The sequence below is a fragment of the Desulfobaculum bizertense DSM 18034 genome (assembly GCF_900167065.1).
Lineage (GTDB): Bacteria > Desulfobacterota > Desulfovibrionia > Desulfovibrionales > Desulfovibrionaceae > Desulfobaculum > Desulfobaculum bizertense.
Map to the genome: position 1 here is coordinate 288358 of NZ_FUYA01000003.1, position 57671 is coordinate 346028.

Below are 57671 nucleotides of genomic sequence, written 5' to 3' on the forward strand. Positions count from 1 at the left end.
GCAAGTCACTCAAGCAATTCTCCAGGATGAACCCAAAATCAAACGAGGAGTCCCCCTTGTCCAAAGAACTCTATGTCCACGTCGACCTCAATGGTAAAGCCCATTTCGTCGGGCGCCTATGGATTCACGCAGGACAACACAACGAAAGCGCCTCTTTTGAATATTCAAAAGAATGGCTAAGCTCTCCAGCCCGTTTTTCTCTCGAGCCTTCGCTCAAACTTAGGGAAGGGACATTTCACACCTCTTTAGGGAAACCGCTTTTTGGGGCTTTTGGCGACACGACTCCAGATCGTTGGGGACGAAGTCTCTTCAAGCATTTTGAGAAACAAAATGCCCAAAAAGAGGAACGCACTCCCAGACAGCTTCACGATTCAGACTTTCTGCTCATGGTCAATGACAGCACAAGACAAGGAGCACTCCGCTTCTCAGACAGTAAAAACGGACCTTTTTTAGCAAAAAATCAGAACGTATGCATACCGCCAGTGACAGAGCTCAAACGCCTTTTTACGGCTTCGACCCACCTACTTGAAAAAAGAGATAATTCTCAGAATATTCAGGACTTCGTAACCGCAGGGGGAGCCCTTGGCGGGGCTCGCCCCAAGGTCTCCGTTATTGACACAGATGGGTCCCTAGCGATTGCCAAGTTCCCAAGCCCTAAAGACAAATGGGACGTAGAATTGTGGGAGTATCTGGCATTTCAAATGGCAGCCAAAGCGGGAATTTCCACGCCGACTGTGCGACGAAAAAAAATCGGAAACAAAAACATTTTGTTGCTGAAACGGTTTGATCGTAACGGCAAAAAACGAATCCCTTTTCTTTCAGCTATGAGCATGCTGGACTATTCAGACGGGGAGCAAGGAAGTTACTTGGAAATTGCTGAAGCTCTCAAAGAATATGGAGCTGACAGATTAGAGGATCTCAAAGAGTTATGGAGACGAATCGTCTTCAACATCATGATCTCAAACGTTGATGACCACTTGCGGAACCATGGTTTTCTCTACACTGGCTCTGCAGGATGGAGGCTCTCTCCTCTCTATGACCTCGAACCAACACCAGAGCATGAAAAACCTCGCGTTTTGCACACCTTCATCGACCTTGATGACGGCACTGCGTCGCTAGACCGAGCATACTCCGTTTGCGATGAATTCGGGCTAAAGCTCAACGAGGCAAAGCGCATCGCTAAAAAAGTAGCAAGCGTGACTCAAGACTGGGCAAAGGAAGCTGCCCGCCTTGGTGTCAAAAAGAAGGAAATCGAAATGATGCAGTCTGCATTTGAACACACAGACCTCAAAGAGGGTTTAAAGGGATAATGCTGAGTCTTAGGACCAAATTTCAGAATATCTTAGGGAACTATTGGTTTATTACCCAATCTACCCATTTACTTTTTTTCATAATACCAGCCACGGCCTAAGCATCTAGTGCAACTAGGGTTACACCCTCTACAATCACAATCCTTCATCACCAAGCACTCGGCTTCGCCTTCAAGTATATTTTGATCTGGATAAGTATTCTCTGCTAAATCAACTATAGGAAATGACAACCCATAAGCCACATAGAGTCGCTTCATCCACCCTTCACTCTGTCCATCCATTTCTAAATCAGTTGGAATTTGCATTGATGTAATAAAAGGGCGCCACCCCTCTTTTAAAAAATCATTAAACCCTTCAGTAACTCCTGTTTCATATGGAAGATGCAAATGCCCTCCTCCTCCAAAAATAAATTTAGCATTACTTTGCAACGTTAACCGCTGGCTAACCCCACAACTATTTGACAAACATTTACAAGTGTCTCCCAATGTTGCTGAGAATGTTTTTTGTCTCAACGAATCTTCAATAATCCTTTTTGCCTTAATCAAAGGGCGAGCCTCATGTCCTGCCTCCTTTTCTTTCCTCCAATATTCCATATCATCCCAAGAGTTCGGGACACTACAAGCTTCGAATTCAATTCGACTTGATCCAAGGGGAAAGACTTCAGCTGCAAAATAATTAAGCTTTTCTGTATAAGTAAACACACTATGATCTACAGTCCCTGCTCCTACATCTGAAAAAAAGTATATCGTTCTAGGATCAGGACTTGAAGCTGGAGAACGAAGAAAGGCTTGCACATTAGCACTTACCTCCGGATAAACGTCACAAAGTTCATCTTGAACTCGATCAAAACTTGATGTCTCAATAATCCTTATCAACTCATCTCGCGACAAAACTTCTTTACCAGCTAACTTAGGAGCAACAGCCCAAGCAGTTTTTAATATTTTTTTATAACAAGAACTAATTTGCTCTTGGCAAGCATCAGCCACTGGAATGGCCATAGTAACTGCAACTTGATCTTCAGTTTTCTGATAAAAGTCTTTGAACCTATATTTGATATCTTTTAAAATTTGACAAAATGAAGACGCGAGATAAAACACTGCGCAATGTCTTACAAATTCAGTGACACTTTCCAAATCACTCGCTCCAGCAGCCTTTTTATAGCGATCTAAGACTAGATTATCGATATCGCCACAGGCTACTTTTTCTATGGCAAACTTCAAATGACAGAGTCCATGTTGCGGATATTGAATCTCTGTATCAGTATGAATTTTAAAAAAGTTATTATGAAAAATCACTGGACTTGGAATCAAAAAAGGAAGCTCACTCTTTGCAAAGCGAGGAATATAAACCCACGCCTTATCTTTAGATATTTCTCGATAAATACACTTTGAAAAAGATGTTCCAAAATCAAATCCAACTTGAATAAAATACGGAGCTCGTTCTTCTGAAGATAAAAAAGATTCCCTCCTGTCTTTTTTTTGAGACGATACATTACGAGATTTATTTCTGACCTTTTTTTCCTGGCCAAACAGCTTGGTGCTAATATCTGAAAAGAACCCCATCTCATCCCCTCCTATCTTTCGACTCGAACAATTCCAACAGCAACAGGTTCTGTCTCTGGCAAAATTTTAGCACTCTCCTTTAGAGCCTTAAGCCTCTGAGCCTTATTTTCTTTTGCCTTCGCTAGCCGCCCTCTAGCCATTCGACAAACCCTTTCCTCCCGTTCAGCAATCATCAACGTTTCCAGTCTCCGCTTATCTTGCTCAATTCTTCTGTCAAATATCGTTGCTACCCGCTTCGACTTTGTTTGCAGAATGTTTTTATTTTCGATCTCAAATTGAGTAACTTCTACATCAAATTCTTCCTGCATATTCTCTTCAAGAACATCAAAGGAGCATAACAGAACATCTTCATCGTAGTCTCTGTAATCCCAATCTCTTCCATCATTAATTATTTCTTGAAAAAAAATTTCCGAATCACTCGATGAATAACACATTCCAGTATCTAAATTTATCAATCCATATGCCAATTTCTCAATACTATTAATTCCTTTCATCACCCATCTTTCAACTCTGTACAAATAGACTCCTGAAGGAACACTTTCACTTGCAGCTCTAATGGCTGCAAGCTTATAAAAATTATGTTCTTTATCTTTATTTATTTGTGTAACCCAACGAATCAATGGTGATAAATGATTTACAAAAAAAATCCTTCGTCTTTGATCTGAATTAAGCTTTTGCATAACCTCTCGGCTAAATGTGATACATATTTCTTTCCTTCGAAGAGGCTTAGCGCTTAATGATTGGTCTCCATGTATAAAATCTCCCAAAGATATTTTGGCATCTTCTGAAAGTCGTATCCGCAAGCAGCCATTTATTGGTGTATTATAATTGATCTCCGTCCCCTTAAAATGCCTTGCAAAAAAATCAGAAATATAACTCTCTAATTCAGCAGGTTGAATATAACGCCCTCTCCCTCGATCCTCTTCAACTTTTTTCTGAACGTAATCTGAGAATGCAATAAAAGCGTCTCCAGACGCTTCAAGCTCACGCATCATGTTTAATTTATTTTCTATTGCCTGTTGAGTTTGGGCAATTTTTCTTCTTTCTTCATCTGCTGTTAGCTCATTACCTAACAAGCTGATTGTTAACTTTTTAACCTCTTCTCCGATGACCTCATCAAGGTCACCCAAACTATTTTTAAATATTTCGAGCTTCTCATGTAATCGCTCATGAATACGCTCTTCTATTGTCCCTGCAATTTTAAAATTGATTATTAGGAGACGACGAGCTTTTTGCCCCACACGATCGATGCGCCCAATTCGCTGCTCTACTCGCATAGGGTTCCAAGGCAGATCATAATTCACTATTACATGACAAAATTGAAGATCTATTCCCTCACTACCGACTTCTGAGGCTAATAAGATTCGAGGTCCTGTAGAATTTCTGAATCGTTCAATCTCCGCCCATCTGTTAGCCATTGGGATTCCGCCATGTATTATCGCAACGTCTTCGCCACTTTCTAAAAGCCTTCTACGTAAGTAGGAAAGAGTTGGTCTATAGTAAGCAAACACAATAATTTTTTCATTTTTTTTAGCCTTCACTACAGTAAGCAATTCTTTGAATTTACTATCATTCTTTTCAAAATCATATTCGAGGAGCTCGTTAAGTTGATCTCTTTCTTGGAAAGCACCAAAAGACGATACACTTTCAAACCCTGAGTCACCCAACGCTTCACCAATCAAATTCTCATCATCGAATAACTGCTCAGACAAAATCCTTTCTGAAAATGCAGGAAGACAACTTGCAGCCATCAACTGAAGTGTCATCACTTGAAAAACATGAAATGCCTTTTTATTCACTTTGCAACGCTGTCTAACAATATTTAATATTGCTTGATACAGGGACATTTCTTGAGATGTATACTCGACAGAAACAACTTGAGGGACTCTTTGTGGCCTATTCTCTTTCACTTGAACTCGACGGGTTCTATTCACATAGGAGCCTAAAAGATTGAGCTTTTCTACAATATCTTGGCATTGAGATAACTCTCCAGCATCACAAAAATCAGCCTGATCTAAAGCGTCAAGTTTTTTTAGAAACTGCTCAAAAAGTGGTGATTCATTTATATATTCACTTTTTTCCATACCTTTTACAGCCCACTTGAGCGCTTCTACATCAACAGGACTTTGAGAAAGTGCATTTGCGGCATGAACTGACGGTCTATTAAGATCAATCAAATCATCAAAACTAGATTGTGTTGAAAAGAAATCTTCATCAACTAACCGCAGAAGGCTATGCAAATCAATATTACTATTATTAACAGGTGTTGCAGAAACACAAAGAACAGCTCTCGCATTAGCAGACAGACACTCACCCAAATGGAATGTTGTTGTCGCTTGATTTCTCATATTATGCGCTTCATCAAAAATGACCATATCCAAAGGCGGATACTCTTCATCCCAGAACCTTAATTCTCGGAGTAAATCTGTCTTTGGAGAGCTACTTGCTCCTTCTTCAGGAGGAATTTTAAGTACCGCTCTTTCAGCTTTGGGAGGACGAAGTCCCGTATAGGTACCAATCAAGACAAAAGAATGCTCAGGACCGTTTACTTTCAACTCATCAAAAGCATGTCGTAAGCCATTAAAATCTACAATCTGAGCATCAAGCTGAAACTTCCCCCTCAACTCCTCTCGCCATTTCTCAGCTAAAATCCGAGGGCAAACAACAAGCAACCGGTTAGAACGATACCTTGCCTGCATTTCCGTCCAAACCAGTCCCGACTCGATCGTTTTGCCTAAACCAACCTCATCAGCAAGAATCAGTCTTTCCGTTGGAGAATTAATAAATTTTAAAACGGGCTTAAACTGATAAGGATAGAAATCAATCTGTGCAGCCTCCATGGAATAAATGACCTCATGAAGAGTTCCTTTAAGCTTTTCATAAGTAACAAGGCGTTGCAGATCGATTAGTCGGCCAAACCGTTTAGATTTTACCTGCTCTTTCAAATCCTTTGTGGCCTCAGAATTCACAATTTCCAAAATAGACAAAGGTCGAAATTTCGTAGTCCCATTGGGAAATCTTAATTCCACCATTATGGCAGAGCCTGCCTTTCTATGGCGCCCTGTATAAATTCCAGGCAAACTTGGATTATTTATATCAATAACTTGTTGACCAGCCTCAAAATCAACAAGTGGCTGTGCGTCAGGCATAATTGTCGTCCACCATTTATTAATGCATATAGTTTATTCTAAAGTCTTCTCAAAACTGAAATACCCTCTTTTTTGATAATATTCTAGGCTCTTATTCCATTTTTCCCCAAGCAGTTTAAAGGTTCCAAATAACAAATAACTTCGAAAGAAACAGTTCAAGTTTTTCTTTTTTACAATTTATCCTTTCCGTAAAAAAAGTATTCATTTTCAAAAAAATCAAATCACTCTCATAGCCAAAAAAAAGCGCATTCTTCCAACACAAGAAGCATGCGCTTTAATATCTTTAATTAAAACAAGCACTTAACCGCCTTACCCCCGCAAAGACACAACATTTCCCATAGGCCGACTCTCCCCAAGGCTCTCGAAAGCATTTCGCTGGACCTCCATGTCTCCCTTCACGTAGCGCATAGCCATTTCTACCGTACGCCAGCCCATCAGATCCATCAGGTCTCGAGGATTCAATTGCTGGGCAAGTCGAGTCGCAACCGTATGCCGGATACTATGGAATGTAATCCGTTCAAGATCCGGACGGCCTTCATTCAGCCTAAGAATATCATTCACGACCAGTCGGTATGACGATGGAGATTCCTTATAGGGCAGCCCTCTCTTCGCCAAAAATACTGGTTCATCTAGCCTCCCCTGAGGAATACTCTTCAAAAGGTCCCCCAGTGCCCTACTCATGGGGATCCTCCGTGAATCTCCATTTTTTGTATCAACGAAAACCAAAGTCCCAGACACAAAATCCACGTCACGCCAGCACAGCTTAAAAGCCTCTCCAGCTCTGCAGCCTGTCAAAAAAGCAAACCTTACAAGACGCCATGCTGAAATATCCAAGCTTCTCAACTTTTCAAGAAGAGCCTGCTCCTCATGCGGCTGGATAATGCGACGGCGCCGGTTACTCTGCCCGGGGCCAGTCACTCCTACTCGCCGCCCTGTCGGTGGAGTCTCATCAATAACCTGGCGCTCATAAGCAAATTTCAAAATACGCCGCAAGGTCCCTGTCACATATTCCTTTGTCCGCTCTGCCCGACCAGCATCCGTTAGCGCCTTCACCAGAATATCCCACTGTGGAAGCTTGATGTCGGCGAGACGAAAATGCCCCAAATACGGGCTAATCCAGACTTTGAAATTACTCTCTTCCTTTTCCCATGAACTTTTTTTGATATGGAGCTTGCAGTGCTCAAAAAAAACAGGCCAGTACTCATCCAAGGTCACATTCTTTGATGCAGCCTGCTGCGCATCCCGCCAATTCTCTTCTCGAAGCTCACGAAGCGTGAAAGGTGGAGTTCTATTCTTCTGATTCTCCTTCAAATCCATAAGGAGTTCATAAGCACGCTGCGCACTAACGCCTTCAGTAGCCCAACCCACAGCCTCTGAGTGGCTTTTCCCATTCCACCAGTATGAGAGTGTATAATACCGATCCAGATTGACAGCATCTTTCTTTCGACTTGGATGCTCCCGGTACCGAATACCTTTGTATTCCCCTCCACCCAATTTCTTAGGACGTTTTGCCTGGTGCCATTTCATAGCCATAAGCGTCTCTCCTCCCCTCAATTCTGTACAAGTCCTGTACAAGGAATGAGCATTTCACAAGGTGTTTTCCTGTGCGGTTGAGTGTCGATATGGATGCAGCATAACATGCCGAAATAATTCATATCAATGGCGATATATGCGCTTCTGTTGGCTTGTGTGAAAACACCGTTTTTGCGACTTAAAATCCCTCGGCCTTTTGGCTGTGCGGGTTCAAGTCCCGCCCCGGGTACCAAGGATATTTTGCCCTTCAGAGCTTTTGCCCTGGAGGGCTTTTTTGTTGCCATCCATCGCTTTTCGCTCCAAGCCCATCCCCCTCTCGTACAGCTCACAAAAATTACTTCGCACCAATCCCAAAACGTCCCAAGTCTGGCCTCAACATCGCCAGCGGCCTTGCCCTGACGTTCATTCAATTTCTTCTTTTAGCACCACGCGAGGCAAAAACGTTTTGCCGCTAACAACAAAAATCACAACCCGCTCTTAAAGAAAGTAAGTCGGCCGACAGTTCCCTTCGCAAAAACAGTCCATTCCTCGCCTCAAAACTCCAAACCGTGAATTCTATTCACGGCAAAAAGCCACAGCCTGCATGGCTTTTCCCTCTCCCTTCTCATATTGATAAATTCTTCCCAAGGGTTTTATCCGAAATTCAAGTCCTCTTGAATTTTACAAGGCCAGATATTCGCCATTTTTTCTCAAAAAACACAGGAAAAACAGCATTAAACAGGCTTTCTCTCGACCCCTGTCAGACATAGGAATTTCCATTATTTTGTGAAATTTTAGCCAATCTCGTTGACAAGGTTTTTGCTGACAGGTAAGTCAAAAAAAACGAAGCGCAAATGTCGACATTATACATCCGGCATTTGGACAGTCGTTTTTTGAGGCCTTGCTAGACAAGAAGAATGCAATTGCTACGTCCCTCAAGACATTCATTGCCTTGCACATGACAATTTTGCAGGCGGTCCTTTCGATTCTTAGCAACGACCCCAATTTTTGGGATCATCGCAACTCCACGCGACCCCCTAATTTGGACCAATTCTCGAATGAAATTTTTAATTTGCTTAAGGATTTTACAATGAATCTCGCACAGTTTCCTCGCCGCGGTTATGTTAAAGAAGCTACGCCCATTGAAGCTATCCCCTCTTTCTCCAAAGCTCTCGGTGGCAAAGTCAATCTCTTCATCAAGCGCGACGACCTTCTTCCTGGATGTGCCGGTGGCAACAAAACCAGAAAGCTGGACTTTAGCATTGCGGATGCTCTGAGCAAGGGCGCAGACACAATCATTACTTGCGGTGCTGTTCAGTCTAACCACTGCCGCCTGACTTTGGCTTGGGCTGTAAAAGAAGGCTTGGACTGCCATCTCATTCTTGAAGAGCGCGTCAAGGGCACATACAACCCTGACGCTTCGGGGAATAACTTCCTCTTCCACCTCATGGGCGTAAAAAGCATCAACGTCGTTGCTGGTGGATCTGATATGATGGCAGAAATGGAAAAACTGGCAGCGACTTTAAAAGGACAGGGTAAAAATCCCTACATCGTTCCAGGTGGCGCATCCAACCCCATTGGAGCAACGGGCTACGTTGCATGCGCTCAGGAGACTCTGGAACAGCTTTTTGCAATGGGTCTGAACATTGATCACATGGTTGTCCCTAGTGGTAGCGCAGGAACCCATGCTGGTATCGTCACAGGCATGATCGGCTGCAACGCAGGCATTCCCGTTAGCGGAATCAATGTCAGCCGCCCCAAAGACGTACAGGAAGGCATCGTCCACAAGCTCGCAGAAGCAACAGCAGAGCGTGTTGGCGTAAAAGGCGGCATCCCCAGAGAGGCCATCGAATGCTTCGATTCCTACGTCGGACCGGGCTATTCCATCCCTACTGAGAGTATGGTTGAGGCTGTAAAACTCCTCGCTTCCACCGAGGGCATCCTCCTCGACCCCGTCTACTCCGGTAAGGCTATGGCTGGCTTGATCGACCTCGTTCGCAAAGGACATTTTGCTGAGGGCTCCAACGTCCTGTTCCTCCACACAGGTGGCTCTCCAGCTCTGTACGCATACCTCGATACATTCCGCGGATAGTTCAGACTATGGCCCGTACTGCCCCTTACGGTGCGGGCCGTCCACAGGTCTCCCAAAAAAAGGTTTCCACTGAAGGCATCCCGGTGGCGGGATCATTCAGACACAGATAAAAGGAGAATTCTATGCCTCGTATGAAAACCCTGCTTATTGCATTCGTGACTTTTTTTGTCATGACCACCGCGGCTATTGCTGGCCCAACAGTTATTAAACTGGCTCACCCCAACGTTCCCCAGCACCCAATGGGACAAGCCTTTGAAAAATTCAAAGAGCTTGTTGAAGAACGAACTCATGGAGAATTCCGCGTCGATATTTACGACAGCTCCAAGTTCGGCAACTTCGACTCCGTCGTTCAGGGACTCCAGTTCAACATGCTGCAGATGGGCTCCGCTGCAACCCCTAACCTTGCACCTTTTTCAGATGAATTTCTGATCTTCGACCTGCCCTTCCTCTTCCCGAATTACGAAGCGGCTGATAAAATTACCGACGGCCCCATTGGCATGCACGCCACAAAAGCTCTCGAAAAGAGTGGCATCGTTGGCCTTGGCTACATTGAGATTGGATTCCGAAACATTTGGAACAACAAGCGCTCAGTCAGATCTCTCGAAGACGCCAAAGGTCTGAAAATCAGATCCACCCCTTCCAAAGCTCACATTGCGACTCTGAAATCTTTGGGCATGAATCCAACCCCTATTTCCTGGGGTGAAGTGTATACTGCTCTCCAGCAGAAAACTGTTGACGGCATCGACATTGACCTCAATCTCGCATGGCACAACAATTTCCCAGAGGTAAACAACCACCTGACCATCGTGAACAGCCTCTACAGCCCTCACCTGGTCATGATGTCCAAACGCTTCATGGATTCGCTGACGGAAAAAAATAAAAAAATTATCCTTGATGCTTTTGAAGAATGTAAGCTTTACGAGCGACAGCTCATTCGTGATGGCGAAAAGGAAATTACCAAACAGCTGGAAGCCAGGGGTGTCGAAGTTTACACTCTGACTCCTGAAGAACGTGCACGCTGGGCTGAAGCATCTCAGAGCATTTATGACCAGTTTGGCGACCGCATTGGCAAAGATCTCATTGAACGCGCCAAGGCTACCATAGCTGGCAAATAAAACCTTCAGCCGGCCGTCTTAACCTTCCCTCAAGCGGCCGGCTGATTGAACTGAAGAGAGCACGCCTTCATGCTGAAAATTATCGATAAATTAGAAGAATTCATTTCTGCCTCTTGCCTTGCTGTGATGGCCGTCATCATCGCAGTCCAGGTATTCCAGCGCTACGTTTTGCAAAGCTCCCTTGACTGGTCAGAGGAACTCGCACGTTACCTCTTTATTTGGTCAGTCTACGTAGGATGCAGTTACGCAACCAAAAAAGATCGGCACCTCGAAGTCACCATCCTGAGAAGTTCTTTTGGGCCTACTGTTGCGAAATTTGTCACGATTATAGCGTATATTTGCACAATTGCGTTCTGCATCTGCACAACTGTCTGGGGATTCCAGATGGTCGATTTCCTTGCCGGAACAGGTCAGAAAACACCTGCTCTCGAAATCCAGATGTATTGGGTTTTTCTTAGCGTCCCCGTTGGGATGTGCCTTATGGCAATAAGAACTGCACTTCGCATTGTTTCCATCATCCGCGGAGAGGTCGACTTTAGCTCTCCCGCCTGCAAATAAAAGAGATTGAAATGGATACATCAATTATCCTTACATTTGTGGCCCTTGCCATATTTCTTTTCCTTAGTGTACCCATTGGTATCTCCATTGGCTTGAGTGTCATTGTCGGCATTTCCGCCGGTGGGATGCTGCCATATGAGTTTCTGATTCAGAAAATGGTTACATCCCTTGATGTTTTCCCACTTATGGCTGTTCCTTTCTTCATCATGGCTGGTGAAATCATGCAGAAAGGAAGCATGGCTCAACGACTTTTGACAGTGTCAAAGAGCCTCGTGGGGCACATCACTGGTGGCATGGCTCACATTTCCATTTTGACCAGCATGTTCTACGGCGCACTTTCTGGCTCTGCACCAGCCACTGTCGCAGCTGTTGGCGGCATCATGGTGCCTTCCATGAAAAAAGAAGGATACAGCACGTCCTTCTCTACCGCAGTGAACACGGCTGCCGGTTGCCTTGGCGTCATGATTCCCCCGAGTGTTCCGCTCATCATCTACGGAACAACCGCTGGTGTATCTGTTGGTGACCTCTTCATCGCAGGCGTCATCCCCGGTATTTTTGTCGGCTTGTGCCTCATGATCTGCAGCTATATTCTTTCAAAGAAATATGGCTACACTGGAACAGGCAAACGGGCATCGCTTAAAGAAGTTTTAGTTGCCTTCAAGGGTTCCCTTGTTGCTCTCATGGTTCCGCTCATCGTTCTCGGTGGCATTTATGGTGGCCTGACCACCCCGACAGAAGCTGGTGTTATTGCCGTTATCTACGCATTTATTGCAGAAGGTCTTGTCCTTCGTACACTCTCATGGGCAAAAGTTGTCGAGATTTTTAAAGGCACAGCCCTGACCACAGCTTCCATCTTTCTTGTTGTCGCAACAGCAACAGCACTGGGACAGATCCTTCTTTTCTACAATGTTCCCAACATGCTGGTCGACATCCTTGTTGGCATCTCTGACAACAAATATGTCTTGATCCCGATCATCCTTGTCTTCCTGCTGATCATGGGAACATTCATGGATGCTCTGGCAAATATTCTTATTCTGACTCCACTGCTGCTTCCAATCGTGAAGCACCTTGGAATGGACCCCATTCATTTCGGCATCATCATGATTGTCTGTTCATCAATGGGCTTCCTGACTCCGCCTGTTGGGGTTAATCTTTTCGTCGGATGTAGCATCGGCAACATCAGCATTGAAAAACTCAGTGCAGCAGTACTGCCATTCCTTTTCACGATGGTTCTGGCTCTGCTTGCAATTGTTTTCTTCCCGCCGCTTGCACTCTGGCTCCCCGGAATATAAGCACTTTCATAAAAAACCACTCGCGGCACACGTCGCGAGTGGTTTGGAGTTTTTATGCAGGTATCACCTTCCACGAAGAAACCTCTCCTCGGAATATCCGGACACGCAGGAGTCGGACACACCCACAGCCACTGCGGCTTTGTTCAGGATGATTCCGCAGGCTTTGCCGTCGCAATCGAAATTCTCAAACTCGCGTTCCCACTCCAGACTAAAATTGCCAGCGTCTCAGTAGCAAAAGACACGGAAACCATTACCGTCACGACCCAAAGCGGTGGCAAAGGTTCCGCCCACGCTCGGCGAGGATTCACTCCTTACGAAATTTCGAAGCTTCAGGACGCCATTGGCAAAGACGCTGCATACAGCCAGGCAACAGCTTTTTCCATCTTTGGCCGAATTTATGGACAGGGAGTCCTCGAAGCTCCGGTTGCCTTCCAAGCCGCCTGCTGTCTTGCGGTCATGGACTCTTTCCTTAAAGAATACCCCCACGAAATATCTTCCGGAAAAGAGGATATGCCAAACAAGATTGGCGGTTGCATTGGCGCAACGCTTCTTATTGAAGGCTATCCTGTCTCAGTAATGGCTCTAGTCAATGCAAGCGAAAATGGACTCGGACCAGACGAAGATCTGGAAGGGAACATCATGCTTGGAGATAAGGGGCGCGTTATGCGGGAACTTGGGCTTGATCGCATCCCCACTCTTCTTCTGGAGAGCAAGGCATACACTCCTGCTGTCTGTAACGAACTTCGCACAGAGCACATGTGGCTTCGCATTAATGACCAGTATGATAATCAGTATGTCTTTGACGCTGTTCATCACAGTCTAAAAGAAACCAGAATTCCCCACATCTGCAACCGAAAGGCGTATCCTCGCCATACGGACGAGCTTACTGCGGCAACCCAGGAACTTGGAGACCGCATCGCTAATCTTGGGCATAAATTCGCCAAGGCAGACAGCGCTGCCCAAAAAGTTCAGCTCATGGGAGAGCTTGCTCTTCTGTGTAGTCAGGATGCTGGCGGTGTCACGTTTATGAGCTCCTCCCTCCACAATGATGTTTCAGGCGGTGGCCTCCTTCCAGGCATGGGCGCTGTTCTTTCAATGCTCGTCCCGCCAACGTATATCAACAAATGGAAGGTCCCTTCATTCACTCCCCAAGATGCCAGGGACTACATGCGTGTCATTGAGGCTTCAGTCCCAGAACTGGCACAAAATGCATCTCAGGCCCAAGCACAACTCGAAGAAAGATTTTCCTTCCAGGCGGAAAAGTACTCTTCACTGCTTGCCAAAACAGCAAAGTCATAAATTCCCCTTCTCCAGCCCCAGATGGGTGGGAGAGGGGATGTTGGGGGCCAGCCCCCAAACCCCCGCGTAAGGGAATGATTCCCTTACGTATCCTCATCGAGTTTAAAAGCCGTGCAAGCTTCGCTTGCACGGCTTTTAAACTTGGGTGAGAAAACGAAAAGAAAGTCGTTTCTCTTTCCCGTGAGTTGCCACCATTTTCTTTCTGAACGCGAGCGTTTAGAAAGAAAGGAGTGGAGCGCAAAGAAAAAGAACGCACGTTTAGTTAATTAGGCCGAAAAAAAGGGGACCGAAATGGAGAGGAGAGCGTAGCTCTCATCACATTTCGGTCCCCTTTTATTTCGGGCGAAAGCGGGATTCCCAAGGGCCTCGTCCTTGGGCGGGGTCAAGGGGCAGCGCCCCTTGCAAAAGTAAAGACGAAATTCCACCCCACCCATGCGTTATTCACTCGCATTTCTTTTTTTGCCGTCTTGACAAGCATAAGTTTAGCAACTAAACACCTTGCTGTTTACAAGCTAAACACTTCATCCACATGTCGCCACTTTGCGAGGGAATCAATGGACACTCAAAATCTTCGTATTTTTCTCTCTTTTCTCAAGCCGGTACGAGGCAGGCTCATTCTCGCGGCCATTTTGCAAGCCTTTGCGTCCCTCATTACCCTGATTCCCTTTGCCGCCATTGTGTATCTCTCCGAAAAGACTCTTGCAGGTCAATTCTCCATGAGCATTGCCTATAGCGTCTCTGCCTATGTTCTTGCTGCTATCGTTACCCGCATTGCTCTCACCCTCACAGCGTCTTCTTTATGTCATTTCGCTGATAACGACTTTCATTTTCACATCAGAAAAAGCTTTCTCCAGTCCTTTGATTCCGTCCCCCTGAGCTGGTTTTCAGCGCATCAATCAGGCGAAGTCAAAAAGCTGCTTCAAGACGACATCAACGTCATGCACCAGCTCGTAGCCCATTTCAGCATGGACGCCATCCATCTCCTGATCTGGCCCGCTGTCATTCTCATTTATCTTGCAAGCTACAGCCTCAGCTTCACTCTCGTCTCTCTCATCCCCGCTCTTGCAAGTTTCTTTGTCTACCTCTGGCAGGTCTGGCACTTCTCCCAACATATGGATGAATACGACCAGCGGCTCACAGAAATCAACGCGGCAACGGTCGAGCTTGTTCAGGGCATCGCTCCCATCAAACTCTTCTCACCAGAAAAAGGTGTGCCCCGGCGCTTTGACACCGCATCGCACAGCTTTACCCGTGCCTTTGCCTCATGGGTCAAAGGACTCATTCCCTTTTCCTCCGCAAATGAAGTCCTTGTCTCTCCCCTCGCCTCAGTACTGTGGATATGCCTGACCGGAACCCTATTCATCCAGCAGGACTGGATACGTCCTGTAGAAATAGTTCCTTTTCTCCTTGTTGGCACCGGGCTTGGCGGCCCTCTCCAGACCCTGTCTGGCACGTACACACAGGTGCAGAAAGCTCTCGAAGCTGCTGGCCGAGTTGCAACACTCTTCCAGCAAACACCGCTCCCCGTGCCCTCTGTCCCAGAATCCCCCAAAGGCTCAGCGCTTCGCTTTGAACAGGTCAGCTTTGGTTATGAGCCAGAGCACCCCGTCATCCACAATATTGAACTCGATATTCCACAGGGTTCCATCACGGCCCTTGTTGGTCCCTCTGGTGCAGGAAAAAGCACTCTGGCCAAGCTCCTCCTTCGCTTTGCAGACCCAGACTCAGGAGAAATCCGTCTCGGAACGGTTCCCCTCACAAAAATCGCCCCGGATCAGCTTCGCCAGCAGCTTGGCTTTGTTTTTCAGGACCCATACCTGCTGCAAACCAGCATCCACGACAACATCGCCCTGTCCTCAAAAACAGCTTCCCGCGAAGCTGTAGAACATGCCGCACGCCTCGCCTGCATCCACGAACGTATTCAAAAATGCCCCAAAGGCTACGACAGCATTCTGGGGCAGGATGTGCAGTTCTCCGGAGGAGAAAACCAGCGCCTTGCCATTGCCCGTGCATTTCTCGCTGACCCGCCGGTTCTTGTTCTGGATGAACCAACGGCTCACGCTGACCCGCTGTCGGAACGGGCACTCCAGAAAGCCATTTCCAATCTGACAAAAAACCGAACAGTGGTCGTTATCGCCCACCGACTCCAAAGCATTATTCACGCAGATCAGATTGTTGTGATGGACAAGGGCCAGATTGTTGAAAAAGGCAAGCATCTGGAGCTTCTCGCCCAGAGTGGCCTGTACGCGCAGCTCTGGAACACCGCACAAGAACACACCGCTGTTCCCAAGGCCTCCCACTCCTTCATCCCTCAACCAGAATAAGGGTGCTGTCATGCTGACAACCATCTTTCAGCTTTCCCAAAAACCGCGACAGACACTTGGTCGCCCAATGTTCTTTTCCATTTTGTCTGCGGCAACTCAGGGGGCGGGCCTTGTGCTCATTGCTCCATTTTTGACATCACTTTTTGCCAAAGACATCAGCACGGCCTGCCTCTGGCTCGTGGCCATGAGTCTTGTTTTCCTTCTTTATGCGGGCATCCAGTACTATGCCCAGCACATTTCCTGCGTCGGCGGAATGATGCTTGCCCAAGAGCTTTTTGACCGCCTTTCCTCACACATTGTCACCCTGCCCCTAAGCTGGTTCAGCTCCAGACGAATGGGTGAAGTCTGCCAAAGCATGACCAAAGGCGTTCTGGATGTCATGGCCGTCCCCGCCCACCTGCTGCGCCCCATTCTTTCTGCCTTTGTTACTCCGGCAGCCGTTCTGGCCTTCATGATTTTCTATGACTGGCGCATTGGACTCACCGCCGCCCTTGCGGCCCCTCTTCTCTGGGGAAGCTACAGGTTCGCGGGGGCACTCGCGGCAAAAGCAGAACACGCACGGACCGCAGCAGCAGAAAGCGTCAACTCACGAATCATCGAATTTGCCACCAATCAGACCATGCTCAGGGCCTACGATCACAATCACTTTTTTAGCGGGCTGGTCACCAAAAGCATGCATCAGGAACATGCCGCAGTGCATCATCTGCTCAAGTACGGCCTGCCCGGAATGGTCCTCTTTTCCATTGCCCTACAAATCTTCTTTGGTGCTGTCATTGGGCAAGGGGTCTACCTGCTCCTCGGTGGAGCAATCACCATGCCCTGCCTGCTTGCCATGCTCGTCCTTACGGTGCGCTTCACAGAACCACTTTTTCAGGCCGTAGACCTTGGCTGCGCCATTCGGGTTGCAGAAAACTCCGTTTCCCGAATGAACACAATTCTTGAAGCCCCATCCCTTCCTGAACCCAGACACCCCAAGCCACTTCTTCCAAGCGCAAAACCAGAGCTGTGCGTCAGCAACATGAGCTTTGCCTACGATACACGCCCGGTGCTTCACGACATCAACTTTACCGCCCCCTTTGGACAGGTCACAGCCATTGTTGGCCCATCCGGCGCAGGCAAAAGCACACTCTTTCAGCTTCTGTCTCGCTTTCGTGATGTCTCTGCAGGAAAAATCACTCTGGGTGGCGTCGACCTCAGGAAGCTGTCCTACGCCGAATTCAGTTCGGCCATATCCTGCGTCTTTCAGGACACCTACCTCTTTGCAGGGACTCTGGCCGAAAACATCAGAATGGGGAATGAGCGCTGCACATATGAGGAGATGAACCGCGCCATATCTCTTGCGGGCATTGACGAAATGCTGCGCCGCCTTCCGCAGGGAGCAGAGACTCAGGTTGGTGAGGGAGGCACTGCCCTTTCAGGCGGTGAACGCCAGCGTATCGCCATTGCCCGGGCAATCATCAAAAACGCCCCCGTGCTCCTGCTGGATGAAGTGACCTCTGCTCTGGACTATCACAACCAGCTCATCATTCAGAACACCATTACGGAACTGCGCCCCACTCGAACGGTGGTCATCATCGCGCATCAGCTTCAAACCATTCAGTCCGCTGACCAGATTATTTTCTTGAACAAAGAAGGGAGCATTGAATGCATGGGGACTCACAGCGAACTCAACAGGGACTGTCCTCAGTACAGGGACTTTTGGAAAGTCAAAGGCCAAGCTCAGGACTGGCATTTTTAATCACCAGTCTTTGAGAACCACATTCTTCTTCACGAATCACACGCTCACAACACGGAGTTGACATGAAAGAGCACCGTCTATCCCGGTATATTCTTTCTTTCCTCTTCCTTTGCCTCGCAGCAGCACCAGCGCATTCGCTTGCCGCCGATCAGGAAAGTCAGAACGCAAAAAACGAATTCACCCTTGAGGGGATCAAGGTCACAGCAAACAAGCGCGAACAGTCGCTACAAAAAGTGCCGTCCAGCGTTTCCGCAATCGACAGCATCCACATTGATGACTACCGCATCGAAACAATGGAAGATATTTTTGAAAATCTTCCGAACATCAACTTTGTCAAAACAGGCCCAGCCGCGTCCATGACCAGCTTTGCCTCTGTTCGCGGCATTTCATCCTCGATGGGTGGTAGCCCAGTTCTGGGACTGTATGTTGACGACATTTATTACTCTTCACTCGACATGTCCCTGCTGGACCTTGAACGCGTCGAGGTTCTTCGTGGACCACAGGGCACACTCTATGGCCGCAACACAGAAGCTGGCGTCATTAACATTGTCACCAAGCAGCCCACCAACACCTATGAAGGAAAGCTTGCCGCAGACTACGGCTCATTCAACGCGTATGGCGTTAAGGGCATGGTCTCCGGCCCACTGGTCTACGACAAAGTGCTGATGCGCCTGACCGGGAGCTACAAGGGATCTGATGGATACATTAACAACAGCTTTGACGATGATGACAACGTCAACACCCACCGGGAGATAGATTTCCGGGGCAAAATTGCCATGCCCGTCCGGGACAAGGGACTGAACATGTCCCTGACTGTTGATGGTCAGAACTACAAAAGCGATGGCTATGCAGACTACTCGGATCTCGACAACTCTGACCCATACGAAGTGAATGTCGACTTCCCCGGCAAAACAAGCAGAGATGCCTATGGTCTTTCTCTGCGGGCCAGCTATGACTTTGACAGCATGGCTCTGACGTCCATCACCTCGTATAGAGACGAAGTAAATCAGAACGACAACGATATTGATTTCACTTCTGTTGATTACGCTCGCCTGTACCTCGACCACGACGTGAACACCTACTCTCAGGAACTCCGCCTGACCTCAACAGACGCAGCGTCCCCCCTCCAGTGGCAGGTCGGAGCCTATGGATTCTTTGAAAAATTTGACCGCAACTACATCAGCCGCATGAACATGACCCCAATGGGTATGGGCGTCATGAATTTCGTGTCTGATTCACAGACAGACTCCACTGGTGGCGCGCTGTTCACGGAAGGCAGCTACACCCTCTGGGACAAGCTGACCCTGACCGCAGGCCTTCGCTACGACCACATCTACCGCGAAATTGACTACAGCATGGATAACGCGGGGATGATGCCCAACTACAGCGGCTCAAACTCCAAAAGCTTTGACGCCTGGCTGCCCAAGCTCTCCGTCAGCTATCAGCTGACCCCAAACATTATGCCATACGCCACAATCTCCCGCGGCTTCCGTGAGGGTGGATTTAACGTCAAGGAACGCCTTGGCGAAGCATTCAAGTCCGAGTTCGCATGGAACTATGAACTTGGTGTCAAAACAACATGGCTGGAGAACAGGCTGACCGCGAACCTCGCAGCGTTTTATATTGACTGGAAAGACAGACAGGTCGAAATCATCAACGCAGGCACCTTCATGATTGATAATGCAGGTGATGCAACAAGCGCAGGCTTTGAACTCGAAGTCTCAGCCCGCCCAATGGAAGGACTCGAACTGGTCGCAAGCCTTGGCTATATTGATGCCAAATACGACAGCTATGATAACGGCGTGGAGGATTTTTCCGGAAACACCGTTATTAATACCCCGGAATATACAGCTCGCCTTGGAGCAACATACCGCTTCACCAACGGCATTTTCCTTGGAGGCAACTACCGCCATTACGGCAAGAGCTACACCGACCCGGCAAACACGGAAAGTCAGTCTGATTATGGTCTGATGGATGTGAAGGTCGGTTATGAAAAAGACCACTTCTCTGTTTACGCCTGGGGCGCAAACATCTTCGACACAGAGTACTACACCCGCAAGGTTCCGCGCGCATCCATGGGCGGCGGTCTTGCTGAATATGTGGGGCGTCCCGGAAGCCCCGCAACAGTGGGCGTAAGCTTCGCTCTGGACTTCTAAAAAAAGCACACAGCCATGCGGGGAAGCCAAGGCAACTCCGCATGGCATTTCGCTGTGCCCTGTCTCACACAGGGGCGCGGCTCTCGTTGACAGGGGAGAGTTTGGCAACTAAACACTTCAACCATGACACATTCAAAAAACACCAGAGAAGAGCTGCTGCACAAGGTGGAAGACGCGCTGTACATTTATTTCCGCATGATCTCCATGTCCACGTATCCGTGGAAAGGCATGGAGCTGACCCAGCTGGAAATGCAAATGCTGGTTCGGCTAGACAAGCTGGAACACAGCTCCGTGACCGAGCTTGCAAAAATGACCGAAGTGACCAAGGGCGGCGTTTCCCTGTTCATCAGCAAACTTGCAAAAAAAGGCCTTGTTTCCAAAACCCGTGACACAGCAAACGCTTCACGAGTCATTCTTTCCCTTTCGGAAGAAGGGCAGGCCGTTGTTGAGGAATTTCGGCAGTTCCATCTTGCGCCAAACCGCTTTTTTATGGACTACCTCCAGTCCCTTGATGACAGGGAATTCGAGGTCGTGGGGACCTTTACCGAGCGTCTGACAGAATGGCTTTGCATGTTTCGGGATTCCCTCCCAGAAAGCCCAAAGAACGCAAAATACTGTCGACAGAAACACTCCAAAAACGTCCCAAAGACAGAAATTTTAAAGGAAGAATAATGAATGGGGAATTTCAACGAAAGCTGACCATGCGCGATCAGGTCAACTGCGGTATTTTTGTAGCTCTTTTTTTTGTTTTCCATATCATCGGGGGCATTCTCTTTGCCCCCAATCCTGTTCTGACCTTTTTCATGCCCGCAAGCATCGCCCTGTTCACAGGACCGGTGTACCTGCTGCTTGTGGCCAAGGTTCCAAAACACGGACCAATTCTTATCCTCGGTGCGATCATGGCTTTTCTCATGTTCATCATGGGCATGTACTGGCTCTGGTCTGTCGCCTACATTGTCTGCGCCCTTTGTGCGGAAGCCCTTGCCGGGCTTGGCCACTTCAAAAATCCCCGGCTCAATACCGCAAGCTTTGCCATCTTTTCGCTCAATCCCCTTGGCGCGTACATCATGCTCTGGATTCATCCAGCCTCATATTTTAGCTATCTGCTGGAAAAAGGAACGCCCCAAAACTACCTTGATGTCATGGGAGCTACAGCACAGTGGTGGATGCTTCCAGCCATGATTCTTTCTGTTCTGCTCTGCGCAGCCCTCAGCGCAGCACTGGGGCACAGCCTTTTGCGCCGTCAGTTCCGCAAGGCAGGAATCATCTAATGCGAGTTTTCAGCCCTGCTCCAGAGGGACAAAAGGGTCTGCTCAAACTTGATGCGAGAACTCTGCTCCTGCTCCTTGTTGCTGCCAACTTCGGTATGTTCCTTTTGCCCACGCTCACAGCGGAACTGTGCATCATGGGCTGCACTCTCCTGCTTGCCCTGCTCTCAGGGCTGTACAGTTCGACGCTCAAAATGGCGCTGGGCTATGCGGCGCTTTGCGCTCTGGACCTGCTTTGTACGCACATATTTCATGGCGCTTTTGCGGCGACAGTCAGCCTTGGAGCAAACTTCATGCGAAAGGTTTTCCCCTGTGCCGTGCTTGGTGGCATCCTTGTTTCAACCATACAGGTCAGCGAATTTATGGCGACCCTTGTTCGAATTCATACTCCACGCCGCCTCAGAATATCGCTCACGGTCATGCTTCGCTATCTCCCTGCCATTGCCGAAGACTACCGGCTCATTACGCAGGCGATGCGCATGCGAGGAATTCAGCCGGGATTTCGTCAGCTTGTGGCCCACCCTATCCGCACAATCGAATGCATTTACGTTCCACTTTTGCTGTCTGCCTCCCGGCGAGCTGACGAACTCTCCATCGCAGCTGTGACCCGGGGCATTGAAAGCCCGCGTCCCCGGACAAGCATTCACACCGTCCACTTCCAAAAAGCAGACTTTGCCGTTCTTGTCCTTTGTGCTTCCGGCCTTGCGGCTCTGGCCTGGAGAGTCTAAATGATTCAGTTTACAGATCTTTCTTTTCAATACAGCGGTGCAGAGCATCCAAGTCTCACAGACATCACGCTGCACATTCGTCCCGGAGAATGCGTTCTGCTCTGCGGTACGAGTGGCTGCGGAAAGACAACCCTGCTCCGCATGATAAATGGCCTGGTTCCGCACTACTTTTCTGGAGAAATCCACGGCGAGGTAACACTCCAAGGGACGCCAGTTTTCGAGACACCCGCCTATGAGCTTTCGGAAAAAATCGGCACAGTCTATCAAAACCCACGCTCCCAATTTTTCAACATAGACACCAGAAGTGAAATCGCCTTTGGCATTGAAAACATGGCGCTTCCTCATGACGCACTTCTACGCCGGGTCGAGGAGACCACGCAAAAGCTTAAGCTTGAAAAGCTCATGGGGCGGGATATTTTTGAACTGTCTGGCGGGGAAAAACAGAAAATCGCCTTTGCTTCCATTTACGCGATGGAACCGGAGATTTTCCTGCTTGATGAGCCATCAGCAAACCTTGATGGGCTGCGCACGGCAGAGCTGCAAAGGCAAATTCATCTGCTCAAAGCACAGGGGAAAACCATCATTCTCTCTGAACACAGGCTCTCGTACCTTCGTGGACTTGTGGACAGGGTTCTCTTCCTTGAAAACGGTAAGCTCGTTGCCGACAGCTCAGCCGAGAGCTTCTTTTCCATGAGTGACGCCGAGCGCGAGGCCAAAGGGCTTCGGAGTTTTTCGGCCAACGCGCTCACCCCAAGGCCTCTTCCGCCCCAAAACACCGCTCCACGGCTGGACGTTCAAAAGCTCGCCACAGGGCATGGGACACACACGGATTTGCAGGACATCAGTTTTCGTGCAGCTCCGGGGGAAATCATCGCCATTGTCGGAGAAAATGGGGCAGGAAAATCCACCCTGCTCACGGCCCTAAGCGGCCTGAGCGCGCCACAAAGCGGGCGCATCCTTTTGCAAGGGAAAACCAGCTCCGAGCAACAGCGGCTCAACAGTTCTTTTCTTGTTTTTCAGGATGTGGACTATCAGCTCTTTGGAGAAAGCGTTGAGCACGAATGCCAGTTTGGACACAAAGACCTCCCCCGGGTCACGATTTACGAAACACTCAAGAGTCTGGGGCTGGAGCACTTTGCATACAGGCACCCCGCGACGCTGTCTGGCGGGCAAAAGCAGCGTCTCGCTGTAGCGGTTAGCCTTCTGTGCCAAAAAGACCTGCTCTTTTTTGATGAGCCAAGCAGCGGACTGGACCTTGCGGGGATGCTTCGGGTTGCCCAGCTTCTGCGCCAGCTCGCGGCACAGGGCAAGACCATTTTTGTTGTCACGCATGACCTTGAGCTGCTCTGCGCCGCCTGTACCAGAATCCAGTTCTATGCAGATTCCACGCTCAAAAACGACTCGGCCCTAACGCCTCAGAGCTACGCCCAGCTTCTTCGTGACCTTGGCGAACAAAAAAGCCCGCCAGCATAAGCCAGCGGGCATTCCTTCTGCACACAGTGTTTAGTCGGGCTTCTGCCCTGCAAGGATCAAAAGTCCAGTGTCTGCTCCCTCAGCTGAACGAATATTCTGGAAGCCAGCAGCTTCAAATTCAGCAGCAAGAGCATCCTTTTCTATGAAATGCGCTTTGCATCCGCTCAAAGACGCCAGCAAGTTCACAAAGGCAAGATCATACGACACGGCCTCTTTGGGGTCCCGAAGGAAATGACTCGTAACGAACCAGCCACCGGGGCGCAGGGCGTCCTGAACCCGGTGGAGAATGCCGGAAAGCTGCCCCACCCAGTAATACAGGACATGCGAGGCCAGTGCTAAATCATAGTTTTCACCAAAGCTGTCCTCAGAACTCAGGTCCACGGCTCGCGTGGTGAGGCGCTGGGCAAACTCTGTTCCCGCATAAAAATTCTGAGCAGGGCCAACAACATGAGGCAAATCGCAAACCGTTGACGTCAGCTCAGGATATGTTTCCAGAAGTGCCATGCTATAAAAACCATGGTTTCCGCCAATGTCGCACATGCGTTTCATGGACGACAGGCCGGGAAGGTCCATCACAAAATTTCGGACATCCTGAATAGGACCGCACAGGGCATAGCTTCCCATGCCCTCAAAGGTTCCTTTTTCTGCCCAGTGCCCTTCTCCACCATCCCAGTCTTCCACGCCGGGGCCTTCATAGCCACCCCGGCGAAGCACTTCTGTAAAATCACTGGTAAAAACCTGATACATATTAGACAGGAAATGAATACCCTTTGGCTGATACGCCGCAGAATCTGTCACCAGAAAATCTGAGGCTGTCGGGGTATTCACAAACTTCCCATCCTGAAAATCAAGCAGCTCAAGGCTCTGCAACGCCTCAAGCAGACGGCGGGTAGACAGCACAGGACAAGCAATCTTCTGCGCCACGTCCTCTGCCGTTGCAGGCTGCCTGAGCGCATCAAACAGCTGCATTTCCATTGCCGCAAAAAGCAGCTTTTCGGCATGAGCCTGCACCAGAATTCTCTCAATGGGCCGGTAATCGGAATGTATTTCAGGGATCTGCATAGTTCTCTCCTTATGTGAAAGCGTGAGATCTCAGGGATCGACAAAATACTTGTCCATCCAACAGTCCATTTCCTCAAACAGCTCCTTGATCAAACGCTTCTGCTCGGCATCAAGCGCACTCAAAAAAGAAAAAAATTCCTTATCCTGACTCAAATGAAAGGCGGTGTGCGCCTGAGCCACTTCCAGCCCTTTCGGACTTGGTTTCAAAAGCACACGAAGCGCATTGGATTCGTCCTTTTCCCGCTCCAGCAAGCCTTTTTTCTCCAGCTTACCCACGACCTGCGACACCGCCCCACGCGTCACACCTGTCCCGCGCGAGATTTCACTCGCATACGAACGCCCCTTGTCTGCAATAAAGACCAGCGTATGCACCTCGACGGGGTGGAGTCTGTGCCCAGCAAAATCAAACGCCATGCGCTCAACCCGGCTGTACTTGTTCAGAAAACGGCGAAAGGACTCCAGACCAAGCTCTGTGATATGTGCTTCATTCATGTAAATAATGTATAGCACCTATACATTTTATACAAGCGTATTTTCGCATGGCCCCTGCCACGCACAAAAAAAGCGAGAGGAAGGCCTCTCGCTTTTTCATGACGTCCACGGCTGAACACGGACTAGACGTGTGGTGCGTTTCTCTTTTTTGAACGCAGCAAGGCAAGGGACAGCGCGTCAAATGGGCACGCATCAACACACTGGAGACATTTTGTACACAGCTGCGGATCTGTCTCTCGGATGGGGTCAAGCCCAGCCGGACAGACGCGGGCGCATTTCGAACAGTTTCGGCAGGCACTTGCATCTGGCAGGGGTGTCAGGGTTCTGTTTGGCGTTGCCAGGAGTCCCCGAACGGTTCCCACAGGGCAGGCACATTTCCACCCCGAGCGAAAGCACAGAGAAATCAGGATGGGAAGAAGCAACAAAACAAGATCCCAGCGCAGGACATGATGCACAATTCCCTCAATAAGGCCTCTGGACACAAGGCCAACCGGGCAAATAATGCTCCACGCCGGATATCCAAAAAGAACAATGCCCAAAGCAAGGCCAGCAAGCAGAGCAAAGGCATCACCCTTTCCAGTTCCAAGACGAGCAGAAACGGCTCGCTGAGCTTTTCCGAATTTTTTGGAAAACGGCTTGGTGAACGACTTCGGTAAAACACGCACCGAGAGCTTCCTGAGCTGAGTCCCAAGAAATGATGCCGGACAGGCCCACGAGCAATATGCTCTGCCCACAACAAAAATCAGGACACAGATGCACAGAAATCCCGGCACCAGCTGCCACGGAACAGAATGCGACGCGAGAGCTGTTTCCAGAAAGCCCACCGGACACACAAGGCGAAGCATGCCGATTTTGAGATATGCACAGCCTGCAAAAGGAACGTTCAGGACCGCAGCAAGGCCAATCCCGACAAAAATCAGCGTATGCACAAGATGTCGAAGAGTCAGAAGACGATGCATCAGTTCTTCTCCTTGTGCAGGTGCATAATTTTCTCTGGGCAATGGTACACGCACAACCCACAACCCACGCACTTTTTCACATCAATATAGGGCTTGAGCGGTGAAGTCCGCAGCTTGAGCACCGTCGGGATGTCTTTTTCACGAGTGAAGGGCTTTCCCTTGGGATTTGGGAAAAGCACAGCGCCTTCCACCGGACAGCGCATCAGGCACACCATGCAGTTCACGCAACGGTCTTTCTCAAGAGTCACAAAACCAAGCTTCTCCCCTGCCAGACTCCGGAGGGGGTCTATGGCATGTGTGGGGCAGGCCTGTGCGCACTCATCACAATTGTCTTTCCACGCAAGGCAGCCACCAAAATCTGGGTCGAGTACTGGCGTTGAAATATTCTTGATGTCCAGAGTCAAATCCTTGAGCCGCAGCGCATGTGACGGGCAAACCTCAACACAGACACCACAGCGCATGCACAGGGCGGTGAATTCTTCTGGAGCAACAGCACGGGGCGGACGAATGGCGTTTCCTTTGGACGGCAGAACAGACAGGCCACCCACCAGACCAACCATTGCCCCCATCTCCAGCCCATAGCGGACAAACGATCGGCGATTCAGTGTTTTTTTCTTCATTCTGATACAGCACAAAAGGCGATTGCCTGACAGGGCCAGACAACCGCCACAAGGTAAAAAGGAAATGGGGTCTATCGAGGCATCTTGTCCGGGTCCATGCCGTATGGAGCAAAGTCCCGCTTAAAGACATCGAGATCCTCACGACGCTGCCCATAGCCAAAGGCATCATCCAGCGTCAGCCAGATGGGGTGCGAAGCATGGATATTGTCGATGGACCATTCTGTGAAGTGATGTGCCCACATATCGCCCTTGGTGAACGGACACACAGCAACACAGTTTGTGCAGCTCATGCCATTTTCGTCCCAGAATCCAAGGCACTTTTTGTAGTCATTATACCACTTTTTCACGCCGCCATTGTTGCACTCATTGCGCGGTTCCCACGTCTGCTCACCTTCGGTGATACACTTGGACGGGCACTCGCGGGCGCATTTTTTACAGTAGTTGCAGAACTGCTCAACGCCAAACTTGATGGGCTTGTCCGGAACCAGCGGCATATCCGTCAACACCTTGCAAAGGCGCACACACGGGCCATACTCAGGCGTGATGATGACGCCCATGCGACCGGGTTCGCCAATACCGGCCTCAATAGCCAAAGGCACAGACAATGCGGTGTCGTTCTTACATGGAATTGCAGTGTAGCCCATGCAGCGGATGTACTCAGCAAGAGCAATGGCAGCCCAGCCCATTCTGGAATAGCCAAGAGCATCACCAATACCCGCAGCAGGACCGGGAGAAGACTGAATCAGGGTACGGGGCATTTCCACGGCCATGACAACCGCGTACTTCACCTTGCTTGGAATAATCAGCTCGTCCTTGGTCTCCTGTGGGCGATCAACATCACGGAAAACAATCTTCTGGGTTTCCGGAGTGTCCGGGCTGTACACATTGCGCTGCGTGCTTTCATAGACCCACTTGTGGTCGAGCTTGCACACACCAACAAGGTTGGCACCACCAAGACGGGCAGCAATCTTGACCTGCTTGGTAAATTCTTCAGGCGGAAGCTCAGACTTGGGGAAAGAGCCAAGGTCGGCAGAGGTAATGTGATTGTCCCATGCCAGCGGACCGCGGTTCTCATGGCCTTCACCATGGTTACCCGTCAGGCGGTTGCCAGACTGCATTGCAGCCTCAAGACCGTTCACAGCTCTGGCGTCATCAAAGGTACCGACCTTGATATCCTTGCCGCCCTTACCCTGCTTGAGGTTCTTGATTAAATTTCTGCCATACGGTGCCCAGTGGCTTTCGCCAATGTCACGGGAATAGGCATTGAACGCGATATTTGCTGTAGAAAAACGCTGGTAGCGGCTTTCGTCCACGAGGATTGGGTTTTCCACCGTGGTGACACAGTTTTTTCGAAAGTCCTGAACTTTTTTCTCATCAGCCTCAGCCTTGGCAATTGCCTCGGTCAGAGCCAGCGGACTTGCAGCTGCTGCACCAAGTCCACCAAGGGCAGCCTTAGCAAACTGCCGACGGTTCATAGACGTTTTCTTGTTGTCTTTCTTCTCTTTTTTCAAAATCAGTCCCTCATCCTCAAAAAATATATCTTCAGACAGCGCCTAAGCCTGCTTTCTTTTTTTCCACCACAAACGAAGTACCGGACCAGTCAAGGCCCACAGCACAGTAACAATTCCATAGCGGAAACCAGAAATAGGTTCGTACTCCGCGTAGCTTCCCGTCACCAGACTGACGAGAACAAAAAACGTAATGAGCCAAAACAGGGACAAAAGCAGTCCCGGCACATCGGCTTTGCCAAATTCAATTTTCATATGGTTCCTCCTCAAAAAATGAACCCTGATACCCATGCGACATGGTCAGGGATCCCTTGCATCACTTCTTTTGAGCAACCCATGTGCCGAATGTGCTAACATGTTCTTTTTGTGAACTTTTATGCAAACCCGAAAGCTCTTTGGCACGCAAAAAGTGTGTCACAAATGACACACTTCCCTCCGAGAACGGTGCAGTGGCAAGGCATGACGGTATATGCCCGATTTGTTCTCAACATGGGTCATATTTGACCCAACGCAAAGAAATCGGTACATGCGGCGGAGTATTTCACAAGAATTCATGATTTTTTTGGGGGAAAAGATGTCTGACAAAAGCGTTGAAGCCTTGCGGGAAGAACGTCTCGCTCTCCGGCGCGAGATATGCACACTTGCGCGCGTCAAAGAGGCCGTTGAGCTTGATGACTTTGGAATTATCAAACTCATCAACACCATGATGGCATGCGTTTACCGCTTTCGTTTTGACCCGCCAGTCCCCATGAATGAGATTGACGATCTGGAAAACAGAACGAGCCAAATTTCTTTTATGAGCACGGGAACAGAAGAGCTTCTGGGGTATGCTCCCGAATACTTTCTGGGAAGAGACGGCAAGGTCATGCTGGACAGGATACACGTGGATGACTCTCCCCACATGTTCACAGCACTCAAAAAATCCATGCGAAACAAAGAAATGTGCCGTCTTTCGTATCGCATTCGATCCTTTTCTGGAGAATACCGCTGGATATGGGAGCGCTGTGTCGGGAGTTATAACGACAAGGGCGAGTTAACACATGCCCAGGGCCTGATGACAGACATCGGCGAGCAGCACAGACAGGCATACCAGCTGCGCCGGGACCTGACCTTGCACCACATTCCAGCAGGTGATCGCTACAAGTTCGACAATATTATAGGAAAAAGCGAGGCCATGAAAAAGGTCTACAGCGCGATTCTTGATTCCTGCGAGGGAAATTCGCACATTGTACTGTATGGCGAATCTGGCACAGGAAAAGACCTCGTCGCCCGCTCCATCCATTCCCTGAGTGACCGTGCAGAACACGCCTTTATTCCTGTAAATTGCGGAGCGATACCAGACTATCTTTTTGAGAGTGAATTTTTTGGCTACAGACGGGGTGCGTTTACCGGAGCCATTCGCGACAAGAAAGGCTTTATGGACCTCGCGGACAAGGGCACGCTTTTTTTGGATGAGATCGGAGAAATCAGTCTTTCGAATCAGGCAAAACTGCTTCGAGCCGTGGAAGACGGCGGTTTCACCCCACTTGGAAGCAACGAATTTCGCAGACCCAACGTCCGAATCATTGCCGCGACAAACCGGGATCTGGCCGAGGAAGTCCGAAAAGGGAAATTCCGGGCTGATCTGTATTATCGTATCCATGTCATTCCGATTAATATCCCTCCCCTGCGGGAACGGGGCGAAGATATTTTTCTCCTGACGGATTACTTTCAGGAACAGATCTTGGGGCAAGGAGTCAAAAAACTCCCTATCAGTGTTTTCGCTGCATTTGAAAAATACTCATGGCCGGGGAATATCCGCGAGCTTCAAAATGTCATCCAGCGTTACCTGACCACGGGAGAGCTAGGCATCCCCTCGGATACCCGCTTTGGAGATGAAACATGCACACTGTGTACGCTCAAGGCTGATAAACTGGAAACCGCTGTGACGCAGTTTGAAAGCCAGTATATTCGGGCGGCGCTGGAAGCGACCCACTGGAATCGAACAACAGCAGCACAGCGGCTTGGAATAAGTCGAAAGACGCTGTTCCGAAAAATGAAAAAGTGCGGCATCGACTAAGCTCATGCCCTAAAGACCGCATACAGAAAAAACAAAAGCCCCAGTCACGCGGACTACGGGGCTTTTTTTGTGCTCAATGGCAAAATCGGGCAACACCAGCAGCCTTGAGGAGGCCAACCAGACTTAACAGAGCTTGGCGCCAAGAGGGACGTTCTTGTCTGGCACACAAAGGACAATGTTGCCATTTTCATCAGGAAAACCTGTAACCAGACACTCCGACATAAACGGGCCAATCTGCTTCTTTGGAAAATTCACGACCGCGACAATGCGCCGTCCTATCAACTCTTCTGGCGAATACTGCACAGTAATCTGAGCACTCGACTTGCGCTCACCAATCTCCGAGCCAAAGTTTATCCACAACTTGTACGCAGGCTTGCGAGCCTCTTTAAAACGCTCTGCTCGTACAATCTCCCCCACCCGAAGCTCAACATTCTCAAAATCCTGCCACGCAATAGTCTTCATGAGAAAGCCTTTAAAAAAAATCATACCTAAAAAGTATTTATTATCTGGTTGAATACTTATTTCTCGACACAAAAAAACCACAAACCTTCTCGTTTGCAACACCAGTTTTTTTAATTCATTTTATAATAATCGACACCTCTTTGACTTTATGAAGTATATTCCTACATATAAAATTATTGTAACCAAAAGACTTTCACAATTTTAATCAATAATAAAAAATTATATTTTTTGTAAAATTCAACAAAACATTTTTCATAAAATCATGTAGCAATTAAATTATCTTTCAAAAAATATTATTATAATCTTTTTTTAAATGACAATCGAATATACTAAAGATCATCATCCGTATTCTTAATACAATAAAAGAAAAACCCTCTTTGTATTTTCAACTATTAAATTGTTTTATTTTTTTGCTTTACTTAATACTCTTATAGAATTATTTGTTAACAGTTTTTTTTCCACACTAATATTTTAGCCCTTCTGTTTATTTGCTAATCTATTATATTTGTTTTTAACTATAGAAGACGGCAAAAAGCAATACATCCCTTGAGCAAACCAGTGAGAAGTATCAATCAAAAAAGGATCTTATTCCTGCAAGGCCCCATGGGAAGTTTCTTCCATAGATTTCAGAAAAAACTTAAAAAAAAAGGCATTACGACTTACAACATTTGTTTTAATGGAGGCGATTGGCTCTTCAATCATAGCACTAACTGTATTCCCTACACAGCACCCAAAGCACAGTGGGGTAATTTTTTCCTTTCAGTGTGTGCTAAAAAAAGTATAGATGCTGTAATCCTTTTTGGCGACTGCCGATACTACCAAAAAGAAGCAGTTACTTTATGCAAAAGAGGGAATATACATGTCTATGTTTTTGAAGAAGGATATATACGCCCTAACTTCGTAACCTTCGAAGATTACGGTGTAAACGGTAATAGTTTACTTCCAAAGTCAGCAGATTTTTATAGCAAACTTCCAAAATCATATTCTACAAAAAAAAATTACCCATCAGAGAATAAAAAAGTGTTCTGGATGGGACTCGAAGCGACTTTATACTATATTGCTATGTCCATTGGAGTTTTCTACTTCCCCTTCTACGAACACCATAGAAACAAAAAGCTCCTTCCGGAGCTGAAAATAGCAATCAAATCGTTGCTCATGAAATATAGTGTCAAAAATAATGATGCAAAAATTGAAGATTATATACGAAAAAAGCTAAAGAAAAAATACTTCCTCATCCCTCTTCAAACACATAACGATTTTCAAATACGAGCACATTCTAAATTCGAAACAATCGAAAGATTCATAGACTACGTTATGCATTCTTTCGCCCGATATGCTCCACCTCAATTTTCCCTTATTTTCAAGCACCATCCTGTCGATAGAGGAAGAAAGAATTACACATCATACATCAATACACTTTCCCAAAAATACAACATCAAAGACAGAGTCTTTGTAACGCACGATATACACCTTCCCTTAGCCATCAAAAACGCTAAGGGAGTTATTATTATAAACAGTACCGTTGGTTTATCTTCTTTATACCATGGAACTCCAACAAAGACATTAGGGAAAGCGATCTACGATATAGCGGGACTCACTGCTCATAATGTTCCTTTACGACAATTTTGGACACAGCAACCGACCCCAAACAGAAAACTCTATCTCAAATTTCGCAACTACCTCATTGAAAAAACACAGTTAAACGGGAGTTTTTGGGGAAATTTTCCTTCAGGACTAAACTTCAACACCTCAAACACATACCAGCCTCTAAACCACCAACGCCGTGGCTTACATAAAATACACAGCAATGAATCATCTTTTTAGAAAAGCACTGAACGACAAAGAATTTCATATAAAAGCCTTTGGTCTTTATATGATTCTTGTTTTATTTTTCCTCTTTTTCCTCACCAAAAACTTATACAGGTCAGAAGCTTCATTCGTCATAAAGACCATTGATTCATCAAAAGAACATGAGGTTGGTGTTCCTATTTTTGGACTAACAGGAACTTCCTCAAAACAGGACTCAGAAATTCTCATTGAATATCTAACCACACCAGACACTCTAGACATTATAGACAAACGGCTCAGTCTTTCTGACCACTTTGCATCCTTTGAAACAGGCATATCAGAACGCCTCTGGCCATGGTCAACCAAAGAAGAAAAACTCGCACTTTATCGCAAACGCCTCAATGTCTTTTGTGATGAAAACGGATCAATCATTCACATCCAGTTTGATTCTTCAAAACGCGAACTATCGCAAAAAGTGGTCACAGAGCTCTTATCTCAGGGACAAATTTTTTTAAATAACATGAACCAAAACAAGGCCTATCGAAAGACTATTTTTTCAAAAAAACTCATGCAGTCTAACAAAAAGAAGCTCAATCAAACGATTTCCGAACTGGAAAAATTCCAGACATCGCACTCTCTTGTTGATCCTCTTTCTGATGTTGGAGTCCAAAGCACCATCCTCGCCGACCTAGAAGGAAAAAAAGTCGCAAAACGAGTCGAGCTCAACAATCGGCTCAAATTCATGCGTAATGATTCCGTTGAGGTCAGTGCCCTTCGCAATGAGATTGAAGAAATTGAAAATTCTATAGCTCAAATCCGTGGCCACCTTGTAGGGACAGACAAAGAGCACCTGAATTCCCTCTCTTTTGGTTATGAAAAAATAAAGCAAGAGCTAAATTTTGCTACCAAGGCATATGAACAAGCTTACTTGCAATATCAATTAGCAAAGATAGAAGCCGAAAAAGAAGCAAAATTTTTCCAAATCGTTTCTCACCCAACGATACCTGATGGCCATGTAGCTCCTGTTCGACTTCGTTTTATTACTATTGCTGCATTTATTTTTTGGGCAATCCTAAAAATACTTCAACTGAGTGTCGCCATCATTGATGAGCACCAAGACTAGCCGGAGCGACCGATGAGAATCCTTCTTATTACTTGCCTTGTTTTCTTCTCAATGGCCTGCCAGGCAACAGCACTGGAAGTTTCAGTTGGAGAATCCCTATCGACAACAAGCGAAGAAAACACAAACGCCACCGAAACCATCCTCTCTAAGGATTCACAGGTCTTCGGAGCATCTATTTTTGATGGATCATTCTCGAAAACAACACTGCCAAGCTATAACCCTCACTATATTATATCAATTGGTGACACTGTAAGTCTCCGCCTCTGGGGATATATAGAACTCCAGCAAGAAGCAATCGTTGATATACATGGGAATATTTTCATTCCTAAGATTGGCACTGTGAACGTTGCAGGACTTCCTAACAACAAATTAAACACTGTTGTTAAAAATTTAGTACGCAAAAAATATAAAGATAACGTTTTTGTTTATGCGTTCATAAACAAGTCACAACCTGTCTCAGTATTTGTCACTGGCAATGTAAAAAAACCAGGCCTCTATCAAGGCATGTCATCTGACTCCATTGTTCAGTATTTAGACAAGGCTGCGGGGATTAATCCGCATAGCGGAAGCTTTCGAGTCATAAATGTACTAAGGAACGGACAAGTCATTCACTCGTTTGATCTTTACCATTTTCTTGTATCAGGAGAAGTTGATCAATTCCAATTCCGAAATGGGGATTCCATCAACGTTACAAACAAAAAAAATAGCATTTCAGTTTCTGGAAAAGTAAATGTCCCTGGTGATTTTGAATTCACTGCAGAATTAATCCCTGCAAACACACTTCTTCAACTAGCTCAAGCATCCATAAAATCAACAGGGATTAATATTTCTGACTGGAAAACAAATGGCAAAACCACCATAAATTTTATTCCACGCAAGGAATGGAACCATACGTTCATTCATGCAGGGAGCTCTGTTGAGGTCGTAGCTGACTACCAAGACACCAAATTAAAACTTTGCATCTCTGGTGAGCACACAGGGAAAAACACCTTAATTCTTCCTCGAGACGCTACACTTAATGAAGCATTCAAAGAGATACAATTTACAAAATTCTCTGCATCAAAATCTGTACAAATATTTCGTAAAAGCATTGCGGCAAAGCAAAAAGAGCTACTGGACGCAAAGCTCAGTGAGCTTGAGTCTCTTGTTTTGACATCAGGCGCAGCAACAAAAGATGAAGCTTTACTCCGAAAAAACGAAACAGAATCAATCCTTGAATTCATCAGACGGGCACGCCAGATCGAACCAAGAGGACTAGTTATCCTCCCTGAATCCACAAACAAAAAAAGTTTTGTTCTCGAAAAAGAAGACACACTTTACGTTCCTAGAAAGTCCAGTCTCGTCCTCGTGAATGGAGAAGTTGCATTCCCTGGCGCTCACTTATGGAATCAGGACAAGTCAATCAAAGACTATTTGAACCAATCCGGTGGATTAGGCCAAAGAGCAAATGAAGAATACATCCTTCTTATTCATCCCAACGGATCTGTTGAACGCTGTGACTCCAGTTACAAACGGCGGAATATGCTTGTATCACCTGGAGACTCAATTCTTGTCATGCCTCAAATTGAGGTAAAGCATCTTCAAATTGCTCGCGACGTGACTCAAATTTTATACCAAATAGCAGTGGCAACTGGTGTTTTGTTAGCTATTTAAGAGTATTATTATGGAAAATTGTATAGAAATCGCCAAGAGAACCTTCTCTATTGAAGCTGCATCTATCCAAAACCTGACAAATACAATTGGTGACGACTTCAAAAATGCCGTTAAAATAATGCAAAACTGCAAAGAGCATGTTGCTGTTTCAGGCATGGGGAAATCAGGTCTAATCGGTAAAAAGATAGCAGCAACACTTGCAAGCACAGGCACTCCATCTTTTTTCATGCATCCGGCAGAAGCCGCCCATGGTGATTTTGGAATGCTCAAAAAAGATGATGTTCTCATCGCCATTTCTTACTCTGGTGAGACAGAAGAAATTCTTCGAATTGTTCCTCTCGTCACACGTATGAGGGTTCCGATTATAGCAATTACAGGCAACCCGCACTCAACATTGGCCAAAGCAGCTACAGCTCACCTCGATGTCTCTGTTAAGCAGGAAGCATGCCCGCTCCAGCTGGCACCCACATCATCGACCGCAGCCACATTAGCTATGGGTGATGCCCTTGCAATGGCAATAATGGAATTAGATAACTTCACCCCCAGAGACTTTGCATTTCGTCATCCTGGAGGAAGCCTTGGAAAGCGTCTCTTGACGCAGGTTAAAGATGCAATGGATTCACGCTATCTCCCTATTGTCCCACCTGAAATGACTCTAAAAAAAGTCATTTCTATCATGAATACAGGGATGAAGGGAATTGCTGTGGTTACAAAGGATGACAAAATTCAAGGAGTCATCACAGACGGAGATCTCCGCAGAACCATAGATAAATTTAATGGCTCCTCCCTTGAAAAAAGTGCCGCTGAAGTCATGACAAAAAACCCCGTCACCATCGATGAAAACTGCATGCTGACCGAAGCTGAAGAGCTGATGCACCAAAACAAGATCATCACAATTCCAGTAGTATCAAATGCTCATAACAAAAGATTAGTGGGCATTGTCCAGCATCATGTAATCTAGTCTTTTATTCTTTAAAGTACAATTTAGAAAACAACTTAATACATTAAATATATTCCTGACACTCCAATGAAGAAAAGAACAAGTTTGGATATTGTAAAGTCAGTTGTTTTTGCTCTCATAATACGAGAATTGAAGACTCGATTTGGATTTCACAAATTTGGATACATTTGGGCAATAATTGAGCCAGCTGCTTTTGTGGCTGTTTTTTGGGTTATTTTTGAATTCCACATGCGAAAAACTCTTCCTGGAATTGATTATCCAATGTTTGTTCTGACAGGAGTAGTCCCGTGGTTAATGTTGAAGCAAATTGTTTTCAGATCACTCGGAGCCTTTCAAAGCAACATCGGGCTTTTTCAATATCGCCAAGTCAAACCGATTGATACGCTTGTTGCTCGATCTATAATCGAACTAATATTAAGTTCCATCGTCTTCCTCCTATACATTGCAGTGGGGGCCAGCCTTGGTTTTAATGTTAGTATTCATAATTTAATAGGACTCACCGGAGCAATCACTACTTTCTTTCTTTTTTCTTTCTCGTTGGGGTTAGTGTGTGCAACAATTGGTGTTTTCTCAGAGAATTTTAAAAAAAGTATCAAGCTTATATTTCGCCCATTGTACTTTATCTCTGGAATATTTTTTTCAGCACACATAATTCCAAAAACGTACACTGAAATTATGTTACTGAATCCAATCCTTCACTTTATGGAACTAATTCGAAGTTGCTACTTTTCTGCATACACAAAACCACAATACAGTATTACATATATATTTTCTTTAACCCTTCTACTTACACTTGTATCTTTAGCTGTTTATAAACGACTTGAAAAAAGACTAGTACAGCCATGATTACACTCAAAAATGTAACTAAATATTACAATGTTAAAACACATAAAAAATATATCCTTGATAATGTTTCATTAACCATACCAGGAAAAACTAACATCGGAGTGTTAGGGCATAACGGAGCAGGAAAATCTACTTTCTTAAAAATGCTTGGAGGAATTGACTTCCCCAATTCAGGGACAATCATTTCCACATCAACTTTTTCTTGGCCGTTGTGTTTAACAGGTGGATTTCAAGGCAGTTTAACGGGCAGGGAAAATTCAAAATTTGTATGTCGCATTTTTAGCTCATCACAAGAACAAATCAAAAAAAAACTAAAATTTATCCAATTGTTTTCAGAGCTTGGCGACTACTTTGAGATGCCCATAAAGACATACTCAAGTGGCATGCGTGCCCGTCTAGGTTTTGCAATTAGTCTTGCTTTTGACTTTGAATATTACCTCATCGACGAAACACTATCTGTCGGAGACAAGAATTTTAAAAAAAAATCAAGAGAAGCTCTTCTAGAAAGAATGCAAACTTCAAATATTCTCCTTGTAAGTCATGACCTTAAGGTTACAAGAAAGATGTGCACTAGTGGGATTGTATTAGACAAGGGCAAAATTCATTATTTCAACGAAATTAACGAAGCAATTGCATTCTATAATAGCATTTAGGAGTTATTAATGCGCGCGTTATGTTTTGGGTACGGCTTCCTCACAAAGGGGCTCATCATCCCGATATTGCAAAAGTATGGATATACAATAGATATCGTTTGCATGTCTGATAGCAGTTTTAAAAAAGCTACTTCCGAAGAGCTTCTTATTAATTATTGCAATGGAAAAATAGAAAAAAAAACAGTCGATAATCTTCATTTCACAAAGATTAACGACTTTGACTGTAATAAACTCGGTGACTACAAATTCTGCACAACGGCAATTACATATGAAGGGACAAAAAAATTAGCTCTTCACCTCAACGAATCAGCCCCAAGATCAACATTCTTAGTCTGTGAAAACGACACACACTGCTATGACATTCTCAATTCTTTTAAAAACATCGACGCTATACCAACTATCGTCGATAGAATAATTACAGGCAATTCGTACAATCAAGTGCGAACTGAGCCTTTTTACTTTTGGGGAGCAGAAAAAAAATACCAGTTACCGGAGTTTATAACTCCGGTCGAATCGTTTGCGGACGCCTACAGAATTAAATTTTTTTTGGTGAACACTCTACACGCGATATGTGCTTGGATGGGAGCAACGAAGGGTTTTGAATTTATACATCAATCAGTACTGGACCCACAAATCTCCCAAACACTTAAAAATATCGGAACAGAGCTTTGTGCGATATTAGACAACTCCACTAGCTCAATCGATAGCACCTCAATACTAAAACAAAATTTGACGCGATTTGCGAATACCAAACTCATGGATTCAGTCTTTCGAGTGGGAAGAAATCCCGCTAAAAAACTCTGTCTAGATGAGAGAATTGGCCAGCCAATCTCTTTAGCAAAACAAATGAATCTTCCATTTGAATCAATTGAGTTAGGCGCAGCTTATGCTGTTGATTTCGCTGCAATTGAAGCACGAAGAAACGTAAGAAAGAGCTACAACAGACTCGTTTCTTACTTAGAAGGATAATATAGATGAAAAAGCACGCAGTACTGCTTTGCTCTGGAGTTGGTTCCCGAATGAAATCTTCAATTCCAAAGCAGTACTTAACACTCAACAACAGAGAAATATGGACCTATGGAACAGAAACTTTCCTTAGTTCCCATGAAGTTGACTCTTTAACTATTGTTGCCAGCGAGCAATATGTTCACCACATAGAAAAAAATTTAAAGAAAATACCCAATTCTCAAAAATGTTCAGTGGTGATCGGAGGAAAGGAGCGTTTTGACTCTGCATACAATGCCTTTTGCTCAATAAAAGACACAGATTCTAAAATACTTTTTTTTGATGCTGCGCGACCGTTCATATCAAAAAGCCTCATAAAAAAATGCTTTGATGCTCTTGATGTGTATCCATGCGTCGATGTAGGCATTCCAGTCCGAGACACAGTCTTTGTTGTCGAAGACAATATAATTAAAAAAGTTCCAAATCGGAAAACACTTTTCCTGGGCCAAGGGCCAGAATGCTTCCATCTTAGTTTACTGCGCAAGGCTTTTGAACAATTCCAAAAGACCCCATTCCCTTCAACAAACATTTCAGGGATTGTACAAAAATTTTTCCCTCAAACAAAACTTGGCTTTGTTCTCGGTGAAATTCACAACTTCAAAATTACATACCCTTTCGATTTAGCTTGCGCTGAAGCGTTCCTCAACTCTGGAGACTTTAATGAACATTAAAAAATATATAAAAAAGGCCTTCAAAAAAAAGAAGGTTAAATCCACAGCAAAAAAAATAATCAAGCCAGCACCCGTCGCAAACAAAAAAATTAGCATCAAAAACAAGCTTGATGAAATCATATCTACTCTTGAGTTTACCCAAAAAAAACCCAACTTAACCGTAATTATTCTCGCTATTACAGGTGCAGAATTCTCTGCTAGGACTACTGGCTCAATTTCAAACAATAAAAATCACGATGTTGAATTTTTATTCATTACAAACAAAGCAAAACTAGACAAAAAAAAACTCAACACCCTTCAAAAAAAGACTCCCAATTCTAGAATCATTGACATCACAAGCTCAACCACAGTTTCAGAAGCAATCAACATTGGTTTTGCATCTGCTAAAAGTGACTACGTAACTTTTTTTTGTGAAAACGATGTGTTTGATAAGGAGTTCTGCAAAACTGTTACCAACCACATATCTAATGACCATTTTGATATCCTTCTAACTAACCAACTCAAGAATTCTGAATTAAATCGTTTTTTGAATAACGAGCCTTCCTCAAAAGATTTCTCAGATGCCTTTTTTTATGGATCAGTCATAGCCAAAAAGGCCTGGGCAGACCTGGCTACCAGTACGTCTCAACCAAAACTTGATCATTGGAAATTCATACTGGGTTTTAACGCTAACTCTTTAAAAGAAAAAAAAATTATAAAAACGAACAAAGAGCTGTCATACACAACAGGCAACGAGCCTAACCCTACGCTTCGGTGCTTAGCTGGTTATTTTTCAGATATACAAAAAATATCCTCACTGATTCATCAAAATAAAATAGATAAAGACCAGACACTAGCGAGTATATATAAATTCATTCGTCTCATATTAAAATCTGATCCCCCCATGCTTAACAAAAGACTTTTAGCTTGCATGACAGCGATCTTTATAGCTGATTTACATTCCTGTTACGGAGAATATGATTTTGAGAATTTAAAAGAAAAAACTTCAGATGTTCTTAACTTTGGACAAGGGCTCAAGTCGGAAGAAGCCTATAAGATAATGACAGAGCTTCTCCCACACTATACACATTTTGATTCTTATGATTTAGGGGTTATCGAGACAAGGTACCTCGAAGACTTGCGAGAGGATTTTCTTCCTCGCCTTCGTGAAAAATATAAAACAGTATACCTCACAAAACCACAATACTACGGGTATCACTGGTTTAACTGCTTAGTGATGCGGGCTCAAATCAAAGACACAAAACTTATTCTTGCAACAAACAGCATTCATAAATTCATTTCTGGCGGCAAACCTGTCTTCCAGCTTTGGCACGGGCTAGGCCTTATGAAAAAAGTTCTTGACTTAAAAACTAAAGAATTTCCACAAAAATACGCTGTTTGTTCCTCTAAAGAATGCCAAGGCGAAATGTCCCGAATTTTCCAAATCCCCCCAACCAGTGTATTTCCTTGCGGTACAGCTCAGACTGACAAACTTTTCAACACGGAGAAAGCAAAGCGAGTCAAAGCTGACATACGGGGAAAATACAATATACCTAAAAACAAAAAAATTGTGTTCTTTGCCCCAACCTTTCGAGCTGGAACTCCTCATTATTATGACATTGGATTCTCCGTGGAAAGCCTTTCACAGCAGCTCGAAAATTCTCCATACCTCATCATTGCAAAAAAGCACCATGTTTTTAAGCACATCATGAATAAAACAGGACAAGACACATGCAATTTTTATACATCAAACAACAAACAATTTATTGTCGATGATGAGCTTTCCTTTTTTGATCTACTAATGGCTTCAGACATTTTCATAACAGACTACTCTTCGAGTATTTTTTATGCAGTGTTGAGAAATATCCCTGTTGTTTTTTACACGCCAGACCTTGAAAAATACCTCTCAGGAGACAATGGACTCTTAATTGATTTCAAAAAAGAGGTTCCTGGGCCTGTTATCGAAGAAAAATCAGAGTCTAAATTAATTGAAGGAATAACTGAAAGTTATCAATACGTAGATACAGATAAATATTTAAATTTTAAAAAAAAGCATGTTGGATCCTGTGATGGAAACGCAAGCTCAAGAATCATTGAAAAAGTTCAAGAAATAATCAAGACAAGAGAACATTTTGACTCTATACAAAATTAAAAAAGCTTTTCAGGTTTTATATCTTGTTTTCAATTTCTTTTGCAAAAAAAAAATTACTCTTTTTTGCAATGAACACACCAATGATATTTTCCAAAACCTTCAGTTAGTGTACCAAAGCACATCTCGGTTGCACCCCTGTTTGTTCATCTCAATAAACAGACGCAGTCTCCTTTCTGCTGTCAAATTTGCTTGGGTATTATCAAGGGCAAAAACCGTCGTTATAGATGCCTCAAACAGCTTTCTTTCTTCTATAACTCTTTCTCCACATACTACAGTCGTTCAACTGTGGCATGGAGGGGGAGCATTTAAAGGGGTGGGTTTTAACGCCCCCCCTGTTCTCACTGAGTCAGAAATAAAACGAATTCACAGACTCCACGGCTACTATGACTACGCTATCGCAACGTCATCCTCTCCTTTTATTCTTGATACCTATGCAAAATCCTTCAATCTCTCACAAGACCGTGTGCTTCCTTTAGGTTCTCCTCGAACGGATATCCTTTTGAAGGACAAAGGGCAGAGGCGAAAACTCCTTCGGGAAAAGTATAAGATAAGCGAAAATTCCATTGTCATTCTCTATGCACCTACTTTTCGAACGAATTTAAAGCGTGAGTTCCCAGTTTTTCTGGATAAAAAAGAATTAGTTCGGCACCTACCTTCCAATTATACACTTTTTTACAGGTTACACCCTTCATCAATTTCAGAAGGAATTTCCCAGCCAACTCAGAATAACTGGACTGAAGAGGAATACTTAACGTGTATCCTTGCCGCAGACATCTTAATTACGGATTACTCTTCAATCATTTTTGATTTCTCTGTAACCCAAAAACCTATCTTCTTCTTTATCCCAAAGGAAAATTATAACCGAAAACTCACAACCACACCTGAAGAACTTCTCCCTGACCATGTCTTTCGTAATGAAAAAAAACTCGCACAAACTATTTTAACATGTGAAAAACATTCAAGCGCTAGCAAGCAACTGTATCAAAAGCATATGGGCGCCTGCGATGGCTTTTCTACACTCAAAATTTCTCATTTTTTAGACTTTTTAATAACAGCAAACAATAACCTTAACAAAACACTTTGCAATGGAACCAATTATAATAACAGAAAATAACTGCGAAGGACTACACGGATACAACAATACAATCGAGGGGAATTATAAGCTCATAAATTCAAAAATTATATTTCGTGGAAGAAACAACAAAATAAAATTTAATGGAAATGTTTCCCTTACGGGATCGAGCATTAATTTTAATGCAGACAACTCTCTTATTGTCATTAATGAAACACGACACCACAACTTAAAAATAGCTTTATCTGTACACAACAATAATGTTATATACATTGGCAAGGATCTCTTCACTAATAAAAAGGTTCAAATAATTCTATCTGAAAGTACAAACGTACTAATAGGAGATGACTGCTTATTTTCTCGAGGTATAGTATTTAGAACAGGAGATGCACATCCCATTTACAACGCACTAAATGGGCTCAGAATTAACCCCAGTGGATCTATATGTATAGGAGATCATGTATGGATCGGTGAAAATGCATATCTGCTAAAAAACACACAAATAGGTTCAGGAAGTATCATTGGAGCAAACTCTACAATTACAAACAAACTCATCCCGTCAAACTCAATCGGAGCAGGATCTCCTTTAAGGATTATAAAAAGAGACATTTTTTTCACCAAAGAATCTATTCACCGTTGGACGCCTAAAATAGTCTTTGACAAAAAGAATTCTACAAAAAATGATTTCATCTTTACCTGTTCCCCACAGCGTGGGCTTGATCTAAAATCTATCGACAATCTTTTAAAAACAACTTCATCCTCCGCAAAAAAAGAACAGGTACTTTACCACAATCTATTCGAATCAACTCAAAAAAATAGATTTTTTATCCCTTAGCGCCTTAAAAACAATCATTCATAAACAGATGCAGAATAAACAGTCCCTTAGCACACATTCTCAAGGAATACTGAAACACCGACTCCTCTCCACCGCGATAGGCTCAATGGTTCAGGCAATATCTCATGATACAGTGAACACTGCTATTGCTGGCTGGGGGATGAAGCAAAACACTCTTCGATCCCGCGAATACGCAAAAGTTCACCAGTTACCGTATTATACCCTTGAGGATGGTTTCATTCGATCTATAGGGCTTGGTGTCAACAACGCCGAGCCCTTTGGCTTTGTTCTTGATTCACAGGGCATTTTTTATGACTCTCATCACCCTTCTGACCTCGAAGACATCATCCGAAATGCTGAGTTATCTCAAACAGAGCGCTCACGGTCGTGTATAAAAAGAATCGTTTCAATTGGAGCCTGCAAATACAACAACACTTGGGCAAAGCCACAACTCCCCCCGCGGAGCGGTCCCCGGGTGCTCATCATAGATCAAACCGTTGGAGACCTTTCTGTCCAACTCGGCGGAGGATCTGAACAAACATTCAATGAAATGCTCCATGCCGCTCAAATGCAATTTCCAGAGGGAACTCTTATTATCAAGACACATCCTGATGTTATTGCAAAAAAAAGGAAAGGATACCTTACAGAAAAATTACCCTCAAATGCATTCCTCCTCAAAGAGGACTGCAACCCCATCGAGCTTCTCAAACAAGTTGACTCCGTTTTTACGGTCACATCACAAATGGGATTTGAAGCTCTCATGGTCGGCAAACCTGTTCATTGTTTTGGACTTCCCTTCTATGCAGGTTGGGGACTCACTCATGATCAGCAAACATGCTCTCGCAGAGGATGTCCAAGAACTCTTGAACAGGTTTTTGAGGCTGCGTACCTCCGTTATTCACAATATGCCGACCCCGTTCTTTGTGAAAAATGCTCTTTAGAAAAAATACTCCAACGAATCGAAATCCAAAAAAAAGCCACACTCCAAAGCCCTGCAAAAATATTCTGCTTCGGCTTCAGTCTATGGAAACACAAATTTGTCCAAGGATTCCTCCCGGAATCTTCTCCTCACCCCCATTTTGCTTCTTCTATAAAATCAGCAGAACGTCGCGGCATGACGCCTCAGTCCCATGCTGTCATTTGGGGACAAAAATATGGAGACAAGTTTCGGTGCGAACTCCAAAAAAAACACATTCCAGTGGCACGAATGGAAGATGGTTTTATCCGCTCTGTTGGACTTGGAGCTGATTTTATTCCTCCACTATCTCTCATACTTGATTCTCGAGGCATTTATTTTGATCCTCGAACGGAAAGCGACTTGGAGTGGCTCCTTAATCACCGAACGTTAAGTCTTACAGAAAACAGTCGAGCTCGAAAGCTCCAGTCTTTACTCATTGATGGGGGGGTCACGAAGTATAACTGGGGAGACAGCTCAGCAAAGCCTCTCTTCCCTCATAATAAGAGCAAAAAAATACTTGTTCCAGGTCAGGTGGAAGATGACGCATCAATACGCCTCGGAACCCTTGACATCCATACCAATGCTCAACTGCTAGCAGCTGTACGAGACGCCAACCCAGAAGCCTTTATTCTCTATAAACCCCATCCGGATGTTCTTTCTGGGAACAGAAAAGGATCCCTTTCTCCCCATGAAGAGACATTAGCAGATGCCATCGTCTCGGATACAAGGATGGATCATTGCCTTGAGCTTTGTGATGAAGTCCACACAATGACTTCACTCGCAGGTTTTGAAGCTCTCATTCGCGGGAAAAAGGTCTATACATATGGCATGCCTTTCTATTCAGGCTGGGGCCTCACATCTGATCGACATCGTGTCACTCGCAGGACAAAGCATTGCTCCCTCGAAGAACTCATTTTCTGCACTTTGATTGAGTACCCGCGATACGTTGACTATGACACTGGTTTTTTCATTTCTCCCGAAGATGCGATTAAAAAAATAGAAAAAAATACATCTCTCGAAAAAGCACATAAGAAGACGCCAAAGCTTACGCATTGGCGCCTCAAAATTGAAAATCTTGTATCCCTTCTCAAGGATTCCATTTTCTACACTTAGAAAGAATAGCACAAAGAAAGGCCAGCTCTATCCAATCCAGGATTTGGGCTGGCCAAATTTGCATTAGAAATATGGTCGTATGAAAGGAGCGTTGCTATATGCTTCGTAAATTTATAACCAATCCCTGCATGAAGGCGAAAAAGCCCTCGAGACCCCAAACGCTGTTCATCTGGATCATGTGAGCTAAGCTTTCCAGTATGGATTGCCCCCCCAAAGGCTCCTTCAATAAAAATTTTTGGATAAAAATCATAGGTCCAAGTCAACCCCGCATAAGCCTGTGAAGTTTTCCCTTCTGAATGCAGCCCCCCACCAAGATGCAAGCGAGGAGAACCTATTGCTTCCCACGCTCGTCCTTGGAATTCCTTAAACAAAACCTCACCATTAACATCGACTCCATCTTCTCGACTTTTCCCCGTTACGCCAAGATCATGCGCCAAAACTCCAATCCGTAGCTCCGATATACTCACAAGATTTTCGGAATAGGCAACAGGAATTTGTTGAAAGACAACAAAGGCGATACACAACACATAAACTATCAGCTTCATGCCCTCTCCTTTTTCTCATTTCACAAATTGCCACCTTAATGAGTACATTCCTTTTCACCACTAAATTTTAAAAATATAGACTAGCTATACACACAATTTGACAAAAAGTCTTTGAATCACCAATAAATTTAATCCACTCCACAAAAAAGCCCCCTACGAAAAAATCGCAAGGGGCCAAGATTCTGAACTCTGGCAGAGGCGTTCAGCGATGAGCCAAGAGCTAGGACTTAGAACTGTTCATTGTCGCCAGCGTCTGCGTAGTACAGATTGTTAATCTGCCAACGTTTGATACGGCATGCAGCCCACGGTGCGTAGAGGCCAAAGGTCACGATAGACAGTATAATAATCAGAAGCCATGTGACAAAGAATCCCGCACCTGTTCCCATGAAAACAAGCTGCTTTCCATCAACGTAGGTATTTTTGGCAATCCAGCGCTGCTTCGCAGAATAGGCCCACGGCCAGTAAATTCCAAAGGTGACAACAGTCAGGACTGTCGTCCAAATTGCCAGCCACCAGTAGCTTAAACCTCTTCCCTCAAATCGAAATGATCCATAGGGCATGGTACTTCCCCTCTTTTTGTAAAAATTTGTCCTGAGTCTCATTCGAAAAACAGGCTTTCTCGTTTATACCACGTCTGCACGCCTAACGGCACACGCCTATCCTTATTTTCTGCCAATTTTCTCTCACAACACCACGCTCTGGCCCACAGCCATGCCATCAAAAATCTGGCATTCTCTCTGTTTCCCGTTACAGGCATTTTATTTGCATTCTCATCCTGAGTTGCGAGATGCAGCCAAGGGTACGGAGCTGATTTGTACGGAAATCAGGGGCATTCACTCAAAAAGGTGAACAATGACTCAAAAAAAAAGACATCTTTTTGACGGCCCTCTTCAACAACAGTTACGCTGCGTCTCACAAAGGCCTTTGACACCACCCCTTTTACAAAACAAAGGCAAAAGTTCAATCGTTTACCAGAGCAAGGTGCTCATGACAGGAGTTTTCAATGTCCGCTCCACTGATTTCTGTTGTTCTCACATCATACAATCACGCCGAGTTTCTCCGTGACTCTATCGAAAGCGTTCTCAGCCAAACTTACGAGAACATCGAACTTATCATCTCTGATGATGCATCAACAGACGGTTCACAAGACATCATTCGCTCGTATGATGACCCCCGGATTCGAGTCATGCTGTGGGACAAAAACCGCCGCAGAAAAAACCACGCTCAGGCCTATTACGCAGCCAAAGGTGATTTCTTTGCCATTCATCATTCAGATGATCTCTGGTTACCTGACAAGCTGGAAAAACAGCTCAAGTATGTCCAAAACCCTCGTGTTGGAGCAGCCTTTACTCAGGTTCAGGGAATCGATGACAAAGGCAACTCCATTTCTGACAGTCTCGTTGCTCCCTTTGCAGTAAAAAACATGAGTCGCCATTCATGGCTTCGTGAATTTTTCTTTAACGGGAACCGACTCTGCCACCCGTCAGTCCTCCTCCGAAGCGAATTTATTCCTCTGGTGTATCCAAAGGCATCGTCTCTCATTCAGATTCCAGATCTTCGAGGCTGGGTACGCTTATGCAAAAAGTCAGAAATTCGGGTTCTTCCGCAAAAACTCGTTAAATTCCGTATCCACTCAGACAACTCGAATCTCAGTGCGTTTGGAGTCGACAACTACATCCGCTTCCAAAATGAAATGCGCTACCTCCTTGAGGAATACACAAGCATCACCGATCCCGATGAACTCCTCAAAATCTTCCCAGAAATTGAGTACTTCCTGGTTGATGGAGAAATGGACACAGGCTTTGCCCTTTCCCAACTGCTTTTGTCGCAGAAAAACTCCGGTCCTCATCTCAATCTTGGAATTGAAATGCTGTATTCCATTCTTGATGATCCAGACCGTGCAGACTTCATTGAAAAAAACTACAATTTCAATGCAGAGTCCCTTCGCCAGCTTGTCACGAAACACGATATTTATGCACACAGGACAATGCACATGCTTCAGGAAGTCGTTCGCGAAAGGGAACAGAAAGAGCACCACTAAGGGCTGAATATTTATACAGCAATTTTTTTCACTGCATAAAGGAATTTCCAATGAGCATGCCACAAAGTCATTACGATTGTTTAGAACGCCCCAAAACATGTGCTCCTGACGATTTTTGGGGTCAGGTTCGCCGAACAGTAAACGGCAAACCTATTTCAGAGGAACAGCTTGAACTCATTTTTTCCATGGTCAGAACAGCCCTTCACTTTGAAAAAGCTGACACGCTGCTCGACCTCGCCTGCGGAAATGGTGCCCTTGCATCGTATTTTTTCGATGAAATCCACGAGTATCTTGGCGTCGATATGTCCCCATACCTGATTGAAGTTGCCAAGAAGAACTTTGAGAATACCCCTCGCTACAGTTTTTTGGAAAACAGCATTAATCCCTACAGCACGGAAGAAAAGCTTCCCGAGCGCTTCACAAAAATCTTACTGTATGGAGCTGTCGCGTACCTTTCCAAAGACGAGCTTCGAGAATTGCTCACAACGCTTCGGACTCGCTTCACTCACGTTTCACGCTTCTTTATTGGCACCATTCCAGACCGCGACTGTGCAAAAGCTTTTTTCCAGGAACGCCCAATGCTTCCGCTCGACGACCACACCACGGCCATCGGTCTGTGGTGGACAAGACATGAATTCCAGACGCTGTGCGAAGACTGCGGCTGGACAACACAGCTTGTTGACATGCCTCAAGACTTTTTCCAGTCGCACTACCGCTTCAATGCGGTGTTAACCCCAAAGGCATAAGCACATGAAAAACGCTGTTTCTCAATTTGCTTTTTTTGGCGGACCGCAGCTCTTTATGGAGCCTAAACCGACCTCGGACCTCCACCGTCCAAACGAAGACCGGTTTTTCTCCTATGCTGACTCCATTTTTGAAACGCGACAGTTCACCAACAACGGTCCCCTTGTTCAGCTTCTGGAAAAACGTCTGGCCGAGCAGCATGGCACAGAGCATTGCGTCTGTTTTTGCAGTGGCTTTTTGACTCTGCTGATGTGCATCCACGCCCTTGCGCTTCCGGGAAAAACAGAAGTTATTCTTCCCTCTGCAACCTATCGCCGCATGGCGGATATTGTCCGCTGGGCAGGACTGACCCCACGCTTCACCGACATTGATTTTGAGACAATGGGCGTGAACCGGGCCTTGTTTGAAACTCAAATCACAGACAAAACGGCCCTGCTGCTTGGCGTTCACCCCATTGTCAACATGAGTGCCGTGACCGAGCTGGAAGAGCTTTCGCGCGACACGGGAATTCCCCTGCTCATGGATTCGGTTGAAGCGGCATATGGGACCATTCATGGGAAAAAAATTGGAAGTTTTGCCAAAGCCGAAGTCTTTTCCATGCACGCCAGCAAGTTCATCAATGCCTTTGAAGGCGGCTACGCCACCACCAATGACGCAGAGCTTGCAGCGCGCCTCAGGGTTATCCGGGCCTTTGGTTTTGAGCAAAAAGATTCCATCTCAGAATTAGGCTGCAACGCCAAGCTCAACGAACTTCATGCGGCAATGGCCCTGTCCTGCATAGACGAACTCGACGAGCAAGTTGCGCATAACAAAGCCATTTTTAACTGCTACAAGAAATTACTGAGCGACCTTCCCCTCTCTCTTGTGAGCTATGACGCAACAGAAAAGCGGACATGGAAAAACATCGTCGTCCGCCTGACTGGTGACTGGGGACTGACCCGTGATGAAATACTCTCAGTGCTTCAGGCAGAAAACATCCTCGCCCGCGCGTACTACACGCCACCACTTCACAAGAAATTCCCAGAGACAGCTTCACTTGAATTTCCTGTGACCGAAGCCGTTACATCCGTAGGATGCGTCCTGCCTTCAGGAGCACATGTTTCCGAGGAAGACGTCGCAAATGTGTCATCAATCCTGCACGATATTTATGCCATGCGAGCACAGCTCAAAGAGGAAATGCGTGATGAAAGACATCGCTAATCTCGCTCTGGCAGGACACGAACCACTTTTTGATTCCATTCTGCCTGTTGGTCAGCTCTACAGCCCCTCAAAAGAACGTTTTCACTCTGTGTTCCACGACCTGTTTGACCGACGATATTACACAAACCACGGTAAACTCGCACAGGAACTGGAGCGCCGTCTGGAAGAACGGCTTGACGTTCGAAACGCCGTTGTGGTGACCAACGCAACCCTTGGCCTCAGTTTGTCCTGCAAGGCACTCGGTCTGCCCCCACAGGGCAAAGTCATTGTGCCAGCCTTCACCTTTGCCGCCACGGTACAGGCCCTGACATGGGCAGGTCTCGAACCTGTTTTTTGCGACATCAGCAACGAAAGTCACAACCTTGATCCCCAAAAAGTTGCAGCGCTGCTGGAACAGCACGACGTGTGCGCCATTCTTGGCGTTCACCTTTGGGGCAACCCCTGCGACATTGAACAGCTCCAGACTCTGGCCGACAGCAAAGGAATTCCCCTCTTCTTTGATGCTGCACACGCTATTGCCTGCCGCTACCACGGCAAACCCATTGGCAACTTTGGCGCATGCGAAGTCTTTTCCTTCCATGCCACCAAAATCATGAACGCCACAGAGGGGGGCTGCATCACCACCAATGATGACGAGCTTGCCGAGCGTCTCCGTAACCTTCGCAGTAGCTATGGACGGCGAAAAAACGTCAAGACACCCATCGACGGCTACGGCCGGTTTTCCGAGGCACAGGCTGCTTTTGGACTGCTGAGTCTCGAAGATCTTTCCCGGCGCTGCGATGAGAATTGCCAAAAGATGGCCCTCTATCACAAAAAGCTGTCCTGCATCCCCGGTATTCATTGTATTTCCCCTGCCCCAGAGGAAAACATGAACTATCAGTATGTAGTTTTGGAAATTGACGAAAAAGAATTTGGCCTGAGCCGTGACGCCCTGCAAAAACTCCTCGAAGCAGAAAACGTCATCGCTCGCCGCTATTTTGTTCCGGGAATGCACCACTGCCCCCCGTACGAAACGCTTTTCCCAGAATTTGCCACGGCGCTTCCTGTTACTGATGCCCTGTGCACCAAAGTGCTCCAGCTTCCTTCGGGTGCCCCTGTCAGCATGGACGCCGTCTCTCGAATTTGTGAATGCATTGCGTTTGTTCAGGCCAACTCCGCAGATATCAAAAGGACGTATTTCGCATGATTCTTGGAATAATGCAGCCCTATTTCTTCCCCTACCTCGGGTACTTTGACCTCATATCCCGCTGTGATTCCTGGGTTGTGTTTGATAGCTGCCAGTACACCCCCCGTTCGTGGATGACTCGCAACCGTATTGCTCATCCAACAAAGGACTGGATGTATTTTCGCTGCGATGTCCACGGCTCTCAGCATATGGCAATCTCCGAGGTGGAGCTTGCAGACCCAGACAAGACCCGGCGCACCCTGCTTGGTCAGCTCACCCAGTACAAAAAAAGCGCTCCGTTCTACAGGGACGTGATTGAACTGGTCAAAACAAGCTTTGAATCGCTTCCATCCCCCTCGCTGACAGACATGAACGTCAGTGCCATGGCTGCGGTTTGCGCCTATCTGGGAATCCACTTTGCTCCTGTTATCGCATCGCAGGCAAACTTTGAGCTGCCGCCTGTCTGCCATCCGGGACAGTGGGCGCTGGAAATCAGCAGCGTGCTTCATGCGGACATGTACATCAACCCGCCAGGAGGCAAAGACCTCTTTCGCCCCGAGGAATTTTCAGAACGCGGCATCGGCCTTGCGTTTACCAGGGTGCCCGATTTTGAATATGATCCCGCACCATTCACCTTTGTTCCCAGCCTCTCTATTCTGGATGTGCTTATGTGGAACAGCCCGGAACAGGTCCGTGCGCAACTTGGAAAAGATGAACTTGATATCGCATAAAAAATCCCCCTCTCGCGTTCCAGCCAGAGGGGGACTCTCTTTTGCCTCAAAAAAAAATCAACTTTCATTTCGTACAGTCACGTCCGGCAGAAGCTTCACCATCTTGACTTCCCCACAAGCGATGCCTAGTTTCTCCCCATGCGATTTTTGACCCGTCCATATTTCCTGCCTTTTCATGCGGCCATTATTGTTCCTCGCCGCATCAAGACTGCTGTCTGACCTCACTGGCACAGCTCTCTCAGGAGAGGTGCGCCCTTTTTCCAAAAAAACTGACTGAATTCATTTTGCGCTCACAGCGAGCGTTCCCCTTTTCTTTTGGAGAAAAACAATGAGAAAAAATCCTTTCAACAGCCCTTTTGAGGGCTACGAAATTCGACAGCACATACAGAACAAGAACATTCAGGCTGGACGGCACAGCTATTATTCCGGCTATTACCACGGGCATCACTTTGAGGACTGCGCACGCTACCTCAGCCCGGACCGGACAGACGTTGACCAGCTCAAAATTGGTGCGTTTTGCTCCATTGGCTCTGGTGTGAGCTTTATCATGGCAGGAAATCAGGGACACAGGATGGACTGGGCCAGCACCTTTCCCTTTCACTACATGCCAGAATTCAGCGAAGCTCCTGACGGTTTTGCCCGCAAGGGTGACACAGTCATAGGCAATGATGTCTGGATTGGGACCGAGGCTATGATTATGCCCGGCGTTCACATTGGGAATGGTGCCGTAATCGGTGCACGAGCCGTTGTCACCAAAGACGTGGACGACTACTCCATTGTGGGAGGTTTTCCTGCCAAGCATATCCGCTATCGCTTTTCCGAAGAGGAACGGACCATGCTTCTGGAACTCAAATGGTGGGACTGGCCTGATGAAAAAATCACCGCCAAGCTCGACATGCTGAGTAGCGGCGACATAAAAGCGCTTTACAACTCCGAAAACTAAAAAAAGGCCCTGCATTTTTTGCGGGGCCTTTCTTCTTTTTCAGTGACTTAGCCTACGCAAAGGCTTTCTGGCATTTTTCCGCTCTTGCCAGACGCCATTCACGACTTATTTTTCCTCTTTGGCAAAATAAAAAACAGAAAATCAAGGAAATTTGGTGAATATATGAATGCACAGACCGTGCTCCCCAAAGAGGCACACAAGCTCTTTCAGAGCGGTGCAGCTCTCGGTGTTGATGTTCGCACTGTGAGCGAAGTCAAAGGGGAATTCATTGCAGACAGTGTGTTCCTTCCTCAGGATATTTTTTCTGAACAGCGTCTTTCCGCACTTCTAGAGGAAGGACAGGATGTTATTCTGATCTGCCGAAGTGACAACCGGGCCACTCAGATTGCTGAACGCTTCGCAGCCCAGCTCCCAAAGCTCAAGGTTCTCAAGGGCGGCATCGTGGCATGGAAGAAAGATGGCCTTCCCATCAGCGCAGGGTGTGCAAGCGGCATCCCAATGGAGCGTCAGGTTCTGATTAGCGCAGGCTCCCTCGTTCTTCTTGGACTGCTTTTGTCCAAGGTCATTGCCCCTGAATTTGTTGGTGTAAGCGCCTTTGTTGGTGCAGGACTTATTTTTGCCGGAGTTACTGGCTTTTGTGGCATGGCAAAAATACTGGGCAAAATGCCGTGGAACACCAAAAACAACTCCTGCTCTCTCAGCCGTTAAAAAGCCCCTTATCAGATCATTCCTTGAGCTGCCTCATAACGAGGCAGCTTTTTTTTGCGCTTTGCCCATAAAAAAACGCTGTGAAACCTCTTCCCAGGTTTCACAGCGTTCGCCATACGGCTCATCTCGGACACAAGACTATTTCACACAGTCCCCAAGACGGTCCTGTGCAATTTTTTTCAGTTTCAGGAACACGGCATCATCGAGCTGCTTCGCCTCAATGCCATACTCCCGACCAAGATATTCATACTTGGGCTGTCCCATGCGGTGATACTGCAATGGCTCGTATTCCACATTCGGGACGTTCTCCTCAAGAAAATCCACAATGGCGTTCATGTCTTCTTCCGTATCATTGAAGCCCGGAATCACAGGGGTGCGGACACGGATATGCAGGTCCGGGAAATCGGCCCGCAAGCTTTTCAGGTTCTCCATAACCCGCTCGCACGACTGCCCTGTAAATTCCTTATGCTTTTCAGCATCCACACTCTTGATGTCAAAAAGGACATGGTTCAGATACTCTGCGGCGGCTTTCAGGGTCTCATAGTCCACAAAGCCACAGGTCTCTATCGCCGTTTTAATTCGGCGAGTTCTGGCCTCGCGCAGAAGCGCCAGAGCAAAGTCCCGCTGTGCCAGCGGTTCACCACCAGACAGCGTCAGACCGCCGCCGGAACGTGCATAGAAAATACTGTCTTCTTCCACACGCTTGAGCACTTCATCAACACTCATGGTCCTGCCATACACATTCAGCGCCTGCGCCGGACATGCATCAGCACAATGCATCTGGTCCAGACACAGCTCCCTGTTGACCGAAATTTTGTTGTCTGCCGTTGTCGACAGCGCACCCGCAGTACAGACCTCGAGGCATCGAACACATTTGTCGACTCCCAGGCACTTGTTGGGGTTATATGCCAGTTCAGGCTTAAAAGACTGAGACTCAGGGTTACTACACCAGCGACAGTGCAGGGGGCAGCCTTTCATAAAAACGATGGTCCTGATTCCCGGTCCATCATGAACAGAATATTTCTGGACGTTGAAAACGGTTCCCGTTGTTTTCCTGTCAATCAAACTCATCGTTGTTCACCTTCATCATTCACGCCAGTTTTCTGGCTGCTAAGGGTCTAGTTTCCCACTCACTCCGTTCCCGGAGTCCCCACCTTTTCGCCTCAAGAAAAAAATGAGTTCCTGGAATGCCCCCACTCCCTGTTTGTGGAAAATGGCGGAGGACCATTTAGCCCTCCGCCAAGAGTGCATATTCGTGATTACACCACGAGCGAACTAAATAGTGTCGTGCTCGGTACGGGCAATCAGGTCATTCTGCAGGTCCTCGGAAAGGTCGACAAAGTATGCAGAGTAACCAGCGATACGAACGATCAGGTTACGGTACTTGTCGGGGTCCTTCTGAGCAGCGATCAGGGTGTCACGGTTGATGACGTTGAACTGCACGTGCCACAGCTTGAGGTCGCAGAAGGTACGGATAAAGGAAACCAGCTTCTCGGTTCCTTCTTCGCCAGCAACGCACTTCGGAGAGAACTTCAGGTTCAGAAGGCGAGCTGCGCGCTCACGGTAGTCGTAGTTCTTGGACTCGTAGTTGGAGACCATGACGGCGGTGGGGCCGTTCACGTCTGCACCGTGAGAAGCAGAAGAACCGTCAGAAAGCGGAGACCATGCCTTACGTCCGTTCGGAGTTGCGGAAACAACCTTGCCGAAAGGTACGTGAGAGGTAAACGGCACCAGACGAAGATCCAGATGCACACCGAGTTCCTTGGCGTACTTGTGCGTAAAGGCAAGACAGGTACGGTCAATTTCCTTGGCGATGGAATCTGCGTAATCGTTGTTGTTGCCGTAGCAAGGAACGTTCTTCAGCATCATCTGAATGTCTTCCTTGCCCTCGAAGTTGCATTCCAGAGCTTCGATCAGCTCGGCCATGGTGAGCTTCTTCTCTTCGAAGACGAGCTTCTTGATGGCAGACATGGAGTCAACAACGGTACCGTAACCAATGTACTCGAAGTATCCGAGGTTGATGCCGCCGGGAATCTGCGGGGTGTGCAGGTCGAGGCAGTTTTCCATGCAGAGGTCATGCAGGGCAGAACCCATCGGAGCAGCAAAGTGACGGGCACGAAGCTGAATGATCTGATGCTGCTGGATGAATGCGTGACGCAGGAAGTTGGTCTGCTGCTTCTGGTATGCGTTCCAGAACTCTTCCCAGGTCTTGAACTCGCGAGGATCGCCAGTCTCAATGCTCAGGGTCTGGTCGCCGTACTTCTTCATGCTGCCGTTGTAGAGCACCATTTCCAGAGCTGCTGCAAAGTTGATGTATGCGCAGCCAGAGGTGTAGGTGTCGCGGTTAGGCATACGGATTTCAGCACAACCAGAAACAGAGTAATCGTAGATTTCTTCGAAGCTTGCGCCCTTTGCGAGGTGCAGAGGAATAATTTCTTCGTCGTTGATCAGTTTGGGGAAGCCGGAGCCTTCCTTAATGGTCTCTGCGATCTCGTAAAGGAAACGCTCTGGTGCGCGAGCGTGAATACGAGCAGCGAGATCCGGGTAGTGATGCGGGAACTCGCGCTTGGAACGCAGGAACAGGTAGGTCAGTTCGTTCGTGGCGTCACGGCCGTCAGGAGTCTGGCCGCCAACGGTCACAGCTTCCCAGTGAGCGTAGCCTTCGTTGAAAGCGCCGCCAGTGGGGGAAATGTACAGGTCAATGTACTGAGCCATGCTCACGTACACGCACTCGATCAGCTCAATGGCCTTGTTGTCGTCCAGAATGCCTGCTTCCACGTCTGCCTTGTAGAAGGGATACAGGTACTGGTCCATACGGCCGTTGGAGATGATGGTACCGGTCTTCTGCTCCAGACGAGAGAACATCTGGGTGAACCACTGAGACTGCACAGCCTCGTGGAAGGTACGGGCCGGGTGCTCAGGAACACGAGCGCAGATCTCAGAAATGGTCTCCAGTTCCTTTTTGCGGACCGGATCGCTTTCGTTCTCGGCCATCTCGGCAGCGAGCACGGAATGACGCTTTGCCCAGGTGATGATGGCTTCGCACACGATGACGATAGCTTCGAGGAAAGGCTTCTTCTCGGTGTTGTCCACCGGGCTGCACGGATCAAGAGCAGCAAGCTTTTCTTCTGCTTCTTTCTTGAGGCCACCAAAGCCGCGCTTCAGAACCTTTTCGTAGTCGTGCACCCACTGGAGGGAAGAACGGAAAGAAGAGGTTTCGTTCACGATGAAGCGGGACATCAGTCCATCAGGATCATCATAGGTCAGCTTGTGGGTATCAGCTGGCAGGTGAATGTTGAGATCTTCGTGGTAGGTTTTGCCAACCCAGTACGGAGCGATCTCTTCAACAACCACGCGAGCGTCTTCTTCTGAAATGGAGAAAGGAGACTTTTCACGCTTGGGGAGCTGCTCAATGGCCTGACCAAGGAAGTCACCGTCGAGTTCGGGGTACAGGACGCCATAACGGCCCTGACAACCGCCGCGACCAGCAATAAGCTGCTTGTCGTCGATGTAAACGGTGATGTTCTCAGCAACGTTTTTCAAGGCTTTTGCCCAGCGCAGAACGAGCATTTCGCCTTCGGTCTGACGCATGGATTCGGTGAAATATTTTGCGCGCTCAATGTCGATGATCGGGCGCTGATTCTCGATGGTCTCAAGAATTTCGAAGACACGCTCGTGGTTCTTGCGGAAACGGTCTTCCTTACCAGCAATACGGTCCTGGATTCTCTGCTCATGGGGAGACAGAACGTTGCAGCATTCCATTTTAATGCTCCTTTGTTATTTCAACCTGAAAGTTTTCACTATGTATGGAGATAGATTTCTCTATTGATCCCAAATACTTTTTCCAAATGGGGGAACTTTTCTCTTGGGCCTGAATCATAGCGTTTTGCTATAGTTCTAAAGGGAAGCCCTGTTCCCCCTTCCCTCACACTATCGAGTCAAAAAGAGCGACAGTTCGGGGACATATGTAACGAGGAGCAGTACCACCAGCATGATCCCAAGCAGCGGGAACACAACCTTGGAGAGCTTCTCGATTTTGACCTTGGC

The 57671-nt window shown here is 46.4% G+C and carries 48 protein-coding genes (1 of these 48 running past the window's edge); 33 read left to right on the top strand and 15 right to left on the bottom strand.

The window, feature by feature from the left end:
• Nucleotides 1-56 precede the first annotated feature (56 nt).
• Nucleotides 57-1310 (top strand): type II toxin-antitoxin system HipA family toxin, encoded by a 1254-nt coding sequence (locus B5D23_RS06300; RefSeq protein ID WP_078684563.1) that lies wholly within the window; start codon nt 57-59, stop codon nt 1308-1310.
• A 68-nt stretch (nt 1311-1378) separates the two neighbouring features.
• Here the strand turns inward: B5D23_RS06300 and B5D23_RS06305 are convergent, their stop codons facing one another.
• The 3 genes from B5D23_RS06305 to B5D23_RS06320 all read right to left on the bottom strand — a co-directional run bounded on the left by B5D23_RS06305 (nt 1379) and on the right by B5D23_RS06320 (nt 7554).
• Nucleotides 1379-2872 carry a hypothetical protein gene (locus tag B5D23_RS06305; RefSeq protein ID WP_144012566.1) on the bottom strand — a complete coding sequence of 498 codons (1494 nt, stop codon included), beginning with the start codon at nt 2870-2872 and terminating at the stop codon, nt 1379-1381.
• Between the two features lie 11 nt (nt 2873-2883).
• Nucleotides 2884-6021: an SNF2-related protein gene (locus B5D23_RS06315; RefSeq protein WP_078684566.1), complete on the bottom strand. Its 3138-nt coding sequence runs from the start codon at nt 6019-6021 to the stop codon at nt 2884-2886.
• Between the two features lie 309 nt (nt 6022-6330).
• Nucleotides 6331-7554, bottom strand: coding sequence for a tyrosine-type recombinase/integrase (locus B5D23_RS06320; protein ID WP_078684567.1), 1224 nt, complete (start codon nt 7552-7554; stop codon nt 6331-6333).
• A 1069-nt stretch (nt 7555-8623) separates the two neighbouring features.
• Here B5D23_RS06320 and B5D23_RS06325 point away from each other — a divergent pair.
• From B5D23_RS06325 to B5D23_RS06380, 12 genes are all read left to right on the top strand, one after another.
• Complete coding sequence (locus B5D23_RS06325; protein WP_078684568.1) at nt 8624-9625, top strand: D-cysteate sulfo-lyase; 1002 nt, start codon at nt 8624-8626, stop codon at nt 9623-9625.
• 122 nt (nt 9626-9747) lie between these two features.
• The gene (locus tag B5D23_RS06330) at nt 9748-10740 is read left to right on the top strand and encodes a TRAP transporter substrate-binding protein (RefSeq protein WP_078684569.1); all 993 of its coding nucleotides are present in this window, start codon (nt 9748-9750) and stop codon (nt 10738-10740) included.
• Nucleotides 10741-10809: 69 nt separating this feature from the next.
• A complete protein-coding gene (locus tag B5D23_RS06335; protein WP_078684570.1) occupies nt 10810-11298 on the top strand; it encodes a TRAP transporter small permease in 489 nt (162 codons plus the stop codon).
• Between the two features lie 11 nt (nt 11299-11309).
• Nucleotides 11310-12590 (top strand): TRAP transporter large permease, encoded by a 1281-nt coding sequence (locus tag B5D23_RS06340; protein ID WP_078684571.1) that lies wholly within the window; start codon nt 11310-11312, stop codon nt 12588-12590.
• 54 nt (nt 12591-12644) lie between these two features.
• Nucleotides 12645-13889 (top strand): hypothetical protein, encoded by a 1245-nt coding sequence (locus B5D23_RS06345; protein WP_078684572.1) that lies wholly within the window; start codon nt 12645-12647, stop codon nt 13887-13889.
• Between the two features lie 554 nt (nt 13890-14443).
• Nucleotides 14444-16213 carry an ABC transporter ATP-binding protein gene (locus tag B5D23_RS06350; protein ID WP_078684573.1) on the top strand — a complete coding sequence of 590 codons (1770 nt, stop codon included), beginning with the start codon at nt 14444-14446 and terminating at the stop codon, nt 16211-16213.
• Nucleotides 16214-16223: 10 nt separating this feature from the next.
• Nucleotides 16224-17951: an ABC transporter ATP-binding protein gene (locus B5D23_RS06355; RefSeq protein WP_078684574.1), complete on the top strand. Its 1728-nt coding sequence runs from the start codon at nt 16224-16226 to the stop codon at nt 17949-17951.
• 62 nt (nt 17952-18013) lie between these two features.
• Entirely contained in the window at nt 18014-20107 is a 2094-nt protein-coding gene (locus B5D23_RS06360; RefSeq protein WP_078684575.1) for a TonB-dependent receptor, read from the top strand.
• A 123-nt stretch (nt 20108-20230) separates the two neighbouring features.
• Nucleotides 20231-20779: a MarR family winged helix-turn-helix transcriptional regulator gene (locus B5D23_RS06365; protein WP_078684576.1), complete on the top strand. Its 549-nt coding sequence runs from the start codon at nt 20231-20233 to the stop codon at nt 20777-20779.
• On the top strand, nt 20779-21378 hold the full coding sequence (locus B5D23_RS06370) for an MptD family putative ECF transporter S component (protein WP_078684577.1): 600 nt from the start codon (nt 20779-20781) through the stop codon (nt 21376-21378). Before B5D23_RS06365 ends, B5D23_RS06370 begins: the two co-directional genes overlap by 1 nt.
• A complete protein-coding gene (locus B5D23_RS06375; protein WP_078684578.1) occupies nt 21378-22103 on the top strand; it encodes an energy-coupling factor transporter transmembrane component T in 726 nt (241 codons plus the stop codon). Before B5D23_RS06370 ends, B5D23_RS06375 begins: the two co-directional genes overlap by 1 nt.
• Nucleotides 22104-23576 carry an ABC transporter ATP-binding protein gene (locus B5D23_RS06380; RefSeq protein ID WP_078684579.1) on the top strand — a complete coding sequence of 491 codons (1473 nt, stop codon included), beginning with the start codon at nt 22104-22106 and terminating at the stop codon, nt 23574-23576.
• Between the two features lie 30 nt (nt 23577-23606).
• Here the strand turns inward: B5D23_RS06380 and B5D23_RS06385 are convergent, their stop codons facing one another.
• From B5D23_RS06385 to B5D23_RS06410, 6 genes are all read right to left on the bottom strand, one after another.
• Nucleotides 23607-24638 (bottom strand): methyltransferase, encoded by a 1032-nt coding sequence (locus tag B5D23_RS06385; RefSeq protein WP_078684580.1) that lies wholly within the window; start codon nt 24636-24638, stop codon nt 23607-23609.
• A 30-nt stretch (nt 24639-24668) separates the two neighbouring features.
• The gene (locus tag B5D23_RS06390; protein ID WP_144012567.1) at nt 24669-25130 is read right to left on the bottom strand and encodes a MarR family winged helix-turn-helix transcriptional regulator; all 462 of its coding nucleotides are present in this window, start codon (nt 25128-25130) and stop codon (nt 24669-24671) included.
• Nucleotides 25131-25252: 122 nt separating this feature from the next.
• Nucleotides 25253-26089, bottom strand: coding sequence for a 4Fe-4S binding protein (locus B5D23_RS06395; protein WP_078684640.1), 837 nt, complete (start codon nt 26087-26089; stop codon nt 25253-25255).
• Nucleotides 26089-26709 carry a 4Fe-4S dicluster domain-containing protein gene (locus B5D23_RS06400; RefSeq protein WP_078684641.1) on the bottom strand — a complete coding sequence of 207 codons (621 nt, stop codon included), beginning with the start codon at nt 26707-26709 and terminating at the stop codon, nt 26089-26091. Before B5D23_RS06400 ends, B5D23_RS06395 begins: the two co-directional genes overlap by 1 nt.
• Before the next feature lie 71 nt (nt 26710-26780).
• Nucleotides 26781-28220 (bottom strand): reductive dehalogenase, encoded by a 1440-nt coding sequence (locus B5D23_RS06405; protein ID WP_078684582.1) that lies wholly within the window; start codon nt 28218-28220, stop codon nt 26781-26783.
• Nucleotides 28221-28262: 42 nt separating this feature from the next.
• Entirely contained in the window at nt 28263-28472 is a 210-nt protein-coding gene (locus B5D23_RS06410) for a hypothetical protein (RefSeq protein ID WP_078684583.1), read from the bottom strand.
• A gap of 319 nt (nt 28473-28791) precedes the next feature.
• Here B5D23_RS06410 and B5D23_RS06415 point away from each other — a divergent pair, with 319 nt between their 5' ends.
• Entirely contained in the window at nt 28792-30276 is a 1485-nt protein-coding gene (locus tag B5D23_RS06415) for a sigma-54 interaction domain-containing protein (RefSeq protein ID WP_159445937.1), read from the top strand.
• A gap of 123 nt (nt 30277-30399) precedes the next feature.
• Here B5D23_RS06415 and B5D23_RS06420 read toward each other — a convergent pair whose 3' ends face one another.
• Complete coding sequence (locus B5D23_RS06420) at nt 30400-30738, bottom strand: tRNA-binding protein (RefSeq protein ID WP_078684642.1); 339 nt, start codon at nt 30736-30738, stop codon at nt 30400-30402.
• Nucleotides 30739-31284: 546 nt separating this feature from the next.
• Between B5D23_RS06420 and B5D23_RS06425 the strand changes: the two genes are divergently transcribed.
• The 12 genes from B5D23_RS06425 (at nt 31285) to B5D23_RS06480 (ending at nt 45547) form a co-directional block, all read left to right on the top strand.
• Nucleotides 31285-32562: a capsule polysaccharide biogenesis protein gene (locus tag B5D23_RS06425; protein ID WP_144012568.1), complete on the top strand. Its 1278-nt coding sequence runs from the start codon at nt 31285-31287 to the stop codon at nt 32560-32562.
• A complete protein-coding gene (locus B5D23_RS06430) occupies nt 32546-33649 on the top strand; it encodes a KpsE/RkpR family capsule polysaccharide export protein (RefSeq protein ID WP_078684586.1) in 1104 nt (367 codons plus the stop codon). The genes B5D23_RS06425 and B5D23_RS06430 overlap by 17 nt, the downstream gene beginning before the upstream one ends.
• Nucleotides 33650-33661: 12 nt before the next feature.
• Entirely contained in the window at nt 33662-35302 is a 1641-nt protein-coding gene (locus tag B5D23_RS06435; RefSeq protein WP_078684587.1) for a polysaccharide biosynthesis/export family protein, read from the top strand.
• Between the two features lie 10 nt (nt 35303-35312).
• A complete protein-coding gene (locus B5D23_RS06440; protein WP_078684588.1) occupies nt 35313-36263 on the top strand; it encodes a KpsF/GutQ family sugar-phosphate isomerase in 951 nt (316 codons plus the stop codon).
• Nucleotides 36264-36329: 66 nt separating this feature from the next.
• Nucleotides 36330-37109 (top strand): ABC transporter permease, encoded by a 780-nt coding sequence (locus B5D23_RS06445; protein WP_078684589.1) that lies wholly within the window; start codon nt 36330-36332, stop codon nt 37107-37109.
• On the top strand, nt 37106-37762 hold the full coding sequence (locus tag B5D23_RS06450; RefSeq protein ID WP_078684590.1) for an ABC transporter ATP-binding protein: 657 nt from the start codon (nt 37106-37108) through the stop codon (nt 37760-37762). Before B5D23_RS06445 ends, B5D23_RS06450 begins: the two co-directional genes overlap by 4 nt.
• Before the next feature lie 102 nt (nt 37763-37864).
• A complete protein-coding gene (locus B5D23_RS06455; RefSeq protein ID WP_159445938.1) occupies nt 37865-38731 on the top strand; it encodes a mannitol dehydrogenase family protein in 867 nt (288 codons plus the stop codon).
• Between the two features lie 5 nt (nt 38732-38736).
• Nucleotides 38737-39438 (top strand): IspD/TarI family cytidylyltransferase, encoded by a 702-nt coding sequence (locus B5D23_RS06460; protein WP_078684592.1) that lies wholly within the window; start codon nt 38737-38739, stop codon nt 39436-39438.
• Nucleotides 39428-41569, top strand: coding sequence for a CDP-glycerol glycerophosphotransferase family protein (locus B5D23_RS06465; RefSeq protein WP_078684593.1), 2142 nt, complete (start codon nt 39428-39430; stop codon nt 41567-41569). The genes B5D23_RS06460 and B5D23_RS06465 overlap by 11 nt, the downstream gene beginning before the upstream one ends.
• Nucleotides 41550-42683, top strand: coding sequence for a CDP-glycerol glycerophosphotransferase family protein (locus B5D23_RS06470; protein WP_159445939.1), 1134 nt, complete (start codon nt 41550-41552; stop codon nt 42681-42683). Before B5D23_RS06465 ends, B5D23_RS06470 begins: the two co-directional genes overlap by 20 nt.
• The gene (locus tag B5D23_RS06475) at nt 42655-43476 is read left to right on the top strand and encodes an acyltransferase (protein ID WP_078684595.1); all 822 of its coding nucleotides are present in this window, start codon (nt 42655-42657) and stop codon (nt 43474-43476) included. The genes B5D23_RS06470 and B5D23_RS06475 overlap by 29 nt, the downstream gene beginning before the upstream one ends.
• Nucleotides 43477-43582: 106 nt before the next feature.
• Nucleotides 43583-45547, top strand: coding sequence for a capsule polysaccharide biogenesis protein (locus tag B5D23_RS06480; RefSeq protein ID WP_159445940.1), 1965 nt, complete (start codon nt 43583-43585; stop codon nt 45545-45547).
• On the opposite strand, the gene B5D23_RS06485 is transcribed toward B5D23_RS06480, so the two are convergent.
• Nucleotides 45544-46092 (bottom strand): acyloxyacyl hydrolase, encoded by a 549-nt coding sequence (locus B5D23_RS06485; RefSeq protein ID WP_078684597.1) that lies wholly within the window; start codon nt 46090-46092, stop codon nt 45544-45546. The genes B5D23_RS06480 and B5D23_RS06485 overlap by 4 nt on opposite strands.
• 227 nt (nt 46093-46319) lie before the next feature.
• Nucleotides 46320-46652 (bottom strand): DUF898 family protein, encoded by a 333-nt coding sequence (locus B5D23_RS06490; RefSeq protein WP_078684598.1) that lies wholly within the window; start codon nt 46650-46652, stop codon nt 46320-46322.
• Nucleotides 46653-47095: 443 nt separating this feature from the next.
• On the opposite strand from B5D23_RS06490, the gene B5D23_RS06495 reads away from it, so the two are divergent.
• The 7 genes from B5D23_RS06495 to B5D23_RS06525 all read left to right on the top strand — a co-directional run bounded on the left by B5D23_RS06495 (nt 47096) and on the right by B5D23_RS06525 (nt 53624).
• A complete protein-coding gene (locus B5D23_RS06495) occupies nt 47096-48133 on the top strand; it encodes a glycosyltransferase (RefSeq protein ID WP_078684599.1) in 1038 nt (345 codons plus the stop codon).
• Nucleotides 48134-48183: 50 nt separating this feature from the next.
• A complete protein-coding gene (locus tag B5D23_RS06500) occupies nt 48184-48879 on the top strand; it encodes a class I SAM-dependent methyltransferase (RefSeq protein ID WP_078684600.1) in 696 nt (231 codons plus the stop codon).
• A 4-nt stretch (nt 48880-48883) separates the two neighbouring features.
• Nucleotides 48884-50077: a DegT/DnrJ/EryC1/StrS family aminotransferase gene (locus B5D23_RS06505; protein WP_078684601.1), complete on the top strand. Its 1194-nt coding sequence runs from the start codon at nt 48884-48886 to the stop codon at nt 50075-50077.
• On the top strand, nt 50061-51263 hold the full coding sequence (locus B5D23_RS06510) for a DegT/DnrJ/EryC1/StrS family aminotransferase (RefSeq protein WP_200803631.1): 1203 nt from the start codon (nt 50061-50063) through the stop codon (nt 51261-51263). Before B5D23_RS06505 ends, B5D23_RS06510 begins: the two co-directional genes overlap by 17 nt.
• Entirely contained in the window at nt 51260-51973 is a 714-nt protein-coding gene (locus B5D23_RS06515) for a WbqC family protein (RefSeq protein ID WP_078684602.1), read from the top strand. The genes B5D23_RS06510 and B5D23_RS06515 overlap by 4 nt, the downstream gene beginning before the upstream one ends.
• A 328-nt stretch (nt 51974-52301) precedes the next feature.
• Nucleotides 52302-52916: a CatB-related O-acetyltransferase gene (locus B5D23_RS06520; RefSeq protein WP_078684603.1), complete on the top strand. Its 615-nt coding sequence runs from the start codon at nt 52302-52304 to the stop codon at nt 52914-52916.
• A 162-nt stretch (nt 52917-53078) separates the two neighbouring features.
• Entirely contained in the window at nt 53079-53624 is a 546-nt protein-coding gene (locus B5D23_RS06525; RefSeq protein WP_078684604.1) for a rhodanese-like domain-containing protein, read from the top strand.
• Between the two features lie 138 nt (nt 53625-53762).
• On the opposite strand, the gene hpsH is transcribed toward B5D23_RS06525, so the two are convergent.
• The 3 genes from hpsH to B5D23_RS06540 form a co-directional block, all read right to left on the bottom strand.
• Nucleotides 53763-54695, bottom strand: coding sequence for a (2S)-3-sulfopropanediol dehydratase activating enzyme (gene hpsH / locus B5D23_RS06530; protein ID WP_078684605.1), 933 nt, complete (start codon nt 54693-54695; stop codon nt 53763-53765).
• A 204-nt stretch (nt 54696-54899) separates the two neighbouring features.
• Nucleotides 54900-57386 (bottom strand): (2S)-3-sulfopropanediol dehydratase, encoded by a 2487-nt coding sequence (gene hpsG / locus B5D23_RS06535; RefSeq protein ID WP_078684606.1) that lies wholly within the window; start codon nt 57384-57386, stop codon nt 54900-54902.
• A 168-nt stretch (nt 57387-57554) separates the two neighbouring features.
• On the bottom strand, nt 57555-57671 hold the 3' end of the coding sequence (locus B5D23_RS06540; RefSeq protein ID WP_078684607.1) for a TRAP transporter large permease. 1755 nt of this gene lie beyond the right edge of the window; the window shows 117 of its 1872 coding nt (coding positions 1756-1872); the start codon falls outside the window, past its right edge — the gene reads right to left on this strand; it ends in the stop codon at nt 57555-57557.

What these genes read in the sequence shown, in the direction of transcription:
- B5D23_RS06305 (WP_144012566.1), bottom strand. Translation starts at nt 2,872, where the DNA reads ATGGGGTTCTTTTCAGATATTAGCACCAAGCTGTTTGGCCAGGAAAAA.
- B5D23_RS06315 (WP_078684566.1), bottom strand. Translation starts at nt 6,021, where the DNA reads ATGCCTGACGCACAGCCACTTGTTGATTTTGAGGCTGGTCAACAAGTT.
- B5D23_RS06320 (WP_078684567.1), bottom strand. Translation starts at nt 7,554, where the DNA reads ATGGCTATGAAATGGCACCAGGCAAAACGTCCTAAGAAATTGGGTGGA.
- B5D23_RS06325 (WP_078684568.1), top strand. Translation starts at nt 8,624, where the DNA reads ATGAATCTCGCACAGTTTCCTCGCCGCGGTTATGTTAAAGAAGCTACG.
- B5D23_RS06330 (WP_078684569.1), top strand. Translation starts at nt 9,748, where the DNA reads ATGCCTCGTATGAAAACCCTGCTTATTGCATTCGTGACTTTTTTTGTC.
- B5D23_RS06335 (WP_078684570.1), top strand. Translation starts at nt 10,810, where the DNA reads ATGCTGAAAATTATCGATAAATTAGAAGAATTCATTTCTGCCTCTTGC.
- B5D23_RS06340 (WP_078684571.1), top strand. Translation starts at nt 11,310, where the DNA reads ATGGATACATCAATTATCCTTACATTTGTGGCCCTTGCCATATTTCTT.
- B5D23_RS06345 (WP_078684572.1), top strand. Translation starts at nt 12,645, where the DNA reads ATGCAGGTATCACCTTCCACGAAGAAACCTCTCCTCGGAATATCCGGA.
- B5D23_RS06350 (WP_078684573.1), top strand. Translation starts at nt 14,444, where the DNA reads ATGGACACTCAAAATCTTCGTATTTTTCTCTCTTTTCTCAAGCCGGTA.
- B5D23_RS06355 (WP_078684574.1), top strand. Translation starts at nt 16,224, where the DNA reads ATGCTGACAACCATCTTTCAGCTTTCCCAAAAACCGCGACAGACACTT.
- B5D23_RS06360 (WP_078684575.1), top strand. Translation starts at nt 18,014, where the DNA reads ATGAAAGAGCACCGTCTATCCCGGTATATTCTTTCTTTCCTCTTCCTT.
- B5D23_RS06365 (WP_078684576.1), top strand. Translation starts at nt 20,231, where the DNA reads ATGACACATTCAAAAAACACCAGAGAAGAGCTGCTGCACAAGGTGGAA.
- B5D23_RS06370 (WP_078684577.1), top strand. Translation starts at nt 20,779, where the DNA reads ATGAATGGGGAATTTCAACGAAAGCTGACCATGCGCGATCAGGTCAAC.
- B5D23_RS06375 (WP_078684578.1), top strand. Translation starts at nt 21,378, where the DNA reads ATGCGAGTTTTCAGCCCTGCTCCAGAGGGACAAAAGGGTCTGCTCAAA.
- B5D23_RS06380 (WP_078684579.1), top strand. Translation starts at nt 22,104, where the DNA reads ATGATTCAGTTTACAGATCTTTCTTTTCAATACAGCGGTGCAGAGCAT.
- B5D23_RS06385 (WP_078684580.1), bottom strand. Translation starts at nt 24,638, where the DNA reads ATGCAGATCCCTGAAATACATTCCGATTACCGGCCCATTGAGAGAATT.
- B5D23_RS06390 (WP_144012567.1), bottom strand. Translation starts at nt 25,130, where the DNA reads ATGAATGAAGCACATATCACAGAGCTTGGTCTGGAGTCCTTTCGCCGT.
- B5D23_RS06395 (WP_078684640.1), bottom strand. Translation starts at nt 26,089, where the DNA reads ATGCATCGTCTTCTGACTCTTCGACATCTTGTGCATACGCTGATTTTT.
- B5D23_RS06400 (WP_078684641.1), bottom strand. Translation starts at nt 26,709, where the DNA reads ATGAAGAAAAAAACACTGAATCGCCGATCGTTTGTCCGCTATGGGCTG.
- B5D23_RS06410 (WP_078684583.1), bottom strand. Translation starts at nt 28,472, where the DNA reads ATGAAAATTGAATTTGGCAAAGCCGATGTGCCGGGACTGCTTTTGTCC.
- B5D23_RS06415 (WP_159445937.1), top strand. Translation starts at nt 28,792, where the DNA reads ATGTCTGACAAAAGCGTTGAAGCCTTGCGGGAAGAACGTCTCGCTCTC.
- B5D23_RS06420 (WP_078684642.1), bottom strand. Translation starts at nt 30,738, where the DNA reads ATGAAGACTATTGCGTGGCAGGATTTTGAGAATGTTGAGCTTCGGGTG.
- B5D23_RS06430 (WP_078684586.1), top strand. Translation starts at nt 32,546, where the DNA reads ATGAATCATCTTTTTAGAAAAGCACTGAACGACAAAGAATTTCATATA.
- B5D23_RS06435 (WP_078684587.1), top strand. Translation starts at nt 33,662, where the DNA reads ATGAGAATCCTTCTTATTACTTGCCTTGTTTTCTTCTCAATGGCCTGC.
- B5D23_RS06440 (WP_078684588.1), top strand. Translation starts at nt 35,313, where the DNA reads ATGGAAAATTGTATAGAAATCGCCAAGAGAACCTTCTCTATTGAAGCT.
- B5D23_RS06445 (WP_078684589.1), top strand. Translation starts at nt 36,330, where the DNA reads ATGAAGAAAAGAACAAGTTTGGATATTGTAAAGTCAGTTGTTTTTGCT.
- B5D23_RS06450 (WP_078684590.1), top strand. Translation starts at nt 37,106, where the DNA reads ATGATTACACTCAAAAATGTAACTAAATATTACAATGTTAAAACACAT.
- B5D23_RS06455 (WP_159445938.1), top strand. Translation starts at nt 37,865, where the DNA reads ATGTCTGATAGCAGTTTTAAAAAAGCTACTTCCGAAGAGCTTCTTATT.
- B5D23_RS06460 (WP_078684592.1), top strand. Translation starts at nt 38,737, where the DNA reads ATGAAAAAGCACGCAGTACTGCTTTGCTCTGGAGTTGGTTCCCGAATG.
- B5D23_RS06465 (WP_078684593.1), top strand. Translation starts at nt 39,428, where the DNA reads ATGAACATTAAAAAATATATAAAAAAGGCCTTCAAAAAAAAGAAGGTT.
- B5D23_RS06475 (WP_078684595.1), top strand. Translation starts at nt 42,655, where the DNA reads ATGGAACCAATTATAATAACAGAAAATAACTGCGAAGGACTACACGGA.
- B5D23_RS06480 (WP_159445940.1), top strand. Translation starts at nt 43,583, where the DNA reads ATGGTTCAGGCAATATCTCATGATACAGTGAACACTGCTATTGCTGGC.
- B5D23_RS06485 (WP_078684597.1), bottom strand. Translation starts at nt 46,092, where the DNA reads ATGAAGCTGATAGTTTATGTGTTGTGTATCGCCTTTGTTGTCTTTCAA.
- B5D23_RS06490 (WP_078684598.1), bottom strand. Translation starts at nt 46,652, where the DNA reads ATGCCCTATGGATCATTTCGATTTGAGGGAAGAGGTTTAAGCTACTGG.
- B5D23_RS06495 (WP_078684599.1), top strand. Translation starts at nt 47,096, where the DNA reads ATGTCCGCTCCACTGATTTCTGTTGTTCTCACATCATACAATCACGCC.
- B5D23_RS06500 (WP_078684600.1), top strand. Translation starts at nt 48,184, where the DNA reads ATGAGCATGCCACAAAGTCATTACGATTGTTTAGAACGCCCCAAAACA.
- B5D23_RS06505 (WP_078684601.1), top strand. Translation starts at nt 48,884, where the DNA reads ATGAAAAACGCTGTTTCTCAATTTGCTTTTTTTGGCGGACCGCAGCTC.
- B5D23_RS06510 (WP_200803631.1), top strand. Translation starts at nt 50,061, where the DNA reads ATGAAAGACATCGCTAATCTCGCTCTGGCAGGACACGAACCACTTTTT.
- B5D23_RS06515 (WP_078684602.1), top strand. Translation starts at nt 51,260, where the DNA reads ATGATTCTTGGAATAATGCAGCCCTATTTCTTCCCCTACCTCGGGTAC.
- B5D23_RS06520 (WP_078684603.1), top strand. Translation starts at nt 52,302, where the DNA reads ATGAGAAAAAATCCTTTCAACAGCCCTTTTGAGGGCTACGAAATTCGA.
- B5D23_RS06525 (WP_078684604.1), top strand. Translation starts at nt 53,079, where the DNA reads ATGAATGCACAGACCGTGCTCCCCAAAGAGGCACACAAGCTCTTTCAG.
- hpsH (WP_078684605.1), bottom strand. Translation starts at nt 54,695, where the DNA reads ATGAGTTTGATTGACAGGAAAACAACGGGAACCGTTTTCAACGTCCAG.
- hpsG (WP_078684606.1), bottom strand. Translation starts at nt 57,386, where the DNA reads ATGGAATGCTGCAACGTTCTGTCTCCCCATGAGCAGAGAATCCAGGAC.